We start from the raw sequence: 57,351 nt of genomic DNA, 5'->3' as shown, positions 1-57,351 counted from the left end.
CATCGAGACGTGCAGCGACCGCGCGCCCGATCCCGACGTTCGCGACGCCCTGCGGCTCGGCGCGCACCAGCTCCTGCGCATGCGCGTGCCGCCGCACGCGGCCGTCGGCACCACCGTCGATCTGGTACGCCTGCGCATCGGCCAGGGGGCGGCCAAGTTCGCCAACGCGGTGCTGCGCAAGATCGGCTCCAGGACGCTCGAAGAGTGGGTGCCCATCGTCGCGCCCGACCAGGCCGACGACCCGGTCGGCCACCTCGCCGTCGCCTATGGCCATCCCCGGTGGATCGTCTCCGCCTTCCGCGACGCCCTGGGCTCGGGCGGAGAGCTGGCCGACCTGCTCGACGCCGACAACGCCCGCCCCCTGGTGACGCTGGTCGCGCGGCCAGGGCGCAGCTCGGTCGAGGAGCTCGAGGACTCGGGGGCCATGCCGGGGCGCTACTCGCCCTATGCGGCATACCTGCGCGAAGGTGACCCCGGGCAGATTGAGGCCATCGCGGAGACGCGCGCCGCCGTGCAGGACGAGGCCAGCCAACTGGTGGCGCTCGCGCTGACCCGGGTGCCTGTCGGGGGCGATGGGGATGAGCTCTGGCTCGACATGTGCGCGGGGCCCGGCGGTAAGGCGGGACTGCTCGACGCCATCGCCACCTACGGCGACCTGGCCGGCCTGAGCGCCGAGTTCGATCGACGCGCCAGGGGCGGTGGGCCCGCTGAGGTCGAAGGACGGGCCGGCGGTCGTGCCGGGGCTGACCTTCCGGGCCACCAGGGTGGGGTCGATCACCCGGGGCACGATGGTGGGGTCGATCTCCCGGGCTCTGGAGCGGATTCTGGGCGGGCTTTTCCCGGTGGGGCCCGGGTGCTGGCCGCCGATGTGCAGTTCCATCGGGCGCGGCTGGTCTGGGAGACCACCAGGGACGCGGTCGTGGTGACCGCCGATGGCACCGAGCCGGCGTGGCGGCCGGGGGCGTTCGATCGGGTCATGCTCGACGCGCCGTGCACCGGGCTGGGCGCGTTGCGGCGCCGGCCGGAGGCGCGGTGGCGGCGGGATCCGGCGGGCATCGCCGACCTGGGGAAGCTGCAGCGGCGGCTGCTGGGCACGGCGCTGGACGCCGTACGTCCTGGAGGTGTCGTGGCCTACGTCACGTGTTCGCCGCACCTGGCCGAGACCAGGGTCGTGGTGGGTGACGTCGTGGCGCGCAGGGACGATGTGGAGCAGCTCGACGCCCGCGACTACCTGCCCGAGGTGGACGGGCTCGGCGACGGCCCCTACGCCCAGTTCTGGCCGCACCGCCACGGCACCGACGCCATGTTCCTGGCCCTCCTCCGCAAACGTCCCTGAGCCCCGCCTTGGCCACGGTCCCGCGTTGGCCACGGTCCCGCCCCGGGTCATGGTCCCGCGTTGGCCACGGTCTCGCCCCGGGTCACGGCCCGGCTCCGGGTCACGGCAGCGGGCAGGCTCGGCAACAGGCACGCCCGGCCGGGCCTGCCAGGTCTGGGGCCTGCCGGGTCTCGGGCCCGCCAGGTCCTGCCTCCGCTCTTCCTCCGCTCTTCCTCCGCCATGGCCCGCCCAGCCGCAGGCTTTGCGGCGCGGGGTTGGGCCCGTTCTGGCGGCGTCCCAAGCGTGCGGGGCGGTGGGTTGCGCGGAGGGGCGCGGCTGGTTCAGGTGGTGTGTCCGGCGGTCGGTTGCGCGGGGCGGGCTGTTCGGAGGGCGGTGCCCGTGTGTGATCGGTGAGAGTTCTGCGGGCGGCGCGGGGTCGTACAGAGTGGTGAGTTGGCGGTCGGGGTGGTCGGTGTGATCCGATCTACGGCGTGGACTTTCTGGACGAACTACACCTGGCCGAGCTGAACCCCATCATCTGGGTCCAGCGATTGCCCGACGCCGTGCGGCCCCTGCTGGAGCTGGTGTCGGTGTTCGGCACGGACACGTTCTTCCTGGTCTGCCTGCCCGTGCTCTACTGGTGCGTCAGCCCGGCGTTCGCCCTGCGCCTCGGCCTGACCGTGCTGCTGGCGGCCGCCACCAACGCCATCGCCAAGCTGGCGACGCACCAGCCCAGGCCGTACTGGATCGATGCCAGGATCCGGCCGTTGTCCCTTGAGGGTGCGTTCGGGCTGCCGTCGGGGCATGCGCAGATCGGCACCGCCGCCCTTGGGCGGATCGCCATGGCGGTGGGGCGGTCGTGGGCGTGGTGGGCGGCGGGGGCGCTGGTCGCGCTGGTGTGTGTGAGCAGGGTTTATCTGGGCGTGCACTTCATCTCCGACGTGGTGGCCGGGGTGCTGCTCGGGGTCGTGGTGCTGGTGGCGGTGGCGAGGTTCGAGCGGCCCGTCGTCGAGTGGTGGCGCGGGCGGACGCTGTGGGGGCAGCTTGGTCTTGCCGCCGTGTTGTCCGGGGTGCTGGTCGGGGCCGCCGTGCTGGTCAACGTTCCGTACGCCGGCTGGTTGCCGCCGCAGAGCTGGAGCGCGGCCGGGGCGATCGATCCCGAGAGCCTGGAGACCGTGACGATCATGGCGGGCACACTGCTCGGCACGCTGGCCGGGGCGGCGATCATGTATCGGCTGGGGTGGTTCGACGCGGGCGGGCCGCTCGGGGTGCGGGCCGCGCGCTGGGCGCTCGGCATGGTGGTGGCGGCGCTCATCTGGTACGCCGTGCGCGAAGTGCTGCCCGAGACCCTCGCGGCGACGTACGCGGGATACGCGCTGCTGGCACTCTGGGTGCAACTGGGGGCGCCCGTGCTGTTCATCAGGCTCGGACTGATGGACAGGGCGAGGCGGCCGCAGGCCGTTCACTAGACTTGGGGCATCATGGCCGTACAGATCTCGCCCAGCATCCTCGCCGCCGACTTCGCCAGGCTCGCCGACGAGGCCGCCGCCGTGCCCAACGCCGACTGGCTGCACGTCGACGTCATGGACTACCACTTCGTGCCCAACCTGACCCTGGGGCTGCCCGTGGTCGAGGCGCTGCGGAAGGCGACCGCGACCCCGCTCGACTGCCATCTCATGATCGCCGACCCCGACCGCTGGGCGCCGCAGTACGCGGAGGCGGGGGCGGGCAGCGTGACCATCCACGCCGAGGCGGCCAAGGCCCCGATCCGCACCCTGCGCGAGATCCGCTCCCTTGGTGCCAGGGCGGGGCTGGCGCTCAGCCCCGCGACGGCCGTGGAGCCGTACGAGGATCTTCTGGGCGAGATCGACATGCTGCTGCTGATGACCGTGGAGCCGGGGTTCGGGGGGCAGAAGTTCCTCGACGGCGTGCTGCCGAAGCTCCGGCGGTCCCGTGCGCTCATCGAGCGGCACGGCGGGCGGATCTGGCTGCAGGTGGACGGGGGCGTGGACGCCGGGACCATCGAGCGCTGCGCGGAGGCGGGCGCCGACGTGTTCGTGGCGGGCAGCGCCGTCTACGGGGCCTCCGATCCGGTGGCCGCCGTGGATGCGCTTCGTGCGGCCGCCAATCGCGCTATTTCCTGACATGAACCCCGCATCACCTGGGTAAGTCATCACTTATGAGCGACCTTGGCATCTTCGGGCCCAGCTCGGTGACGTGGCGGGTGATGGGTGAGCCGATCCTGCTGGTGGGCGGCATCCGGGCGCTGCTCATGCAGGGGCTGCACCCGAGGGCGATGCGCGGCGTGCTGCAGAACTCCGCGCTCATGGATCCGCAGGAGGCGTGGTCGCGGTTCGTCCGCACGACGGAGTTCGTCCGCGTACGCACCTACGGCACCCACGCCGAGGTCGAGCGCGCCGGCCGCCGCGTCCGCAAGATCCACGCCAAGCTCACCGCCCACGACCCCGACACCGGCGCCGCCTTCCGCCTCGACGACCCCGAAGCCCTGCGCTGGGTGCACGTCGGCGAGGTGGACTCCTACCTGTCCGTCGCCCGCCGGGCCGGGGTGCGGCTGTCGGACGACGACGCCGACACCTTCGTCGCCGAGTGGCGGCGGGCCGCCGAGGTGGTCGGGCTGTCGCGGGACGACGTGCCCGGGTCGGTGGCCGAGCTGCGCGACTACATCGACGCCCAGCGGCCCGGGCTGCGCTTCGTGCCCGAGGCGGCCCATCCGCTGCGCCTGTCGCTGAACGCCCCGCTGCCGCGCATGCTGACGCCGCTGAAGCCCGCACTGCCCGCGCTGACGCTCCTGTCGTTCGCCACGCTGCCGCGCTGGGCGCGACGGCTGTACGGGCTGCCCGCCACGCCGGTCGGCGACCTGTGGGCCACGGCGACGCTGCGTACCCTGCACACCGGGATCGGCCTGGTCCCGGGGGACGTCCTCTACAGCCCGGCCGCGCGCCGCGCCCGCCGGCTGATGGCCGCTTGAAGCAAGCGCTTGGTCAAATTGGCGGGGGCGGTCGCAATTTCCGTTTCGGGCATGGCAAACTGGTAGTGAAACAGAGCTAGCGTGCTCCGGGGTCGGTGAAAGTCCGAACCGGCGGTTACAGTCCGCGACCCGGCCGATGCCATCGGCCGGTTGACTCGGTGAAATTCCGAGACCGACGGTTAAAGTCCGGATGGGAGGAAGCGCGCGAGGTGTCCGGCGTCCCAAGCCGGGCGCCTTCCGTGGTGCATGCACCACGGATATCCCCCGGGGCCCGCCGTGGCTTGAAGCTACTGGCGAGTAGGAGACCGGGGTGGAGATTCCCGCGCAGGACGCCGCGCACATGGCGCGCGCCGTCGAGCTGGCCGGGCATGGACACGGCACCACCAGTCCCAACCCCGTCGTGGGCTGCGTCGTGCTCGACGCCGCTGGCCAGGTCGTGGGTGAGGGGTTCCACGCGTACGCGGGCGGCCCGCACGCCGAGGTCGTCGCCCTGGCGCGGGCCGGGGAACGGGCGCGTGGCGGCACCGCCTACGTGACATTGGAGCCCTGCGACCACACCGGCAGGACGGGGCCGTGCAGCCTGGCCCTGCTGGAGGCCGGGGTGGCGCGCGTGGTGATCGCCGTGCCCGACCCCAGCCTCAAGGCGGCCGGGGGCGCGGCGCGGCTGCGTTCCCATGGCGTCGCGGTGACGTCCGGAGTGCTGGGCGGGGCGGCCGAGCGGGTCAACGAGGAGTGGCTGACGTACGCGCGGCTCGGGCGTTCCCACGTGACGTGGAAGTTCGCCGCGACGCTCGACGGCAGGTCGGCCGCCGAAGACGGCACCAGCCGGTGGATCACCTCGCCGGAGGCCCGGGCCGACGTGCACCGCATGCGGGCCGCCTCCGACGCCATCGTCGCCGGCATCGGCACGATCCTGACCGACGACCCCCACCTCACCGCCCGCCCCACCCCCTCGGAGCGGGCCCACGACGGCCCGGCCTCGGAAGGCCGGCGTGGTGATCCGGCGGGAGGCGGCCAGGCGGCAGGCGGCGTGACGGAAGGACGGTTCGGCGGGTCGGCAGGCGACGTGGCGGGAGGCGGCGTGGTGGAAGGACGGTTCGGCGGCTCGCCGGGCGGGTCGGCCGGGCGTGGCGAGGTGGCCGGCGGGAGCCCGGAAGGTGGCCGGCGGGTGCCGTTGCGGGTCGTCGTCGATACCGAGGGCAGGACGCCGCAGTCCGCCAGGGTTCTCGACGACCAGGCGCCCACGCTCGTCGCCGTGGCCGACGACGCCGCCACCGGCCTCAAGGCCGACCTGCTCCGCCTGCCCCGCCACGGCGCCGGCCTCGACCTGCGCGCCCTGCTCGCCGAGCTGGCCGCCCGCGAGATCGTGAGCGTGTTCCTGGAGGGCGGCCCCACGCTGGCCGGTTCGTTCGTCGGGCGGGGCCTGACCGACCGGGTGGTCGCGTACCTGGCCCCGGCCCTGCTCGGCTCCGGGCCCGCCGCGCTCGGCGCGGCCGGGGTGCGGACGATCGGCGGGATCCACCGCCTGGCTTTTGATGATCTTTCCCTTATAGGGCCGGATGTACGGCTCATTGCCCGGCCCCCCACCCAACCCGGCAGGGAGAAGTGATGTTCACCGGAATCATTGAGGAAAAAGGCGAAGTGGTGTCCATCGACCAGGCGGGCAGCGGAGCCCTCCTGGCGGTGCGCGGCCCGGTCGTGACCTCCGACGCGAAACACGGCGACTCGATCGCCGTCAACGGCGTGTGCCTGACGGTCGTGGAGGTCAAGGACGACGTGTTCACCGTGGACGTGATCAGGGAGTCGCTCGACCGCAGCTCCCTGGGCGGCCTGGAGGAGGGCTCGCAGGTCAACCTGGAACGTGCCGTACGCGCCGACCAGCGCCTCGGCGGCCACATCGTGCAGGGCCACGTGGACGGCACCGCCGTGCTGCTGTCGCGCGACCCGGGTGAGAGCTGGGACGACCTGCGCTTCTCGCTCCCCGAGCCGATCAGCCGGTACGTCGCCGAGAAGGGCTCGATAGCGATCGACGGAATCAGCCTGACGGTCACGACGGTTGACGACGAAAGCTTCGGGGTGAGCCTCATCCCGACCACGCTGAAGCTCACCACCATGGGCGAACTCCAGGTGGGCGGCGCGGTGAACATCGAGGTCGACGTGATCGCGAAGTATGTGGAAAGGCTGGTGGTCAGACCGTGAACTGGGCCGAGGCCGGATTCGAGATATTCGGCACCCGCGTGCTCTGGACCGACCTGGTCGGCAACATCGCCGCCCTGTCCACGGTCCTGCTGGCCATGCGCAAGTCGATCTGGACGTGGCCGGTGCAGTTCACCGGCGCGGTGCTGCTGTTCATCGCCTCCGTCAACGCGCACATCACCGGCAACGCGCTCAAGCAGGCGCTGTTCGCGGTGCTGGCGATCTACGGCTGGTGGGCGTGGCGGCGCGGCACCCAGGACGGTAAGCAGTTGGCCGTCCGTCCCGCGCAGTGGTGGGAGCGGTCGGTGCTGATCGGCGTCATGCTGCTGGGCACCGTCGTGGTGGGGCTGTTCTTCTACTTCACCGGCCTGTCCTGGGGCGCGCACGAGCCGCTGCCGAAGGGCGCGTTCCTGGTGGCCGCCGACGCCTACATCTTCGTCGGCAGCGCGGTGGCCACGTGGGCTCAGGGCCGGGCGCTGGTGGACTTCTGGATGGTGTGGGTGGCCGTCGACCTGGTCGGGGTGCCGCTGGCCTTCAGCTCGGGGCTGGTGGTCTCCGGGGCCGTCTATGGCATCTTCTTCGTCCTGGTCGTCATCGGGTTCATGAAGTGGCTGCGCGAATATCGGTCTTCCTCTGTGAACGTGGCGGTGGCGCAATGAAAGAGATCACACTCGACCCGATCGAGCGGGCGATCGACGACATCCGTAACGGCAAGGCGGTCGTGGTCGTCGATGACGAGAACAGGGAGAACGAGGGCGACCTCATCTTCGCCGCCGCCAAGGCCACGCCCGAGTTGTGCACGTTCACGATCAGGCACACCAGCGGCATGATCTGCGTGGCCATGGAGGGCAAGGAGCTCGACCGGCTCGGGCTGCCCCTCATGGTCTTCCAGAACAAGGAACGCATGCGGACGGCGTACACGATCACCGTGGACGCCCGCGACGGCGTCACCACGGGCATCTCGGCGGCCGACCGGGCCCAGACGATCCGCACGCTCGCCGACTCGGCGACCGAGCCCAACGAGCTCGTACGCCCCGGGCACACCTTCCCGCTGCGCTACCAGGAGGGCGGCGTGCTGGCCCGGCGCGGCCACACCGAGGCGGCCGTCGACCTGGCCAGGCTGGCCGGGCTGTCGGCGGCCGGGGCGCTGGCCGAGGTGGTCAACGACGACGGCAGCATGGCGCGGCTGCCCGAGCTGCGCCGCTTCGCCGACGAGCACGACCTGGCGCTGGTCTCCATCGAGCAGCTCGTCGACTACCGGCGGCGGGCCGAGAGCATGGTCACCAGGGTCGCCGAGACGCGGCTGCCGAACGCGTACGGGATGTGGCGGGCCTACGGCTACGCCAGCGCGCTCGACGGCGGCGAGCACGTCGCGCTGGTCTTCGGCGAGCTGGCCGACGGCGAGAACGTCCTGGTCAGGGCCCACTCCGAATGCCTGACCGGCGACGTGTTCGGCTCGCTGCGCTGCGACTGCGGCGTGCAGCTCGACCACGCCATGTCGGCCATCGCCCAGGAGGGCCGGGGCGTGGTCGTCTATCTGCGCGGTCACGAGGGCCGGGGGATCGGGCTGATGGCCAAGCTCAAGGCGTACGGGCTGCAGGACAACGGCAGCGACACCGTCGACGCCAACGTGGAGCTGGGGCTGCCGATCGACGCCCGGGAGTTCTCCAACGCGGGCCAGATCCTCGCCGACCTCGGCGTCAGGTCGGTGCGGCTGCTCACCAACAACCCGGCCAAGCTCAAGGGCATGGACGGTTACGGCATCAAGGTCCTTGGCCGCGAACCCATGCCGGTGGCCAGAAACCCGTACAACGAGCGATACCTCAAGGCCAAGCGCGACCGCCTCGGCCATGACATCTCGGAGGCCTCATGAGTGGCGAAGGACGGCCGGGTGTCGCGGCGCCCGAAGCGTCGGGACTGACGGTCGGGGTGGTGGCGGCCAGCTGGCACGCGAAGATCACCGACCAGCTCGTGTCGCGGGCCGTGCAGGCGTGCGACGACAGCGGCGCCACGGCGACGGTGGTACGCGTGCCGGGCTCGCTGGAGATCCCGGTGGTCGCCCAGGCGCTGGCCCGCCGCTGCGACGCGGTGGTGGCCCTGGGCGCGGTCATCAAGGGCGAGACCGCTCATTTCGAGTACGTCTGCGACTCGGTGACCTCGGGCCTGACCCGGATCTCCCTCGACGAGGAGACGCCGGTCGGCAACGGCGTGCTCACCTGCGAGACCATGGACCAGGCGCTCGACCGCTCCGGCCTGCCCGGCAGCAAAGAAGACAAAGGCTACGAATCCACCGTCGCCGCGCTGGAGACCGCCCTCCTCCTGCGGACCCTCGCCTAGGCTGCGGTAGGTTTCCCTCGTGCCACAGCCCGTGCCCCCTCCGCCCCTGCCCATCACCTGGCGTCCGCGCCGGGGACGGATCGTCGCCTACGGCTTCGCCGTGCTGATCGTGCTGGGGGCGGTGGTCATGGCGATCTTCATCGCCGAGCCGTTCAAGCTGGCCGATCGGATCGCGATCGTGGCGTTCGGGGGCGCGGTGGCCTATGTCCTCCACCTGCTGGGCCGGGTGCGGGTGGAGGCCGACGACGAGGGCATCACGATCGTCAACGCCGTCCGCACCCACCAGGCCACGTGGCCGGAGGTCCTGGACGTCACGCTGCTGGTCGGGGATCCGTGGCCGCGCATCGACCTCGCCGACGGGCGGACCGTCGGGGCGATGGGCATCCAGGGCTCGGAGAAGGCTCGCGCCCGTCGGGCCACGGCCGAACTGCGAGCCCTGATCCGGGAGCGCGGGGAAGCGAGCGAAGACTAGCCGGGCTCCGGGAAGAGCTCGTCCACCGTGTCGACGGTGAGGATGCGGATCAGCCACTTCTGCAGCAGTTCGAGATCTTCGCAGGCGGAGATGGCCTCCCGCTTCTCCCGGCTGATCCACAGGAAGCGGGTCTGCAGGGCGATGTCGATGGCCCGGCGGGCTGCTGTGATCTTGCTCTGCTCTCTCGCCTCGGGGGAGACCTGGTGCTTCTCCCAGGGCTCCGGCATCCCGGGGTGAGGGGACATCAATCCTCGCCGAACACTTCGGCCGTCGAGCCGGCGGTGACGGCGCGGACGAACCAGCCGTGGAGAAGGTCCTTGTCCGCGCAGCTCTCGATCGTCGCCCGCTGATCGTCGGTGATCGCCAGCCCTCGCGCGTCGAGCAGCGAGAGCAGCCCCCGGATCGCTTCACGGAGCGCTCCCGTCTCCTCTCCGCGGGCTTCCGCGGCGTCCTCGATGGGCTTGGTGAAGCGGTCGGGGAGTCGCTTGCTGACGTCGTAGGTGATCATGAGTTCCTCCAGGTCGATTCGGATCTTCTCGGGAAGCTGCTGGCGCAGGAAGTCGTAGTAGAAGAGGCTGGCTTCGTCGTCGAGCTGGACCAGGATCTCCGCGACCGCCCGCGCCGTCTCGAGATCGTTCGGGTGAGCGGCCGCCGCCAGGGTGGCGAGCTCGGGGAAGCGCCTGATCTCCTCAGGGTCCCGGATGGGTTGCATCATCTTGGGGCTGAGCACCACGGGAACGAAGAGCAGCGAGGAGTCGGCGATCCGGACGCCGACCCGATATCTGGCCGCCGTGGCCTCGTCCGGGCAGACGACGAGCAGGATCACCCCACCCTTCTTCCTGGACATGAGCCCGCCGGAGTAGCCGATCCAGGCCCATACCTTTTCCTCCCTGTAACGGCGCTGGATCTCGACGATGAGATAGCGTCTCAGGCCGTCAGGCCCTTTGACGGAGACGACCGAGTCGGCTCTGGCCTCGGCCATGAGCCGGTGGCTCATGTCGACGGATTCCTCGCGTGCGTCGCTATAGCCTGCTCCGTCGGCTTCGAGGGCTCGGGTCAGCAGTTCCAGAGCGAGATCCGGGCGACGGCGAATCATCTCCACGGGCACTTCGTGTTCAAGGGTGGGGGTCACCTTGGACGGTCCTTTCGTTCGGTGATCGAAAGCTTACCGTTCGTGACGGTGCGCCGGGGTGAATATCGCCGAGGCCGGTGCGCGACGTAGCCTGAAGGCGTGCTGCGGACAATCAAGGCGATGGACATCCAGTCGCCCGACAAGCTCATCGAGTTGCTCGACCGGCACGCCTACCTGGCCGACGAAGGGCTGGCCACGGCCGCCTTCCTGGCGCTGCGGATGGGGCGGCCGCTGTTCCTGGAGGGAGAGGCGGGAGTCGGGAAGACCGAGCTGGCCAAGACCCTCGCCGCGCTGCTGAAGGCGCCCCTCATCCGCCTCCAGTGCTACGAGGGCCTCGACGCGGCCCAGGCCCTCTACGACTGGGACTTCGCCCGCCAGCTCCTGCACCTGAAGGCCGCCGAGGCCGCCGGGGTCACCGACGTGAGCCGGCTGGAGGGGGAGATCTACGACCGGCGGTTCCTGATCGCCCGGCCCCTGCTCAAGGCCATCGAGACGCAGCCCAGTGTGCTGCTCGTGGACGAGATCGACCGGGCCGACGACGAGTTCGAGGCGTTCCTGCTGGAAGTGCTCTCCGACTTCACGATCTCCATCCCCGAGCTGGGCACGATCAAGGCCGGCACGCCCCCCGTCGTCGTGGTGACCTCCAACAGGACGCGCGAGGTCCACGACGCGCTCAAGCGCCGCTGCCTCTACCACTGGCTGGAGCACCCCGGGTTCGACCGTGAGGTCGCCATCCTGCTGCGCCGCCTGCCCGGCTGCACCGAGACGCTGGCCATGCAGGTGGCGCGGGCGGCCGAGCGGCTGCGGCAGGCCGGCCTGGTCAAGCCGCCGGGCGTCGCCGAGACGCTCGACTGGACCGAGGCGCTGCTGACGCTCGGAGCCAAGGAGCTCGACCCCGGCCGCGCCGCCGCCACGCTCGGCGCCGCGCTGAAATACCGCGAGGACGTCGCCACCGTGCTCGGCAACGGGCTGCTCTCCCATGGATGAGCTGGCCGCCACCATGACGGGCTTCGCCAGGACGTTGCGCGCGGCGGGCGTCGCGGCCGACCACGAGCGCACCCAAAACCTGCTCAAGGCGCTCGGCCACCTCGACGTGACCGATCCGGGCGAGGTCTACTGGGCCGGCCGGCTCACGTTGTGCGCCACGCCCGACGACCTGCCCCGTTACGACCGGTGCTTCGCCGCCTACTTCGGCGGCCGCAAGGCGGGCCTGGCCCGTACGGCGGTCACGAGCGTCACCCGGCACCTGGCGACGAGGGAGGGCGACGGCCCGGACGAGGGCCCGGACGACGGCACGGCGGCGCCCGCCACCGCGAGCCGGGCCGAGATCCTGCGCCACCGTGACGTGGCGCGCCTGACCGAGGCCGAGCGGGCCGAGGTGCACCGCATGCTGGCGCTGCTGAGAAGCGGCCGGGCACGTCGGCGCTCGCGCCGCTTCGAGAGCGCCCACCGGGGCGTCCTGGACCAGCGCCGCACGATCAGGGACGCGCTCAGGAAGGGCGAGGTGGCCAAACTCCGCCACCGCCGCCACACCACCAGGCCGCGCCCGGTGGTGCTGTTCGTGGACGTCAGCGGCTCCATGGCCCCGTACGCCGAGACGCTGCTGCGCTTCGCCCACGCGCTGGTCAGGAGCGAGCCCAGGGCCACCAGGGTCTACTCGGTCGGCACCAGGCTCACCCCGATCACCGCCGAGCTGCGCCACCGCGACCCGGGCACCGCGCTCAACGAGGTGTCCAGGACCATCCCCGACTGGAGCGGCGGCACCCGGCTGGGCGAGGAACTCAAGGAATTCCTCGCCCGTTACAGCGCCAGGGGCGCGATCGCGGTGATCGCCTCGGATGGCTGGGAGCGGGGCGACCCCGAGCTGCTCGGCACCCAGATGGCCCGGCTGGCCCGGCAGGCGTACCGGGTGATCTGGGTCAACCCGCACAAGGGCTACGAGGACTACCAGCCGCTGACCGGCGGCATGCGGGCCGCCCTGCCCCATCTCGACGACCTGGTGGCCGGGCACAGCCTGGCCGCCTACGAGCGACTCAGTGAAAGGCTCGCCCATGCGTGACGTGCTGCCGGAGATCATGAAGTGGTGGCGGTCGGGGCTCAGGTTCGGGCTGGCGACGGTGGTGGGCACGTGGAGCAGCGCGCCCAGACCGCCCGGCGCGGCGATGGCGGTACGCGGCGACGAGGTCGTCGGCAGCGTCTCCGGCGGCTGCGTCGAGGGCGCGGTGTTCGAGCTGGCCGGCGAGATCGACAGGCCCGTCCTGCAGCGGTACGGCGTCACCGACGACGACGCGTTCGCCGTCGGGCTCACCTGCGGCGGCATCATCGACATCCTCGTCGAGCCGATCTCGATCGAGACCTTCCCCGAGCTGGGCAGGGTCGCGGCCTCGGTGGACGCCCACGAGCCGGTCGCCGTGGCCACCATCGTCTCGGGGCCCGGCCAGGTCGGCGCCCGCCGGATCATCTGGCCGGACCGCTCGACGGGCTCGCTCGGCCTCGAACGCCTCGACGAGGCCGTGGACGACGACGCCCGCGGCATGCTGGCCCAGGGCCTGACCGGGCTGCGGCACTACGGCGGGCAGGGCGAGCGGCGGCTGGACGACCTGTCGGTGTTCGTGCAGTCGTTCGCGCCGCCGCCGCGCATGCTGGTGTTCGGGGCGATCGACTTCGCCGCGGCGGTGGCCAGGGTGGGCAAGTTCCTCGGCTACCACGTCACGGTCTGCGACGCGCGGCCGGTCTTCGCCACCGCCAAGCGCTTCCCCGACGCCGACGAGGTGGTGGTCAAGTGGCCCCACGACTACCTGGCCTCGGTGCAGGTGGACCAGCGCACGGTGATCTGCGTGCTGACCCACGACCCCAAGTTCGACGTGCCGCTGCTGGAGGTGGCGCTGCGCACCGACGCCGGCTACGTGGGGGCCATGGGCTCCCGCCGCACTCATGAGGACCGGCTCGTACGGCTGCGCGAGTCCGGGATGACCGACGGCGAGCTGGCCCGGCTGCGCTCGCCCATCGGGCTCGACCTCGGCGCGCGCACCCCCGAGGAGACGGCCGTGTCCATCGCCGCCGAGCTGATCCAGCTGCGCTGGGGCGGCTCGGGCGCGCCCCTGACGACGACAGAGGGCCGCATCCACCACGAGGCGCAGTGATGAGGACGGGCAGGATCGCCGGGCTGGTGCTGGCCGCGGGGGAGGGCTCACGGCTGGGCACGCCCAAGGCGCTGGTCGAATACGCGGGCGAGCGGCTGGTCGACCGGGCCGTGCGGCTGCTGGAGGACGGCGGCTGCCACCCCGTCGTGGTCGTGCTCGGCGCGGCCACCGTCCAGGTGCGCCGGGCGGTGACCGTGCGCAACCCCGACTGGCGCTCCGGCATGGGCTCGTCGCTGCGGATCGGGCTCGGCGCGCTGCCGGACGAGGCGGAGTCGGTCGTGGTCGCGCTGGTCGACCAGCCGCTGATCCGCCCGGAGGCGGTGCGGGCGCTCATCGGCTCGGGCGCCGCCCTGGCCGTGGCCACCTACGCGGGCCGGCGCAGGAACCCCGTGCTGATCGCCCGCCGGCACTTCGCCGGGGTGTCCGAGCTGGCCGTGGGCGACGTCGGGGCGCGACCGTACCTGAAGGCGCATCCGGAGCTGGTCACCGAGGTGCCGTGCGACGGGCACGGCGACCCGGCCGACATCGACACCCCCGGCGACCTCGGACTGCTACAGCCGGAGTGAGGCGATCGCGGCGCGGTGGTCGCTGCCGGTCGCCGGGGCCACGGTGGCCTTGGTGGCCGTCATCCCCTTGTAGAGGATGTGGTCGGGCCGGGTGACCGGGAACTCCGACGGCCAGGTGAAGCCGAACCCGTCGCCCGCCGCGCTCTGCGCGTCGGTCAGCGGCGGGGTCAGCCCGTTCATGCCGCGGTCGGTGGTGGCGGTGTTGAGGTCGCCGAGCAGCAGGATCCGCTTGCTGGAGTCGTCGTCGATGAGCCGCCGGGCGTGTGCCAGCGAGGCGTCGCGCGAGGTGGTGTGCCCCGGCCTGGCCGAGGCCAGGTGCATGACGTAGACGGTCACCTTGCCCTTGGGCGTGCTGATCACCGCGCGCAGCGCGCGGGGCCAGCCCATGCCGACGTCGAGCGGCTTGGTCTCGCTGATCGGGTAGCGGCTCCACAGGCCCACGGTGCTGACCGGGTAGTGGTATTTGAACATCTTGTTGAGCTGCTTGGCCGCCGGGCCGCCGCTGGTCAGCTCCTGGGCGGCGAGTACGTCGAGGTCCTTGGCGATCGCGCGCACGGCCTCGCCGGAGGCGCTGTTGCGCACGCCCACGTTGACCGTGCCGACGGCCAGATCGCTGTCGCCGCCCGGCGGGGTGCGCAGCAGCGTGGAGCCGAACATCACGCCCCACACCAGGCCCGGCACCAGCGCCGCGACGGCGGCCGCGGTGGAGCGTGCCAGGGCCGCGGCGGCGAGCAGCACCGGCACGGCCAGCCCGAGCCAGGGCAGCAGGCTTTCGAGGACGGGCGTGAACCCGCCGAGCGCGGGGATCAGCCGATGCCCCGCGAGGGCTGCGGCCACCACGGCTGACACGATGATGACGACCCGGCTCAGCACTCGAACCAGGCTAGTGGCTCCCGGCCCGCCACGCCGACGCGATAGCCTGTTCCCGTCTCAACGGAACATTCTTCGGTTCGGCGGGAGCCACGCATGCGCATCGGAATGGCACTGAACTACTCGGGCGGCTTCAAGGAGTCGGTGGCCGAACTGGCCGACTACGAGAGGGCGGGCCTCGACATCGTGTTCGTGGCCGAGGCGTACTCCTTCGACGCCGTCAGCCAGATGGGCTACATCGCCGCGAAGACCGAGCGGCTGGAGATCGCGACGGGCATCCTGCCGATCTACTCGCGCACGCCGACGCTGCTCGCCATGACGGCCGCGGGGCTCGACTACGTCTCCGACGGGCGTTTCACGCTGGGGCTGGGCGCGTCGGGGCCGCAGGTGATCGAGGGGTTCCACGGGGTGCCGTACACCGCGCCGCTGGGGCGTACCAGGGAGATCATCGAGATCTGCCGCTCGGTGTGGCGGCGCGAGCGGCTGCGCTACGAGGGCCGCCACTACACGGTGCCGCTCCCGGCCGATCAGGGGACCGGTCTCGGCAAGCCCCTGAAGATCATCAACCATCCCGTACGCTCCCGCATCCCCATCGTGATCGCCGCCATCGGCCCCAAGAACGTCGAGCTGACCGCCGAGCTCGCCGAGGGCTGGGAGCCGATCTTCTACGTCCCCGAGAAGGCCGGCGACGTGTGGGGCCCGTCGCTGGCCGCGGGCAAGGCCAAGCGCGACCCCGAGCTGGGCGAGCTGGACGTGATCGCGCAGGCGTCGCTGGCGATCGGCGACGACGTGGCGGGGCTGCTGGAGTTCGGGCGCCCGATGGCGGCCCTCTACATCGGCGGCATGGGCGCCAAGGGCCGCAACTTCTACAACGACCTGGCCAGGCGCTACGGCTACGAGAAGGAGGCCGAGCGGATCCAGGACCTCTACCTGGAGGGCAAGAAGGACGAGGCCGCCGCCCAGGTGCCCGGCGAGCTGCTGGAGAAGATGTCGCTGATCGGCAGCGACGGGTTCGTGCGCGACCGCGTACAGGCGCTGAAGGACTCCGGCGTGACCACCCTGAACGTGACGCCGTTCGGGCGGACGCACGAGGAGCGGGTGCGGCTGATCGAGCGGATCAAGGAGATCGCCGCCGGGTAGTGAGCTGAATCACCCTTTTTGGGGGAATGCTCCCTCTTCATGGGGTGTTGTGGGAGCTCGTGAGGTTTTCTCTGGTGTTCGTGTGGCTCGTTGAGCGGCTGCACATCGATCTGTGCCGGTTGCACGGATCGATCTGTCGCTGACCGCTCCGTCCCGCGATCGTCCCTCCCTCACCCGGCGTGCCCTTCGGCATGCCCTTGTTGCGAAAGCTCCCCTCCCCGTGAAGAGATTCTCCTTTTCCCTGCAGTTGCTGCTGGGCCTGGCGATCGGCATCGCCCTGGGCTTCGCCGCCAAGATCTGGGACGTGGCCTGGCTGACCGAGACGCTCACGCGGGTCGGCCAGATCTTCGTCCAGCTCCTCAAGCTCGCCGTCCCGCCGCTGGTCTTCACCGCCGTCCTGGTCAGCGTGGCCAACCTGCGCAACGTCAACGGCGCGGCCCGGCTGGCCTCCAAGACGCTCCTGTGGTTCCTGGTCACCGCGTTCGTCTCGGTGGCGTTCGCGATCGGGCTGGGCCTGCTGCTCAACCCCGGCCAGGGCGTCACGCTCGACACCGGCGCCGCCAAGGCCCCCGAGAACGCGGGCACCTGGCTCGACTTCGTCACCGGCATCCTGCCGACCAACGTGTTCACCGCCTTCACCGAGGTGAACGTCCTGCAGATCGTCTTCCTGGGCGTGGTGCTCGGCGGCGCGGCCCTGGCGGTCGGCGAGAAGGCGGAGCCGTTCCTCAACCTCAGCCGCTCGGTCCTCGAACTGGTGCAGAAGGCGCTGTGGTGGGTCATCCGCCTGGCGCCCATCGGTACGGCGGGCCTGATCGGCAAGGCCGTCTCCACGTACGGCTGGGACCTGCTCGCGCCGCTGGCCAAGTTCAGCGTCGGGGTGTATATCGGCTGCTTCTTCGTGCTGCTGGCCGTCTACCCGGCGCTGCTGGCGGTGTTGGGCAAGGTCAGCCCGATCGCGTTCTTCCGCAACGCCTGGCCCGCGATCGAGCTGGCCTTCGTCTCGCGCTCGTCGGTCGGCACGCTGCCGCTGACGCAGCGGGTCACGGTCGAGCGCCTCGGCGTGGATCGCGACTACGCCTCGTTCGCGGTGCCGTTCGGCGCGACCACCAAGATGGACGGCTGCGCCTCGGTCTACCCGGCGCTGGCGGCGATCTTCGTGGCCCAGGTGTTCGGCGTGTCGCTCGGGGTGGGCGACTACCTGCTGATCGCGTTCGTCTCGGTGGTCGGCTCGGCCGCCACGGCGGGCCTGACCGGCGCGACCGTCATGCTCACGCTGACGCTCAGCACGCTGGGCCTGCCCCTGGAGGGCGTCGGCCTGCTGCTGGCCATCGACCCGATCCTCGACATGATCAGGACCGCGACGAACGTCGCCGGTCAGATGGTGGTGCCGGTGCTGGTGGCGCGCTCCGAAGGCCGCCTGGACACCGAGGTCTTCAACGCGCCGCCGCAGCCGCTCGACGACGCTCCCGCCGCGCCGTCCCGCGTGCCGGTGCCCGCGACGGCCTGACGTCGCAGGTCGTCCCCTACGGGGGTTTCGTGGGCCGGTAGTGGTCGCGTGGGCCTATGGTTGGTCGGAAATCCTGATGTTCGAGTAATTGGCGGGGATATGTCCGACGCGACGGAGCGCGCGCCGTCCTTGGTCGCTGACCGGTACCGGCTCGACGAGCTCATCGGCAGCGGCCCGATGGGCGAGGTGTGGCGGGGGTACGACACGCGGGCCGACTGGGTGGTCGCCGTGAAGGTGCTCGGCGCCACGGCGGCGGGGGCCGCCACGCGGGATGTGCTCAGGCAGCACGCCCAGGCGGTGGCCAGGGTGATCCATCCGAACGTGGCCATGGTGCTGGACGTCGGCGACCACGACGGCTCTCCCTTCCTGGTCATGGAGCACCTGACCGGCCTCAGCCTCGGCGAGGAACCGGCCGCGCGGGGCACGATGAGCATCGTCGAGGTGTGCGACCTGATCGGCCAGGCCGCGGCCGGGCTCGACGCCGCGCACCGGGCCGGGATCGTGCACGGGCGGGTCGATCCGGACAGCTTCCGCCGGGCCGGCAGCGGGGTGCTCAAGGTCGTCGGGTTCGGGATGGACGACCGCGAGCCGTCCGAACGGGGCCGCCGCTACGCGGCTCCTGAGCGGGCCGCGGGGGAGAAGGCACAGGCTTCTGGGGATCTGTACGCGCTGGGCGCCGTCTGCTACGAGCTGCTCTGCGGCCGCCCGCCCTTCGAGTCCCCGGCAGGCCCAGAGACGGCCCCGGAGCCCGTTCCGCCCAGTGCGCACAGGCCCGAGGTGCCGGCCGAGCTCGACCGGCTGGTGCTGGCCATGCTCGCCGCCGACCCAGCCAAGCGGCCGGGCAGCGGCGAGTCCATCCGGCGGGCGCTGGCCGCCATCGCCAGGCCGCGCCCCAACCCGTCGGCCGTCCCCATGACCGGCGCCTCCCTGAACCCCACGGGGCACGGCGCCACCGACGTCCACCCGGCCGGGCCGGGGGCGCGGGCCGGTGACACCGCGATCTACCCCGCCGGTGACCTGGAGCCGGAGCCGGCATCGTCCAACCGCAAGCTGTTCCTCCAGGTCGGCGCCGCCGCCGCGGTCATCGCCGCCGTCACCGTGGGCATGGTGATGTGGGCGGGCGCGCGCCAGGAGAAGCCGGTGTCGCCGACGCCCGGCCCGTCCGCCGTGATCGCCACCAGCGGGCCCCGGCCGCCCACCACCGAGCCCCCGGTCCCGAGCCGCGAGTCCACCCAGGACCCGTCGCAGAACCTCGTGAGCACCCTCGGCCCCGAGGACCTGAGCAACCCGCGGACGACGGCCGCCCCCAAGGCCACCCTGGGAGAGACGGCCCCGACCGGCGGGTGGGGGACCTGGCTGCAGCAGTTCGACAACGCGGTGATGGCCCAGCAGGCCATGGGCGGCATCAGCTCCAAAGTCGCCGCCAAGGCCAGCGACAAGATCAGGAAGGCCGCCAGGAAGTTCAGCGAGGGTCGGTCCGATCCCGGGCTGAGCCAGATCGAGGGCATCTACCAGGACCTGCGGCACGCCCAGGAGGACGGCGAGTTCCAGGTGACCGGGCCGCTGGCGGAGTTCATGGACGACTGGCAGCTTCCGAACCGGTAGGAGAGGGGTCATCGGAGATCCACAAGGAGTCGTTCCTCGTCCCCTTGAGGACCGGTAGACTAGAGGATCGAGTTCCGATCACCGTCGAGCCTGGGGCCTGCCTTCCGGGCCGGGGCGGGGTTCGCATCGAGGACACCCCTCGTGACGTGTCCGGGCGGGCCGGAACTGTTCACGAAGACGACCAAGGAGCTGCTCGTCCTTTAGAGCGGCCGCACGCGGGAGAAGAACGAGTGGCGACGACCAACGACCTCAAGAACGGCATCGTGCTGAAGCTCGACGGCGGTGAGCTGTGGGCCGTTGTGGAGTTCCAGCACGTCAAGCCGGGCAAGGGCGGTGCGTTCGTGCGCACCAAGCTGAAGAACGTGCTCTCCGGCAAGGTCGTCGACAAGACCTTCAACGCCGGCGTGAAGGTCGACGTGGCCAACGTCGACAAGCGCGAGATGCAGTACTCCTACAAGGACGGCGAAGACTTCGTCTTCATGGACACCGAGACCTACGACATGGTCACCGTGGCCAAGAACACCGTCGGCACCGCCGCCAACTACATGCTGGAGAACACGCTGGCGACGATCGCCTTCAACGAGGGCGCCGCGCTCTACGTCGACCTGCCCGCCGCCGCCGAGCTGACCATCGCCGAGACCGAGCCCGGCCTGCAGGGCGACCGCTCCACCGGCGGCACCAAGCCCGCCACGCTGGAGACCGGCGCCGAGATCAAGGTCCCGCTGTTCATCACCACCGGCGAGAAGGTCAAGGTCGACACCCGCAGCGGCGAATACCTCGGCCGGGCCTGAGGTGTCGGCACGCGGCAAAGCACGCAGGCGGGCGCTCGACATCCTCTTCGAGGCCGAGTTGCGCGACGAGGATCCGCTGAGGATCCTCGCCGAGCGCGTGGAGCGGCAGGAGCCGCCGGTCAACGAATACACCTCGGCCATCGTCGAGGGCGTGGCCAGGCACCACGCGCGCATCGACGAGCTGATCACCACCTACGCCGAGGGCTGGACGCTCGACCGGATGCCCGCCGTCGACCGTAATCTGCTGCGCGGTGGCACGTACGAGCTGCTGTGGATGCCCGACGTGCCCGCCGGCGTGGTCATCAGCGAATGGGTGCACCTGGCCGGGGAGCTGTCGACCGACGAGTCTCCGCAGTTCATCAACGGCCTGCTGGCCCGGTTCAAGCAACTCAAGTCAAGCCTCACCCTTTAGACAGCCCCGTTCTAGGGGCCGGGGCCGCGCGTTCGGGGTACGTTCCAACCACGCCGGCCCGCACGGGTTCGCGTTGGCGAGGGACGTGTGCTGTCGCGCGGTCAGGTGTGGATCCGCTCCTGACCGCGCACATGCGACCGTACGGAGAAGTGGGCGCGTCACCAGCCGCGACGCGCCCTTTTCTGTGCCCGGCATCGGGCCCGGGTTAGCGTGGTCCTCATGGTGACGGAACAGGACGTGCGCCGGATCGCGCTGGCGCTGCCCGAAACCGCCGAGAAGAGCATGTACGGCACGCCCGCCTTCTACGTGCGCGGGAAGTGGTTCGCCCGGGTCAAGGAGGAGGGCGACCGGCTGGTGCTGCCGGTGGGATCGGTGGAGGAGAAGGCGGAGCTGATCGCGGCCGAGCCGGCCAAGTTCGGCACGACTCCCCACTACGACGGGCACGCCATCGTGCTGGTGCGGTTCGCGGCGGTGGACACGGCGGAGATGAGCGAACTGCTGGCCGACGCCTGGCGCCTGCGCGCCCCCAAACGCCTGTCCACCGACCTCGACGACTAACCCGGCCTCCCGGCCTCCCCGGGTGGAAGTGGGTGATCGGTCCGATCACCTCCGGCCCTTCCGGCCGGAAGGGGGCGATCAGTGCGGCCTGGCCTGGGTGAGAGCAGGTGATCGGTCGGGTGGCGGTACGGCCCGGCCGGCTGAAGCGGGCGAGCGGTCCAGGGCCGCTGGGCGGGAGTGGGCGATCGAGCTGGGCCGGCCGGGCGGGAGCGAATGATCGGCCGGGGCCGGCCGAGTGGGAGTGGGTGGGTGGTCCGGGTCGGGTGGGTGGGAGCGGGCGAGCGCGCGTACGGCGTAGGCTGGGGCGCGTCCGCGAAGAAAGTCGTTCGCGACGTGCGCGTACGTCAACGCGCCCGCTCGCGAGGGAGAGGGAGGCGAGCCGACGTTGCGTGCTGAAGGCGTCACGAGGACCCCGGCGGTGCGGACCGCCGTCGTCTGGGACGCGTTGCGCTCCGTGCTGTCCGAGCGCACGGCGGCCACCGGCCGCGAGTCGCTCGACATCGTCGACGCCGGCGGCGGGACCGGCGGGTTCGCCGTGCCCCTGGCCGCGCTCGGCCACGCCGTCACCGTCGTGGACCCCAGCCCCGACTCGCTGGCCGCGCTGGAGCGCCGCGCCAAGGAGAAGGGCGTGAGCGTGCGCGCCCTGCAGGGCGACGCCGCCGACCTGGGCGAGCTGCTCAGCCGCGACTCCGCCGACCTGGTGCTCTGCCACAGCGTGCTCGAATACGTGGAAGACCCGATCAGCGCGCTGACCGCGGTCGCCGGCGTGCTGCGCCGCGGCGGGGCCGTCAGCGTGCTGGCCGCCAACCCCGTGGCCGCCGCCATCCACCGGGCGCTGGCCGGGCAGTTCGACGACGCCAGGGCCGTACTGGACGACCCGGCCGGAAACTGGGGCGACCGCGACCCCACGCCCCGGCGGTTCGCCGCCGACACGCTCGTCGAGCTGCTGACCGCGACCGGGTTCTCCGTGGGGGCCATTCACGGCGTCCGGGTCTTCGCCGACCTGGTGCCGAGCAGGCTGGTCGACGGTGAGCCCGGCGCCGCCGAGTCGCTGGTGGCGCTCGAACAGGCCGCCGCCACCCATCCCGTGCTGCGCGACATCGCGACGCAGCTCCACGTGCTCGGGCACCGGGCCTGAGACGACGGGAAGGAAAGCGACACCATGCCCCTCGGTGTAGAACGCCTGTTCGGATAGAATCGACAGCGTGTCTCGCAAGCAGATCACCGGCATCGGCCCCGCTCCGCGGACCGGGGTCGATGACAGCGGCTGCCCGATCCTCCACGTCGACATGGACGCCTTCTTCGCCAGCGTCGAGCTGCTGGAGCGTCCCGAGCTGCGCGGTCACCCGGTGATCGTGGGCTCGCCCGCCGGGCGCGGCGTCGTGCTCAGCGCCACCTACGAGGCCAGGGCCTTCGGCGTGCACTCGGCGATGCCGATGAGCCGGGCGCGCAGGCTGTGCCCGCAGGCCACCGTCATCCCGCCGAGCCACGGCAAATACTCCGAGGTCTCCAAGGGCGTCATGGAGATCTTCCACGCGATCACCCCGCTGGTCGAGCCGATCGCGTCCGACGAGGCGTTCCTCGACGTCGGCGGCGCCAGGCGGCGGCTCGGCCCGCCCGCCGCCGTCGCCGCGATGATCAGGGAGCAGGTCCTCGACCGCTACGGCATCACCTGCTCCGTGGGCGTGGCGAGCAGTAAATTCGTGGCCAAGCTCGCCTCCAAGCAGTGCAAGCCCGACGGGCTGCTGGTGGTGCCCGCCGATCAGGTCGTCGACTTCCTCCATCCGCTGCCCGTGTCGGCGCTCTGGGGCGTCGGTGAGCGCACCGAGCAGTCCCTCGTACGCCTGGGCATCCGCACGGTCGGAGATCTGGCCAGAGTGCCGCCCAGCACGCTCCAGCGGGAGCTGGGGCAGGCGGCGGGCACCCACCTCGCCGCGCTGGCCTGGGGGCGTGACGAGCGGCCCGTCAGCTCCCACGTGCCCGACAAGAGCATCGGCAACGAGGAGACGTTCGCGGTCGACGTGGACGACCCGGAAGTGATCAAGCGGGAACTTCTGCGGTTGTCGGAGCGGGTGGCCGCCCGGATGCGTAAGGCCGGTCACGTGGGAAGAACTGTAAGTGTGAAGCTACGCCGCGCCGATTTCACCACGATCACCCGCTCGCGCACCCTGCGCGAGCCGACCGACGTCGCCCAAGTGATTTACGCCACTTCTTGCGAGCTGTACGCCGCCGCCGGCCTCGAGCGGGTGCGGCTGCGCCTGGTGGGCGTCCGGATGGAGAACCTGCGGCCGGCCGGTGAGGCCACCTACCAACTCGGCATCGGTGAGCGGGAGACCGGGTGGCGGGAGGCCGAGCAGGCGATGGATCGCGCGATCAGGAGATTCGGTCCCGATGCGGTGCTCCCGGCGTCGCTGGTACGTGGCAAGCTTGATGAAATAGAGACATGACGTTCGATGTCCGGATTTGGTGGGGGCATCCGTGTCAGGATTTTGGGGAGAGGGGGGCGAGATGGGCCACAATAGAGCCATGACGTCACCTCCGGTTTGGTCTGCGTTGGACGTTTGCTTTCGCCTACGTCTACAGCCTCGTATTCTGGGGATAACCGACCGCGAGGTCCGGACACCCCGTGTCGTCCGTTGCCGTCTTCCCCGTCCTGGGGCCGTCCTTGGGAGGCGCCGTGCCGCTCTCTGAGCACGAGCAGCGCTTGCTCGACCAGATCGAGCAGGCCCTCTACGCCGAGGACCCGAAGTGGGCCAACACCGTAAGGATCAGTGACCCGCGCAGCCATTACAAGCGTCGCCTGATCAAGGCCTCCATCGGCTTTGCTCTCGGCGTCGTCATCATGATGGTCGGCGTGGTGATGAGTCTGATCCCGCTCGGCGTCGGCGGTTTCGTGGTCATGCTCGCCGCGTGTCTGTGGGGCTTGTCGAGCTGGAAACGTATGAACGGGTTCGGTGACTCGCCCCCCGCCTCAGGCACGGCCACCCCTCCGGGCAAGCAGGCCCGCCGGGGCGACCGGGGGAGTTTCATGGAGCGCATGGAAGAGCGCTGGCGCCGTCGTAACGACGAGCGCTGACCCGAAAGCAGCCGGAAAAGCGTGCGGCCGCCCCCGCCAGGGGACGGCCGCACGCTCGGTCGGCCGGTCAGGAGCCCTTCTGGGCCGCCGTCCGCCGCAACCGGATGTTCTCCAGCAGGTCGAACCCGTCGAGCAGGCGCTCGCCGAACCCGCGCAGTCGCCGTAGCGTCGACGGGGGCAGCAGCACCGCCCGTATCCGCCGCCCGCGCGGCACCGTGGCGCCCAGGGCCTGCCGCACCGTGCGCAGGTCCTTTCTCATGGGCTCGATCCGGCCGGCGTTCTTGGCGAACAGCACCCGCTCCACCGCCGAGGCGATGGCGGTGATGGCCGCCGCCGACTCCGCGTCGAACTCGTACTGCTGGATCAGCCGCCGGGCCAGCGCCCGCGGGGTCTCGCTGGTGTGGCGGGCCATGCCGTAGTCGTACAGGACGTCGTCGAGCTCCGCCCACACGGCCGCCACGGCGGGATGACCTCCCGAGGGACCCGACACCATCGCGGCGGTCAGCTCGTCGGCGGGCTCCGACACCTTCCAGCCCAGGCTCCGTACGCGCCGGTTCCTGGAGATCAGCCGCATCCCGGCCGGAACCAGCAGGAGCAGCAGCAGCGCCGCGGCCCCGATGCCGATCTGGACGATCAGCGGCGTGGAGTCGTCCGGCGGCAGGCCGCTGGTCGCGACCGTGCCCTCCCGGTCCACCTCGCGCGGGTTGCGCCGGGCCGACGGGTCCTGCGCCTCGTCGGCGGAGGAGCTGCTCGCCCCCGGCGTCGGCGCGGTGGACGACGTCGCCGTCGCCTCCGGCCTGGGCTGCGTGTACTCGGGCACACGCGCGCTGCCCTGACCGGCCGCACCCGCCGGGGTCGGCTCGAACGGCAGCCAGCCCACGCCCTCGAAGTACAGCTCCGGCCAGGAGTGGGAGTCGTTCGTGCCCACCTGCCACTGCTCGCCGATCTTCGTACCGCCGGTGTAGCCGATCGCCACCCGCGACGGGATGCCGACCAGCCTGGCCAGCACCGCCATCGACGCGGCGAACTGCTCGCAGTAGCCCGTCCTGTCACGCAGCAGGAAGTCGCGCAGCGCCGAGTTGCCGTGCCCCTGCGTGCGCAGGCTGTAGACGAAGCCGCCGTCCTTGGTGAAGAACTGCTGCAGCCGCACCGCCGCCTCGTAGTCCGTCGAGGCGTTCGCCGTCAGCGAGGTGGCCAGCTCGGCGATCTCGGGCGGCAGGTTGTCCGGCAGCCGCAGGAAACGCGGGTCCGTCCCCGGCCGCTCCCCGCTGAGGGAGTCGAGCAGGTCGGGAGTGGCCGCGGGCTCGCTCGTGGCGACCTCGTACTCGAGGCCGGCGGCCTCCTCGCGGGTGGAGAAGACCATCAGCGTGTCCACGTCCGCGCGCCAGTCGCCGTCCACCCGGACCTGCCGGGGCGGGTACGGCAGCGGCAGGAACTTCAGCTGCGCGATCTCCTCGCTGATCTGGATCTTCGTGACCACGTTGGTGGTCTTCGCGTCGGTCCCGAGCCCGGGCGGCGCGGGCAGCGGGCCGTTCTCCGTCCTGTTCTGCGGCGCCCCCTTCGGCTGCGTCATGCCGAACTGCTGGCCGTCGAACGTGTCCAGCGCGTAGATCCGCAGGTACCGGGGCTGGTCGTCGTTGTTGGTGTAGGACAGGACCACCCGCCGCTCCGGCAGTTCGAGCTGGCCCTTCAGGTTGGCGATCGGGTTCGGGATGCTGATCGAGTTGCCAGGACCCGAGCCCCTGCCGCCCACGCCGAACGTGAAGAACGACACCGGCTCCATCGCCGGCAGCGCCGCCGGCACCAGCACGGCCAGCACGATCGCGGCGAACCCGATGCGCTTGCCCGACAGCCGCAGGCCGCTCGTGTCCGCCGCGGCGCGCGGGCCGTCCGGGGGCGGTGACGTGGCGGCGCGGGTACGCCGTACCAGCACCGCCCGGCCCCAGTGGCCCACCCGCTCGCGGCCGTCGGCGATGAGCAGGCTGACGAAGCCGAGCGCGGCCACGATGAACGCGGGCCAGCTGATCGGGTCGCTCAGGATCGTCGCCGGGACCGTGGCCAGCGCCAGCAGCGGCAGCCCGGCCAGCGCCGCCCGCCGTACGCGCGCGGCCAGCAGGTCGACGGCGATCGCGATGAGCGCCACGCCGCCGGCCGTCAGCATCGTGATGCCCTCGGTCTCCGGCACGGGGGCGGCGAAGCGCTGGATGTCGGCCCAGCCGACGCCCACCAGCCGGGCCAGCTCGACCACCGACGCCTTCGTCGGCACCAGCAGCACCCACGCCTTGTCGGCGGCGAAGGCCACGGTCAGGTAGATCCACGTCGCGGCCACCGCCACCAGCGGCGCCGCCCACGCGGGCAGCGACAGGCGGCTGCTCAGCAGGCCCGCGGCCATCACGGCGAGCACGGCGCCGAGCGAGGTCCAGAGCCAGCCGCCGCCCTGGAAGAGGGGATAGAGCAGGATGGCCGCGGTGAACGCGGCCACTCCGGAGGCGATCGTCAGTCTCATGCCGCACCTCCCGCGGGGTTGACCGCGTACCGGCCGCGGCTGGCCGCGTCCTGCCAGACGGAGGCGATCGAGGTGCCGGCGGGCAGTTGGACGATGCGCCAGCCGTAGCCGGTCAGGACGGTCTGCGCGGCCTCGTGGCTCTCCTTCGCGGTCCGGTCGCCGCCGTCCCATGTGCTCACGTCGAGCAGGACCGCCACGCCGGTGATGCCACTGTGCCTCAGCCGGGCCAGTTCCCTCGCCTCCTCTCCGTCGAGCGCGCCGAGCACGGCCACGATCAGCCCGTCGCCACCGCCCTGGCGCAGGGCTGAGACGCCCATCTCCAGGGATCGGGCTGGGCTGTGCCGTACCACGGCGAGGGTGTCGAGCAGCGAGTAGCTCAGGCCGGTGTCCGTCAGGTGCTCGGCGCCCTGGTCGGTCACCAGCCGCAGGCCGAGGCCCTCATGGGCGAGGTGCACGCCGATCGAGGCCGCGGCCGAGACGGCCACCTCGAACGACGAGCGCGGCCCCTCGCCGCGGTGGGCGTGCCTGCGGGTGTCCAGCAGGAGCGCGCCGCGGCTCTGCCACTGCTGCTCCTCGCGGCGCACCATCAGCTCGCCGTGGCGGGCCGTCGAGCGCCAGTGCACCCGGCGCAGGTCGTCGCCCTGCCGGTATTCGCGCGGCGCCACGTCGTCGTCGCCGGCCGCCGCCACACTCCTCGTACGGCTGTCGCCGCCCCCCGTCCACTCACCCGACAGCCGTACGTGCGGCAGCGCCGCCACGTGCGGCGTCACCACCAGCGTGTCGCTGATCGTGAACGCGCGCGTCAGCTCGACCAGCCCGAACGGGTCGGCGATGCGGATGGACAGCGGCCCGATCGTGTACCGGCCGCGCAGATCGGAGCGCACCCGGTAGTCGATCTCCCGCACGCCCCGCGACTCGACCCGGTCCAGCACGAACCTCGGCCGTACGCCCAGCGCGTAGGGAACGGTGTCCTCGATGAGCAGCAGGCCGGTCGGCAGCCGGGTGACGTTCTCCAGGCGCAGGGTCACGGTGGCCTCGCCGCCCACCTCGGCCCGCGGCGGGTCCAGTCGCCTGGCGCAGCTCAGCCGGTAGCGGGTCCGCGCCACCACCATCGCCGCCAGCAGCGGCAGCGCCGTCACCAGGACGCCGATCCTGAACAGGTCGTTCTCGCCCAGGATGACGGCCATCAGCAGCGCGGCGATCCCCGAGGCCAGGAACGACCTGCCTCTGGAGGTCAGCGCCTGCAACCCGGCTCTCATCAGCCGCCCCGCGTGTCCGGCACCGGCACGCGCCTGATCAGATCGGTCACCACCTGCTCGGGCAGGCGGCGCTGCCCCTGGGCCTCGACGCTGGGCAGCAGCCGGTGCGCCAGCACGGGGATGGCCAGGTCCTGCAGGTCGTCGGGGATGACGTAGTCGCGCCCCGACAGCGCCGCGTGCGCCCTGGCCGCCCGTACGAGCTGCAGCGTGGACCTCGGAGAGGCGCCCAGCCGCAGGTCGGGGGAGTGCCGGGTGGCCACGACGAGGTCGATGGCGTACTTCTTGACCGGCTGGGAGACGTACACGCCGCGTACGGCCTCGATCAGGGCGCGCACCTCCGCGGTCGTCGCCACCGGCTCGAGCTTGTCGAGCGGCGAGGTCCCCCCGTGCACGTCGAGCATCTCCAGCTCGGCGGTCGGCTCCGGATAGCCCATCGCGACGCGCGCGGTGAAACGGTCGCGCTGCGCCTCGGGAAGGGGATAGGTGCCCTCCATCTCGATGGGGTTCTGCGTCGCGATCACCATGAACGGGGCGTCGAGCTGGTACGTCCTCCCGTCCACCGTCACCTGGTGCTCCTCCATGCACTCCAGCAGCGCGGACTGCGTCTTGGGGGAGGCACGGTTGATCTCGTCGCCCACCACGATGTTGGCGAACACCGGCCCGGGCTTGAACTCGAACTCCCGGGTCTGCTGGTTGTACGCGCTCACCCCGGTGATGTCGCTGGGCAGCAGGTCGGGGGTGAACTGCACCCGCCGGACGGGACAGTCGATCGAGCGGGCGAGTGCCTTGGCCAGCATCGTCTTGCCGACCCCGGGCACGTCCTCGATCAGGAGGTGGCCCTCGGCGAGCAGGACGGTCAGCGTCAGCCGGACGGCGTCGCTCTTGCCCTCGATCACCGACTCGATGGCCTGCCGAATCCGGTGTGCGGTGGAGACCAGCTCGTCGAGCTGGGGAGGGACGTCATGGGTTACTGCCACCAGGCCTCCATGAGAAGTGCGACGGCCGTCCCGTACGGTGCCATTGCGGGAGCCATGCCATTCCTTTTCCATTGTCTGTACGACCCTACGACGCTGTGGGTTCTCGGGCGACATTTGTGGATATTCCAGGGAACCCTGGTCATGTTCCTGTTCTTGTCACATAGCGGTGCGAATCCGGTGACACCCGGGGCCCGCGATCCGCTCCACTTTCCTCCACGCCGAGCGCCCCGAACCGCCGCAGCCCTTATTTCCACGGCCTTTCCAACCCTCGACACGCCCATGAGGGTTGAGCGGGCGCTCACCGCCCTCCACTCCGCTCCATCGCTCTGACCTGCGGTAACGCAACGGAAACCGATGATGAAGACGGTTCGAATCAGTTGACGGTGGGGAGAAGTGGAGTATGGTGGTGCGCAGTGGAGGGCCCGGTGCACCAGCGCTGAGCGCTCCACGAGGCACGGGAGGTGGGGCCGATGTTCCTCGGCACCCATCAACCGCGTCTGGACGACAAGGGACGGCTGTTCCTGCCGGCTAAGTACCGTGAGGAGCTGGCGGAGGGTCTTGTGATCACCAAAGGCCAGGAGCGATGCCTCTACGTCTTTCCCGTGGAGGAGTTCCAGCGCATTACCGAGGCTCTCAGCACCGCCCCGGTCACCGCCAAGGCGGTGCGTGACTACAGCCGCGTCTTCTTCGCCAGCGCGTCCGACGAGAAACCAGACAAACAAGGGCGCATCACGATCCCGCAGAGCCTTCGCCAATACGCGGGGCTGGAACGTGACTGCGTCGTCATCGGGGCCAACACCCGGCTGGAGATCTGGGACGCACAGGCCTGGGACACCTATCTCAGCGCGCAGGAGCAGGCGTTCGCCGATCTGTCGGAGGAGGTGCTGCCAGGGATCTTGTAGTGACCACGGTCGATCCGTCGGTGATGTCGTTCGGCGAGGTCTCCACCCGCAACCACTGTCTGCAGCTGATGCACCTTCCCCGGTGTCAGATGGCAGGCGTCCACGAAGAGGGTGCGGATGGGGACCTGGCCGGGCGGCGCCGGGTGGGGACCCAGGAATGACCGGCGATCGATCGGAAAACGCGTCATCCGCGAGCAGGACGCGAGAGGGGGGTTGGAGATGGGCGACAACGTCGGCACGGGCGGTCACGTTCCGGTGATGCTCGAGCGCGTTCTGGAGCTGCTCGGTCCCGCGCTGTCGGGGCCCGCACCCGTCGTCGTCGACGCCAACCTCGGCCTCGGTGGCCACTCGGAGGCCCTGCTCGCCACCTACCCGGCGCTGCATCTGATCGGCATCGACCGCGACCCTTTCGCGATCGAGCACTCGACCCGCAGGCTGAGCCCATACTCCGACAGGACCACCCTCGTCCACGCCTCCTCCTCGGAGCTGGACGAGGTGCTGGCCGAGGCCGGTCGTCCCGTGATCAACGGGGCGCTGTTCGACCTGGGCGTCTCCTCGCCGCAGCTCGACGAGGCGGAGCGCGGGTTCGCCTATTCCTACGACGCGCCCCTCGACATGCGGATGGACACCTCGCAGGAGCTGACGGCCGAGCAGGTGGTCAACACCTACTCCGCCGGTGAGCTGACGCGCATCCTGCGCGACTACGGCGAGGAGAGATTCGCCCCGCGTGTCGCCGGCCTGATCACTAAAGAACGGGCTAAAGAGGCAATAACCTCGACTAGGCGGCTAGCGGACATCGTGCGCGAGGCCATCCCCGCCGCCACCAGGCGCACCGGGGGCAACCCCGCCAAGAGGACTTTCCAGGCGCTGCGCATCGAGGTGAACGCGGAGCTGTCCGCCCTGGAGGCGGCGCTTCCCGCGGCACTCGACGCGCTGGCGCTGGGCGGGCGCGTCGCCGTGCTCTCCTACCACTCACTCGAGGACCGGCTCACCAAGCAGGCCCTCACGGCGCGAACCAAGGACACCAGCCCCCCCGGGCTGCCCGTCCCGCTACCGGCTCACCAGCCGAGGTTCCGCCTGCTGACGAGGGGAGCGGAGCTCCCCAGCGAAGAAGAGCTCGCCCGTAACCCGCGGGCGGCCTCGGCCCGGCTACGGGCGGCAGAGAGGATCCGTGTTGACGACTGAGCAGGAGACCGGCCGGGGCACGCCCGTCCGCCGCGCCGTGCCCAAGACGAGCACGCGCCGCTCGGGGCAGTCCAAGCCGCGTCCCCGTCCCGACGAGCGCGCCGAGCCCGGCAGGACGCCGGCCGGCGCGCGCGCCGAAGCCGGTGGCAAGGCCGGCGTGCGCGAGCGTGCCGAAGGCGTGCGTTCCGAGCCCGGCGTGCGTTCCACGGCCGGCATGCGTTCCGAGCCCGGCGCGCGTTCCGCGGCCGGTGTGCGTGAGCGTGGCGAGACGGCGGGCAAGGCGTCGGTCGGTGAGCGGGTACGTCCCGAGGCTCCCGGCAGGCGCGGACCCGTGCGCGGGCGCATGCGCGCGGAGACCGGCTCCGGCCTTCGCGTGCCGCGGCGCAGATCCGGGAGCCGGTCGGCGAACCGGCAGCGGGCGCCGTTCGTGCTGCTCGTCGTCGGGCTGCTCGGTGGCGGGCTGGTGAGCCTGCTGCTCCTCAACACCATGCTCGCCCGCGACGCCATCACCGACGCGGGCCTGCGCAAGGAGATCGAGGTCGCGCGCCAGGAGAACGAGCAGATCGAGCAGGAATACCAGCGCAAGACGCAGCCCAACGTCATCGCCGAGCGGGCCGAGAAGCAGGGCCAGCACCCCGACTGGAAGAACGTCAACGGCTACAGCAGCACCGGTGAGCAGACGAGCCAGGCGGACAGGGAACGGTGAGGGACTCAGGCGGCAGGGGACAGGGTCCCGGCCGCGGCGCTGGCGGCGCCGGCTCTCAAGGAGGGCCCGGCGCCGCTCGTCGTACGCCGGGCGGACCGGGACGGGCAGGGCGCCAAGGTGGTGGCTCTGCCCGTTCTGAGGGGGCGGGCCGCCCGGCGTCGCCGGAGAATCCGCCGCGCCGGCCGCCGTCCGACCCCCTCGACCTGCCGTTCGGGCGCGACGACACCGCCAAGGAACGGCCGCCGCAGGAGCCTGGCGGCCGCTCCCGGCGCGATGGCGACCGCCCGCGCCAGGACGACGGCGACCGCGCCCGGCCCCGCGACGGCCGTTCGCGCGACGGCGAATCTCCCGGCCGGGCCCGCGACGGCTCCGGCGGTTCACGTGACGACTCCGGTCGTTCACGTGACGGCTCCGGTCGTTCGCGTGACGGCTCCGGTCGTTCGCGTGACGGCTCTGGTCGTTCGCGTGATGGCGAAGCCTCCGGCCGATCCCGTGACGGCGGGCCCACCGGCCGCTCGCGCGACGGCGGATCCTCGGCCCGTTCGCGCGACGACGGGCCTGCCGGTCGCTCGCGTGACGACGCCCGCAGGCGTTCCCAGGACGCGGACGACGGCCCCAGAGGGCGCGGCGGCCGCGACGACGGTGATCGCCCGAGAGGACGCGACGCGGGCGATTCCGCGCGCGGCCGTGGGGCCGCGGACCGGCTCAGAGGGCGCGTGCAGGGACGCGACGAACGCGGGCGCGGCGAGCACCCCGACGCCGCCGGTCCCCGCGGCCCCCGGGCCCGCCGCGACGGCCTCCGCCCGGACGCCGGGGAGTCGCGCCGGCAGAGCCGCGACGGAGCACGCCCGGACGGCGAGGACGCGCGGCGCAGGGGCCGTGACGGCACCCGGCCCGACGCCCGGCCCGACGGTGACGACGCGCGGCGCGGGAGTCGCGAGGGAGCGCGCCCCGATGCCGAGGAGGCGCGGCGCAGAGGCCGTGATGGAACGCGCCCGGATGCCGGGGACTCGCGTCGGCAGGGCCGTGACGGCACCCGTCCGGACAGCGAGGACTCGCGGCGCCGGAGTCGGCAGGAGGAAGGGCGGCGGGCGCAGGGGGGCAACTCCAGGCCGCCCGCCGGAGGGTCCAGGCAGGAGCCGGGCCGGGAGCGGGTGGTGCCGCGGCGCGGTGGCGATGTGCCGCCGCCGAGGGGGCCGCGCCGGCCGCCCGCGCCGCCGCGTCCGCCCAGGCCGCCGCTGGTGCTCCGGCTGGGCAGCCCGCGCAGGCGCATCAACATCGGCCTGATCGGCATGACGTTCGTGCTGTCGATCTTCGCCGGCCGGCTGATCCAGATGCAGGGCCTCGACACCAAGGTCTACGAGACCGCCGCCGCGAACCAGCGTACCCAGATCGAGGAGATCCCCGCCCAGCGCGGCTCGATCACCGACGTCAACGGTCACGAGCTGGCCGTCACCGTCGAGGCGCGTGAGGTGGCGATCGACCCCAGCAAGGTGCCCGCCGCCGTACGCCAGAAGATCGCCGCGATCCTGGGCCGCCAGCTCGGCAAGAGCGAGCAGGAGATGGCCGCCAAGCTGGCCAAGGACCGCACCCGCTACCAGCTCCTGGCCAGAGACGTCGATCCCGTCGTCGCGACCCGGCTGCTGCAGGCCGGCGTGCCCGCGCTGTCGACCAAGAAGACCTACCGCAGGCTCTACCCGGCGGGCGACCTGGCGGGCAGCCTCATCGGGTTCGTCGGTGACGAGGGCAACGGCCTGGGCGGCATGGAACAGGCCAAGAACACGCTCCTGGCCGGCCGTGACGGCAAGCAGCGCGTCGAGACGGGCCGCGACGGCCAGCAGATCCCGATGACGAGCAGCCAGCGCACCGAGCCCGTCAACGGCCAGGACGTGCGGCTGACCATCGACCGCGACATCCAGTGGGCCGCGCAGAGGTCGATCGCCGAGCAGGTGCGGAAGTCCGGGGCCGAAAGCGGCACCGTGATCGTCATGGACGTGCAGACCGCGCAGGTCGTGGCCATGGCCAACGCGCCCGAGCTCAACCTCAACGACTGGCGCAGGGCCCCGGCGGCGAGCTACGTGAACAAGGCCGCCGCGGACGTGTTCGAACCGGGCAGCACCAACAAGGTGATCACCGCCGCCGCCGCGCTGGAGGCCAAGGCGGTGACGCCCGACACGGTCTACCAGGTGCCCGACAACATCAGGTGCGCCGACCAGGTGCTGCGCGACGCCCACGCGCACAAGGTGGAGTCGATGACGTTCCGGCAGGCCATGGCGCAGTCCAGCAACGTGGCCACGGTCATGGCGGCCCGCGAGATCGGCAGCCAGCGGCTCCACACGATGCTCAAGGCGTTCGGCTTCGGCTCGGCGCCCGGCGGCGGCGTGCCCGGCGCCGAGGCGGGCCTGCTGCCCGACTACAAGAAGTGGTCGGGCAGCCAGAACTGCACGGTCGCGTACGGGCAGGGCGTGTCGGTGACGGCGCTGCAGATGGCCAGCGTCTACCAGACCATCGCCAACGGCGGCGTGAAGATCGAGCCGCAGATCGTCGCGGGCACCACGGACACTTCGGGCCGTTACGTCCCCGCCGCCGCGGGCAAGCGGACCAAAGTGGTGAGCGAGACCACGGCCAAGGAGATCGCCACGATGCTCGAAAGCGCCGTGGGCGTGGAGGGCACGGGCCAGCTCGCCGCCATTCCCGGCTACCGGGTGGCGGGCAAGACGGGCACGGCCAACCGTTACGATGCCGAGCTCGGCCGCTACGAGGGCTACACTGCCTCCTTCGTCGGGTTCGCGCCGGCCGACCAGCCCCGGCTGGTGGTGCTCTCGGTGCTGCAGAAGCCCAAGAACGGCCACTTCGGCGGGCAGCTGGCGGCCCCCGTTTTCAAGGATGTGATGACGTTCGCCATCAAGAGCAGGAAGATTCCTCCCACAGGCTCCGCCGCGCCGCAGGTGCGGATGCGCGCGGGACAGTGACCAGGGAAGGTACGCTCTCGCCGTGCGTCCCCCGTCGTCTATGCGTCCCACGACCAGCCCGCCTCGCCCGCTGACCGGGCTCGCGACCATGCTCGACGCCGATTCCGGCACGTCGCGGTCGCCCCATGCCGCCCTGACCGGCGTCACGATCGACTCCCGCAACGTCAGACGCGGCGATCTGTACGTCGCGCTGCCCGGCAACCGCGTCCACGGCGCCACGTTCGCCGCCGCCGCGATGGCCGGCGGAGCCGTGGCCGTGCTCACCGACCGCGCCGGTCGCGACGCGGCCGTCGCCACCGGGCTGCCCGTGCTGATCGTGCCCGATCCGCGCGCCCTGCTCGGGCAGATCTCCTCCTGGGTGTACGGGCAACCGGCCCACGACATCCAGGTCCTCGGCGTCACCGGCACCAGCGGCAAGTCCACCACCACGTTCATGGTCGAGGCGGGCCTGCGGGCCGCCGGCCATCGGGCGGGCCTGGTGGGCGGCGTCGAGATCCGCGCCGGTGACCTGCGCTTCGAGCCCACCCTCACCACGCCCGAGGCGTGCGACCTGCACGCGCTGTTCGCCCTGATGCGCGAAGAGGGTGTCAGCGCGGCGGCCATGGAGGTCTCCAGCCACGCGCTCGCGCTCGGCCGCGTCGACGGCGTCTTCTACGACGTGGCCCTGTTCACGAACCTGTCGCAGGACCACCTCGACTTCCACAAGGACTTCGACGACTACTTCGCGACCAAGGCGAAGCTGTTCCAGCCGGAGCTGAGCCGCGCGGGGGTCACCAACCTCGACGACCGTTACGGGCGTGAGCTGCTCGGCCTGGCGAAGGTGCCGATGACCACGTTCTCGGCGCAGGGCGACCCGGAGGCCGGGTGGCAGGCGCTGGACGCCCGGCTCGGGGCCGACGGCAGCGCGTTCAGGGTGGTCGGTCCCGGCGGGGTCGAGGCCGACGCGCAGATCTCGCTGCCGGGGCCGTTCAACGTCGCCAACGCGCTCGGGGCCATCGTGACCCTGGTCGAGGCCGGCGTGCCGCTGCAGACCGCCGTACACGGCGTCGGCACGCTGACCGGGGTGCCCGGCAGGATGCAGCGTGTCACCGACGCCGGCGACGAGTTCCAGGCGGTCGTCGACTACTCGCACAAGCCGGGCGCGGTCGAGTCGGTGCTGCGCTCGCTGCGTACCGTCACGGCGGGCACGCTGACCATCGTGCTCGGCTGCGGCGGCGACCGCGACATGGGCAAACGACCTATCATGGGCGAAATCTCCGCTGAGCTGGCGGATGTGGCTATTTTCACGAGCGACAATCCCCGCTCGGAGGATCCGCTGGCCATCCTCGCGACGATGATGGAAGGGGCGCTCCGCGTTCCGCGGCAGGACCGCGCTCATGTGATCATTGAGCCCGACCGCGCGGCCGCCATCGGCCTGGCGATCGCCCGGGCCGGGCGCGGCGACGTGATCGTCGTGGCCGGCAAGGGTCACGAGCAGGGCCAGTACGTTTCAGGCGAGGTGATCCCCTTCGACGACCGCGAAGTGGTCGCCGAAGCGATCGACGCACGCAAGGAAAGCAGGAAGCACTAATGATCCCGTTGCCTCTGGCCAGGATCGCCGAGATAACCTCGGGCGCCCTGTCGGGCATGGCCGATCCCCGCGCGGTGGTGCGCGGGCCCGTCGTGATCGACTCGCGGGCCGTTGAACCGGGATCCCTGTTCGTCGCCTTCAAGGGTGCGCGGGTCGACGGTCACGACTACGCCGCGCAGGCCATCCGGGCCGGAGCCGTCGCCGTGCTGGCCACCAGGCCCGTCGAAGCGCCCGCGATCATCGTGCCCGACGCCGCCGCCGCGCTGGCCGAGCTGGCGGCCGCCCAGACCAGGACGCTGTCCAAGGTCACCGTGATCGGCGTGACCGGCTCGGCCGGCAAGACCGGCACCAAGGACCTGCTGGCGCGGCTGACCGGGCGGATCGGGTCCACGATCGCCCCCGTGGGCAGCTTCAACAACGAGCTCGGCCATCCGCTGACCGTGCTGCGCGCCGACCTCGACACCCGGTTCATGGTGCTGGAGCTGGCCGCGCGCAACATCGGCCACATCAAGGACCTGACCCGCATCGCGCCGCCGCAGATCGGCGTGGTGCTCAACGTCGGCACCGCGCACCTCGGCGTGTTCGGCGGCAAGGAGGCCATCGCCAAGGCCAAGGGCGAGCTGGTGGAGTCGCTGCCCCGGTCCGGCGTGGCCGTGCTCAACGCCGACGATCCGCTGGTGCGGGGGATGGCCTCCCGTACCGACGCGCGCGTCACGTACTTCGGGCGCGGCGAGTCGGCGGCGATCAGGGCCGAGGACGTCGTGATGGACGCGCGCGGGCGGGCCTCCTTCACGCTGCGCACCCCGTCGGGGGCGGCGCACGTGTCGCTGAAGCTGTACGGGGGGCACGCCGTCGAGAACGCGCTGGCCGCCGCGGCCGCGGGCTACGAGCTGGGCCTGCCGGTGGCGACGATCGCCGAGGAGCTGTCGGAGGCGACGGCGCGCAGCCGGTGGCGGATGGAGGTCACCGACCGGGCCGACGGGGTGACGGTCGTCAACGACGCCTACAACGCCAATCCGGACTCGATGCGGGCCGCGTTCGAGATGTTCGACGTGCTGGGGAAGGGGCGGCGGCGGTTCGCGGTCATCGCGGCGCTGCGGGAGCTGGGCGAGGAAGGGCCCGCACTCAACGCCGACCTCGGCCGCCTGGCGGGCGGGGCCGGTCTGGCGGGCCTGATCGTGGCCGGGCCGGACGCGGGCCCGGTCCTGGAGGGCGCCCACGAGGCCGCCCAGGCGGCCTACGCGGCCGCTTCCCAGCCGGCCGGCCCTCAGCCAGGCGGCCCCCAGCCGGACGGTCCTCACTTCGCCGGCTCTCAGCCCGAAGATCCTCAGACGGGTGGTCCTCACTTCGGCGGCCCCCAGCCGGAGGGCCCCCAGACAGGCGGTCCCCACTTCGGCGGCCCCCGGCAGAGTGGCCCCCAGACGGGTGCCGGTCCTGAGGGTTTCGCGCCGGAAGGCGCTCAGCACGCGCCGGGTGGGCCGGTTCCGGGGCCTCAGGCGCCCGCTGGGCCCGCGCCTCTGCCGGGCGGACCTCCGGCCCCTGGGCCGCACCCGGGCGCCCCCCAGGGCTGGCACGGCCCCGCGCCGGAGTACGGCACGCCCCAGCCCGGATGGCACGGGCCGGACGCGGTGCCTCCGGGCGCTCCCGGGCAGGGCTGGCACGGGCCGGACGCCGGTGGAGTCGTACAGGAGTGGCCCGCGGCGGGACCTGAGCAGTGGCATGGACCCGGGCAGGGCTGGCACGGCCCCGACGAGGGCGCCGAGGCACCGGACGCCGGGCAGCAGTGGCACGCGGCAGGACACGGGCCGGGCGCGCCGGTGCCCGGATGGCAAGGACCGATCTCCGACGGACCCCCGATGGGCGGGCCTCCGATGGGCGTGCCTCAGGCCGGTGGCCCTCCGATGGGGCAGCCGCCGATGGGCGTGCCTCAGGCGGGCGGCCCTCCGATGGGACAGCCTCCGGTGGGTGGGCCTCCGATGGGCGGGCCGGCGATGGGGCCGCCTCCTGTGGGCGGGCCTCCGGGGCCCGGGATGGGTGGAGCGCCCGTGGCGGGGCCTTACGCGCAGCAGACGCGGATCGTCCATGTGCCGGACGCCGAGGCGGCCGCGGCGGAGCTGGCCGGGTGGTTGCGGGCCGGTGACGCCGTGCTGATCAAGGGCCCCAGAGCCATGGGCCTGGAGCGGACGGCCGAGCTCCTGCTCGGAGGTACGGCCCAGTGACCGACATCATCATCGCCGGCGCGGTGGGCCTGATCCTTTCGATGCTGGGCACCCCGCTGGCGATCAGGCTGTTCTCGCGGCGCGGCTACGGCCAGCAGATCCGCGAGGAGGGCGTACAGGCCCACCACGGCAAGCGCGGCACCCCCACCATGGGCGGCACCGTGATCGTGCTGGCCGCGCTGCTCGCCTACGGGGCCTCGCACCTGGCCACGCTCGCGCCCCCGACCGTCTCGGGCATGCTGGTGCTGTTCCTGATGACGGGGCTCGGCGCGGTCGGGTTCCTCGACGACTTCATCAAGATCTACAAGCAGCGCAGCCTCGGCCTCCGCAGTGGCGCCAAGGCGCTCGGCCAGCTCGTCATCGGCGCGGTCTTCGCGTTCCTGGTGGTACGCGAGCCGAACGTCTACGGCATCACCCCCGCCGAGACCCGCATCTCGTTCCTGCGGGACTTCGACTGGTCGATCGGCATCGTCGGGTTCACCATCTGGGTGCTCATCATGATCGTCGGGTTCTCCAACGCGGTGAACCTCACCGACGGTCTCGACGGCCTGGCCAGCGGCGCGACCGGGGTCGTGCTGGGCGCGTACGTGCTGATCGGCAACTGGCAGCTCCGCAACAACTGCATCGACCAGCTCGGCCCCAACTGCTACTGGGTACGTGACCCGCTCGACCTCGCCGTCGTGGCCGCCGCCGTGCTGGGCGCGCTGATCGGGTTCCTGTGGTGGAACGCCCCGCCCGCCCGCATCTTCATGGGCGACACCGGCTCGCTGGCCCTGGGCGGCGTGCTGGCCGGTCTGGCCATCGCCACGCGTACGCAGCTCCTGCTGATCATCCTGGCCGGCCTGTGCGTGATCATCACGCTGTCGGTGATCATCCAGGTCGGGTTCTTCAAGATGACCGGCAAACGCGTGTTCAGGATGGCGCCGCTGCAGCACCACTTCGAGCTGAAGGGGTGGGCGGAGACCACGATCGTGGTCAGGTTCTGGCTGGTCGCGATGCTCTGCGCGGCGCTCGGGCTCGGGCTGTTCTACGTCGAATGGATGCCCAAGCCGTGAGCCTGACCTGTGTCGCCGGGCTCGGCGTGTCCGGCACCGCCGTGGCCAGGGTGCTGGCCGGGCGCGGCGAGCGCGTCGTGGTCGTGGAGTCGGTGGCGGGCGAGCGGCAGCTCGCCGCCGCGGCCGGGCTGGCCGAGGCCGGCGTCGAGACGCGCTTCGGTGAGATGGCGCTGCCCGAGGGCACGACCAGGCTGGTCACCACCGGCTGGGCGCCGCATCACCCGCTGATCGCCGCCGCGCTGGCGGCCGGGGTCGAGGTCGTCGGCGAGGTGGAGCTGGCCTGGCGGCTGCGTCCCGCGCAGGCGGCCCCGTGGCTGGCGCTGACCGGCACCAACGGCAAGACCACCGCCGTGCGCATGCTCACCTCGATCCTGCTGGCCGCCGGGCACAAGGCCCTGGCCGTGGGGAACGTGGGCGTGCCGGTGGTGCGGGCGGTCGCGGAGCCGTACGACGCGCTGGCCGTCGAGCTGTCCAGCTTCCAGTTGCACTGGTCCGGCACCCTGGCCCCGCACGCCGCGGCCATCCTCAACGTGGCGCCCGACCACCTAGACTGGCACGGGTCCATGGAGGAGTACGCCGCCGCCAAGGGCCGCATCTACGAGCGCGCCGGCACGGTGATCTTCAACGCCGACGACCCCGAGGCCACCCGGCTGGCCGCGCCCTATCCCGGCGCGGTCGGCTTCACGCTGCGGGTGCCCAAGCGGGGCGAGCTCGGCGTGGTCGAGGACCTGCTGGTCGACCGGGCGTTCGTGGACGACCCGGCCGAGGCGGCCGAAGAGCTGGCGACGCTGGAGGACATCCGGCCGTTCGCGCCCCACAACGTGGCCAACGCGCTGGCCGCCGCCGCCCTGGCCCGCTCGCTCGGCGTGCCGTCGGAGGCCGTACGCCAGGGGCTGCGCGACTTCGTGCCCGACCCGCACCGGCTGGCCCACGTGGACCGGATCGGCGAGGTCGACTACATCGACGACTCCAAGGCGACCAACCCGCACGCCGCCGCCGCGGCGCTGGCGTCGTACGCGTCGGTCGTCTGGGTGGCGGGCGGCCAGCTCAAGGGCGCGGACGTCGACGACCTGGTGCGTCAGGCGGCCCCGAGACTGCGCGGCGCTGTCCTGCTCGGCGCCGATCGCGCCCGGATCGCCGAAGCCATCGCGCGACACGCGCCGAATGTCCCCGTCGTGGACATCGCCGATCGGGACACTGGTGCGATGGAAAGAGTCGTCACCGAAGCCGCCCGGCTGGCCTCGCCAGGGGACACCGTGCTGCTCTCCCCGGCGGGGGCCTCCCTGGACATGTTCGCCAACTATCCGGCGCGGGGGGAGGCCTTCGCGCGCGCCGTACGCGAGCTGAGGGCGCGACGTGAGCACGAGCGCTGAGGAACGGGTACGGCCGGCCCCGCAGAATCCCCAGGGCTGGGCCAAGGAGCAGCTCGGCACGCTGAAGGAACTGCTCGAAAAGCCGCTGACCACCTATTACCTGATCATCATGTGCACCGCGCTGCTGCTGGCGCTCGGCCTCATGATGGTGCTGTCGGCCTCCAGCGTCGAGGCGCTGCAGAAGACCGGCAGCCCGTTCTCGTGGTTCATCAAGCAGTCGTTGTCGGCGGCGATCGGCGTGCCGGTGATGTACGCCTGCTCGCGCCTGCCGGTCAAGTTCTTCCGCTGGGCCGGCTACCCGATGATGGCGCTGTCGATCATCGCGCTGGTCATGGTGCTGTTCATCGGCTCGTCCGAGCTGGGCGCGCAGCGGTGGATCTATCTCGGCCCGTTCACCATCCAGCCGTCCGAGCCGGCCAAGCTCGGGCTCGCGCTGTGGGGGGCCGACCTGCTGGCCAGGCGGGCCAGGCAGGGCCGCATCGAGTGGCGGCAGATGCTGATCCCGCTGATGCCCGGCACCGCGATCCTGGCCGTCATGGTCATGCTCGGCCGCGACCTGGGCACCACGCTGGTGCTCTTCATGATCTTCCTGGCGCTGCTGTGGGTGGTGGGGGCGCCGATCAAGCTGTTCGGCGGCATCCTGTCGCTGGCGGTGCTGGCGGCGGTCATCATGATCAAGGTGGAGCCGTACCGGATGGCGCGCATCGGCGCCTTCCTCAACCCCTGGGCCGACGCGCAGGGCGCGGGCTACCAGGCGGTGCAGGGGCAGATCGCGATGGGCTCCGGCGGCTGGTTCGGGCTCGGGCTGGGCAGCAGCAGGCAGAAGTGGAGCTGGCTGCCGCACGGTGAGAGCGACTTCATCTTCGCCATTCTCGGTGAGGAGCTCGGGCTGATGGGCACGCTGATGGTGGTGGCGCTGTTCGGGCTGCTCGGGTACGCGGGGCTGCGCGTGGCCGTACGCGTCAACGACGCCTTCACCAGGCTGGCGGCGGCCGCCATGGTGGCCTGGATCGTCGGGCAGGCGACCGTCAACATGGGGGCCGTGCTGGGCGTGCTGCCCATCACCGGCATCCCGCTGCCCCTGGTCTCGTACGGCGGCTCCTCGCTGCTGCCCACGCTCGCCGCGCTCGGCATGCTGCTGTCGTTCGCCAAGCGCGAGCCAGGTGCGCGTGAGGCCTTGGCGGCTCGTGGCCCCGGACCGGCCGCCCGGGGCCTAAGCTGGCTTGGCCTGGGCGGTACGACCAAAGGCCGAGCGACACGTTAGGGAGTGACCGAGATGAGGGTGGTCCTCGCCGGTGGGGGGACGGCCGGGCACATCGAGCCCGCGCTCGCCCTTGCGGACGCGCTGCGGCACCTAGACCGCGGCGTCGGCATCACCTGCGTGGGCACCGAGCGCGGCTTGGAGTCGCGGCTCGTGCCCGCCAGGGGCTACGAGCTGGAGCTGGTGCCCGCCGTGCCGCTGCCCAGATCGATCACGCCGAGCCTGCTGACGGTGCCGGGGCGACTGGCCGGGGCGATCAACGCCGTGGCGGCCGTCATCGACCGGGTCAAGGCCGACGTGCTGGTCGGTTTCGGCGGTTACGTGGCGACCCCGGCCTATCTGGCGGCCAAGCGGCGCGGCGTGCCGATCGTCGTCCACGAGGCCAACCCGCGGCCCGGGCTGGCCAACCGGCTCGGCGCCCGGCTGACCGAGCACGTGTTCAGCGGCTTCCCCGACGGCGCGCTGCCGAAGGCCGAGTTCATCGGCACGCCGCTGCGCCGCGAGATCGTCACGCTCGACCGGCTGTCCATGGGCGACAAGGCGCGCTCCTGGTTCGGGCTGGAGAACGACCGGCCGACGCTGCTGGTGTTCGGCGGCTCGCAGGGGTCCAGGTCGATCAACCAGGCCGCGCTGGCCGCCGCGCCGATGCTGCGCCGGGCCGGCGTACAGGTGCTGCACGTCCTCGGCCCGAACAACACCGTCGACCGCGAGCCCCCGCCGGGCGACCCGCAATACGTGCTGCTGCCCTACGTCGACCGCATGGACCTCGCCTACGCGGCCGCGGACCTGGCGCTCTGCCGCAGCGGCGCGCTGACCTGCGCCGAGCTGACCGCGGTCGGGCTGCCGGCGGCCTACGTGCCGCTGCCGCACGGCAACGGCGAGCAGCGCATCAACGCCGAGCGCATCGCGCGCGGCTACGGCGGCCTCATGGTCGACGACACCGAGCTCTCACCCGAATGGATCATCCACAACGTGCTGCCCATCCTTCACGACCCCGAGCGGGTCGCCGCCATGTCGGAGGCCGCCTCCAGACTGGGAAGGAAGGACGCCGATATCATGCTTGCCAGGAAAGTGTTGGAGATAGCCCGATGAGTCTCGTGAAGCTGGTCGATCCCGTCACCGTTGAAGAGTTGGGGCGGGTGCACTTCATCGGCATCGGCGGCGCCGGAATGTCGGGCATCGCCCGCATTCTTCTCAAGCGCGGCGTGCGGGTGTCGGGCAGTGACGCGCGCAGTTCGGAAATGATCACCGAGCTGCGCGAGCTGGGCGCCACCGTGCACATCGGCCATGCCGCCTCCCACATCAGAGACGTCGACACCGTGGTCGTCTCGACCGCCATCCGCGACTCCAATCCGGAGCTCGGCGAGGCGCTCAAGCAGGGGCTGCGCATCATTCCGCGGGCCGCCGCGCTGGCCTCGGTGATGGCCGGGCGCACCGCCGTGGCCATCGCGGGCACGCACGGCAAGACCACCACCACCTCGATGCTGACGGTGGCGCTGCAGAAGTGCGGCACCGACCCGTCCTACTGCGTGGGCGGCCAGCTCGTCACCACCGGGCTCGGCGCCGACGACGGGCAGGGCGGCGTGTTCGTGGCCGAGGCCGACGAGAGCGACGGCTCCTTCCTCATGCTCGCGCCCGACATCGCCGTGGTCACCAACGTCGAGGCCGACCACCTCGACAACTATGGCGACCCGCGGGCGGTGCACGACAGCTTCGCCAGGTTCGCCGACCGGATCGGCTCGCTGCTCATCGCGTGCGCCGACGACCCCGGCTCGGCCGAGGTGGCGCGCCGGGCGCGCGAGCGTGGGCTGCGGGTCAGGACCTACGGCCTGAGCGGCGACGACTACCGCGTGACCGGCGTCAGGCCCGACGGCTTCGGCACGGTGTTCGAGATCGAGGGCAGGGGTGAGGTCAGGCTGGCCGTTCCCGGGGCGCACAACGCGCTCAACGCCGCCGCGGCCATCGCCGTGGCCGATGAGCTGGGGCTGCCGTTCGAGGAGATCAGGCAGGGCCTGGGGGCCTTCGTCGGGGCCAAGCGGCGCTTCGAGGCCAAGGGCGAGGCGGGCGGCATCGCGGTGTTCGACAGCTACGCCCACCACCCGACCGAGCTGGCCGCCGACCTGCGGGCCGCGCGCGACGTGGTGGCCTCCTACTCCGGCAGCGGGCGGGTCATCGCGATCTTCCAGCCGCACCTCTACTCGCGCACCCGGTTCTTCGCCGACGAGTTCGGCACGGCGCTCGGGCTGGCCGACGAGGCCATCGTGCTCGACGTCTACGGGGCCCGCGAGGATCCGGAGCCGGGGGTGTCCGGCGCGATGGTGGCCGGGCGGGTGCCGCTGCCGCCCGAGCGGGTCGCGTACGCGCCCGACCGGGCCGCGGTGCCGGCCATGGTGGCCGCGCGCGCCCGGCCCGGCGACATCGTGCTCACCATGGGCGCGGGCGACGTCACCGAGCTCGGCCCCCAGATCGTCGCCCGCCTCGCCTGAGGCCCCCGCGCGCGGGGCGTTTGGGCGTGGCGCGCGGGTGTTGCGTCGTGCGTCGGCGTAGGTTCGGTGCCTACATGAGCCGCATGGTGGGTCACATGGTGGGTCACATGGTGGGCCGCGTGGTGGGAGGGCGATGAAGGCGCGCACGGCGTTCCTGGTGCTGCTGACGGCCGGGGTGGTGGGTTCGGCCGCGTGGCTGGTGTTCTTCTCGCCCGTCCTCGGCGTGCGCTCGATCGAGATCGTGGGAAATCTCACAGTGCCGAGCGAGCAGATCGAGCAGCAGGCCGGGGTGGCGGACCTGCACCCTCTCGCCACCGTCAACCTCGCCGACGTCCAGACCCGCGTGCTCGGCATCAGACGGCTCGCCACCGCCAAGGTGGACCGGATCTGGCCGGGCACGCTCAAGATCGAGGTGGTCGAGCGCGAGCCGGTCGCCGCCTTCCCGGTGGGTGACAAGGTGGCGATCGTCGACGAGCGCGGCGTGGTGATCGAACTCAGAGCCGCCGCGCCGCCCATGCTGCCCCTGCTCCAGATCGACCGCCCCGTCGAGGGCGATCCCGCCATGATGGCGGCGCTGCAGGTCATCAAGGCGGTTCCGGCCGAGGTGGCGGGCAAGGTCAGGCGGGTGCGCGCGGGCACGGCCGAAGGCGTGACGCTGGAGCTGTCAGACGGCCGTACCGTCATCTGGGGTGGCGTCGACCGGCCGCAGGAGAAGGCGCAGATCCTCACGTCGCTGCTCAAACGCGAAAGAGCGGTCACCCTGTACGACGTCAGCTCACCCGACGTGGTGACCCTGAAGTGATCGTGATCGTCAGGGTCTGGCAACCACGGGGCAAGAGCATCGCCGAGCCTGTGCGAGGTGGGGGTCGCGGCGTGAGAGCCTGTAAGCCGGACTTTCGGCAGTGGAGGGCCGCGACCAGGCGCGACTGCGGAGCGAAACGGACAGCCCGCGACACGCCGGACGTGCTTGCGGCGCGGTTAGTTGACCCGCCTGGAGCGTAACTCCTACTGTCCGTATCAATCCTCAGGTTGACATAAATCTAAATCTCAACCTGAGGTTGAGAGTTACCCGAACTGAGAAAAAGCGGAAACCATCCGCACCGAAATGGCAAGTCAACGAGCGGAAAGGCCCCTCGTCGTGGCAGCACCGCAGAACTACCTCGCGGTCATCAAGGTCGTCGGCATCGGCGGCGGCGGAGTCAACGCCGTCAACCGGATGATCGAAGAGGGACTCAAGGGCGTCGAGTTCATCGCCATAAACACCGACGCCCAGGCGCTGCTGATGAGTGACGCCGATGTGAAACTCGACGTGGGCCGCGAGCTCACGCGCGGACTGGGCGCGGGCGCCAACCCGGATGTCGGCCGCAAGGCGGCCGAAGACCATCGTGAGGAGATCGAGGAGGTCCTCAAGGGGGCCGACATGGTCTTCGTCACGGCGGGCGAGGGTGGCGGCACGGGCACCGGTGGCGCGCCGGTCGTGGCCAACATCGCCAGATCCCTCGGCGCGCTCACCATCGGTGTCGTGACCAGGCCGTTCAGCTTCGAAGGCCGGCGCAGGGCCTCACAGGCCGAGGCCGGCATCGAGACGCTGCGCGACGAGGTCGACACCCTCATCGTGATCCCCAACGACCGGCTGCTGTCGATCTCCGACCGGCAGGTGAGCGTGCTCGACGCGTTCAAGGCGGCCGACCAGGTGCTGCTGTCGGGTGTGCAGGGCATCACCGACCTCATCACCACCCCCGGACTGATCAACCTCGACTTCGCCGACGTCAAGTCGGTCATGTCGGGTGCCGGCTCGGCCCTCATGGGCATCGGCCACGCCCGCGGCGACGACCGTTCGGTGGCGGCGGCCGAGATGGCCGTCTCCAGCCCGCTGCTGGAGGCCAGCATCGACGGCGCCCACGGCGTGCTGCTGTCCATCGCGGGCGGCTCCGACCTCGGCCTGTTCGAGATCAACGAGGCGGCCCAGCTCGTGTCGATGGCCGCCGCGCCCGACGCCAACATCATCTTCGGCACGGTCATCGACGACGCGCTCGGCGACGAGGTGCGGGTGACCGTGATCGCGGCGGGCTTCGACGACGTGCCGGGCCCCGCGGAGAAACCGGTGCCGCGCCCTGCGGCCCGGCCCGCCGCCCAGCCGCCGGCGCCGCCCGTGTCGTCGCCTGCCCGGCCGAGCGTGTCCTCGCCCAGCGTCAAGTCGGAGCCGCCCGCGCTGCGCCCTGAGCCGCGCGCTGAGGTGCGTTCGGAGCCTCGGGGGGACTTCCGGTCCGAGCCGCGCTCCGACTTCCGTCCTGAGCCCCGTTCCGAGCCGCGCGCCGAGTTCCGGCCCGAGCCGCGCCCCGAACCCCGTCCTGAGCCGGTGCGGCCGGTGGAGCCCGTACAGGCCGCCGAGCGGGACGCCGGCGAGTCCGTCGCCGACGAGCCGTCCGGCCCCGTCTCGATTCCCCGGCCCGCGCCCGAGCCCGCCAACCCGCCCACGCCCATCACTTCCCGCATGTCGGAACCCGCCAAACGTCCTCGTGTGATCTTCGAGGAGCAGGAAGAGGAACTCGACGTTCCCGACTTCCTCAAGTAGCCGTCCGCCTGACGCCGCTCCCCGCAGCGACACGGGAGCGGCGCCGTCGTGTGCCGGAGCCGCCGCCGCAGCGGCGTGACAGCGGGGCGGCAGGGGGTGGAGGAGGCCGGGAGTGAGGGGGAGAGAGACGTGAGGAAGGACGAGATCGCGGCGGGCCTCGCCGAGGTGGACGAGCGCATCGCGCGGGCCTGCCACGCGGTGGGGCGCGACCGGGGTGAGGTCACGCTGATCGCCGTCACCAAGACCAGGCCCGCGGAAGACGTGCGGATCCTGTGCGAGCTGGGCGTGCGCGACGTCGGCGAGAACCGCGACCAGGAGGCCGCGGCCAAGGCCCACGAGCTCGCCGATCTGCCGCTGACCTGGCACTTCGTCGGGCAACTGCAGACCAACAAGGTCCGGTCCGTGGTCGCGTACGCCGATGTGATCCACTCCGTCGACCGCCTCAGGCTGCTGGAGGCGATCAGCAAGGAGGCGGTGCGGCAGGGCAGGAAGGTCGGCTGCCTGCTGCAGGTGGCCCTCGACGACGACCCCGCCAGGGGCGGCGCCCGCGCCGGCGAGCTGCTGGAGCTGGCCGACGAGGTGGCGCTCACCGAGGGCGTGTGGCTGGGCGGGGTGATGGCGGTGGCGCCGCTGGGCGAGGATCCGGCCGCCGCGTTCGCCCGTCTCCGCGATCTGGCGCTGCTCGTCCAGGAGCAGCACCCCCGCGCCACGATGATTTCCGCGGGCATGAGCGAGGACCTCAACGAGGCCGTCGCGTACGGCGCGACACACGTGCGGATCGGTACGGCGTTGCTCGGTCGTCGCAAGCCCTTCGTCAGGTAATGTCCCCTCAAGTGGGTCTTCAGGCTCACGACCAAGTGAAGGTCGATCAGCGGTGAGCTCCAAGGGGGTACGGCTGCCGCCTCGGACACGGCGACGGGCCCGAGCGAGTGCGACCATGATCAGGAGGACGACGGAGCGATGGCCGGCGCGATGCGCAAGATGGCGGTCTACCTCGGTCTCGTGGAGGACGACCGCTACGAGAGGTACGAGACCTACACGGACGAGTACGCCTACGAGGACGAGGTGCAGCGCACCGGCGAGGAGCGGCCCGTAGCGGTCCAGGACCGCGACGACGAGGGTGAGGCGGGCGTGCCCGCGCCCAGGCCCGCCACGACGATCCTGGAGCGCCGCACGACCGATCTGGCCCGCATCACGACCCTCCACCCTCGGACGTACAACGAGGCTCGTACCATCGGAGAGCACTTCAGGGACGGCACCCCGGTCATCATGAACCTGACCGAGATGGTTGACAGCGACGCGAAGCGGCTGGTCGATTTCGCGGCAGGTCTGGTCTTTGGCCTACACGGCAGCATCGAACGTGTTACCAACAAGGTGTTCCTGTTGTCCCCTGCCAATGTCGAGGTGACCGCTGAGGACAAGGCCCGAATCGCGGAACGCGGGTTCTTCAACCAGAGTTAGAGTCTCTGTATGTCTATCGGTCCCAACCAGGTCTCGCCGAGACCGGGAGGGCACATCGGAAGTGGAGGCGCGGCCGGGCCGTGGGGATCATCAGTCAGCTCTTGGTGATTGTCCTGTCTCTCTATTTGGTGCTGCTCATCGGCAGGATGATCTTTGAGATGGTTCAGGCGTTCGCGCGCCAGTGGCGGCCTTCGGGCGTCATCCTGGTGCTGGCGGAGGCCACATACACCGCAACCGACCCACCACTCAAGTTCCTCCGCCGTTTCATTCCCCCGCTCCGGTTGGGTACGGTGGCCTTTGACCTAAGCTTCACCGTCCTCTTCATCGTCGTGCTGATCTTGATCCAGATCGCGCAGGCGTTGCGATGAACGGGGCCGGTGTCGTGCCGGTCGTGATCCAACTCGTGTCCGCGCTGAAGTGATTCGGGTTACCGTCCTCCGGACAGACTCCAAGCGCGCCAAGGAGACCAAAAAATGCCGCTGACGCCCGCTGATGTGCGGAACAAGCAGTTCAGTACCACCCGGCTGCGACCGGGCTACGACGAGGAAGAGGTCGACGCCTTCCTCGACGAGGTGGAGGCTGAGCTCGACCGCCTGATCCAAGAGAACGAGGAGCTCCGCGCCAAGCTGGCCGAGTGCCTGCGCGGGAAGGTGCCGGGCGGCATGAACATGCCCATGGCCTCCGCCCCGGTCCAGGAGCAGCCCAAGCCGGAGATGATGGCCCCGCCGCAGCCGGAGCCCATGCGCGCCCCCGAGCCGCCCCCGGTGCAGCAGCAGCCGGTCCCCGTGGCCATGAACATGCCTCCCGCCGAGGACAACATGGACACCGCGGCCCGCGTGCTCGCCCTCGCCCAGCAGACCGCCGACCAGGCCATCTCCGACGCCCGCCGGGAGGCGGACGACACGGTGACCCGCGCCCGCCGCGAGGCCGACGAGATCCTCACCAAGGCCCGCCGCCAGGCCGAGCAGGTCATCGGCGACGCCCGTGCCCGCGCCGAGACGCTCGAGCGCGACGCGCAGGAGCGCCACCGCCAGGCGATGGGCTCGCTCGTGCAGACGCGCGACGAGCTCGAGCGCAAGGTCGAGGAGCTGCGCAGCTTCGAGCGCGAATACCGCAGCAGGCTCAAGCTCTACCTGGAGAACCAGCTCGCCGAGCTCAACGTGTCCGCCGAGGGCAGCGGTGGGTTCCCGGTGATGTCCGGTGGTCCGCAGCAGGGTCAGCAGGCTCCCGCCATGTCGCACGCCGTGCCTCAGGGTGGCCAGCAGCCTCTGCCCGGTGGTCCCAGCCCGTTCGGCGGTGACGCTCCGCAGGGCGCCTTCCCCGGCGCTGACGGTCCGCACAACGACCGCCGGTAAAGTGGTGGGTCACTAGGACCTGTCTCTCGAAAGAGCCCCCTGTGATCCTTATCAGTGCTGGTTTGGTGCTCGCGGCAGTGGTTCTGCTGATCGCGGGCTTCGTGCTGGCGAAGCCGTTCCTGATCATGTGGTCCATCGTGGTCAGCGTGTTGTCCGCGCTGTTCCTGGTGATCGGGGCGTTCCTGCGGCGGAACGAGCTTTTTCCCGGAGGTGGGCAGGCCGCTGCGCCGGCCACCCCCTCGAAGGGGCTTGCGCCGCCCGCGCTGCCGTACAACCAGACCGGTCCCATGGCTCACCAGCCACCCCCCGCACCCCAACCGCATCCGCGGGCACCGCAGCGGGCGGCGACCACGCCCTCCCCTGCCACCGCCCCCGGCCCCGCCCCGCGCCGCACCGCGGCGGGCGGCATCACACCGGATGCGATCGTGCTGGTGATCCCCGGACGCAGGCGATACCACGTCGCCGGCTGCCGGCAGCTGAGCGGCCGGGATCACGAGGAGCTCACGTACGAGGAGGCACGCGAGGAGGGCTTCACGCCCTGCACGACGTGCCTGCCTGACGCCGCGCTCGGCGGACGGCAACTGCCGCCTGCCGCCGACCCCGAGCCCGCCGTCGCTCCCGGCCCCGCTTTCCCCGCCGAGAGCCGGGCCGAAAACTCCGCGGAGACCCGCGACCTTCGTCCGCCGGTCACCCCGCCGAAGTCCGACACCAAGGCTTCCACCCCCAGCCCGGAGCCCGCCGCCTCCCACGAGGAGGGCGTCACCGGGTGGTTCGGCCGCCCGTCCGCCACCCCGCCGGGCCAGGCTCCCGCTGACTCGGAAGATGAGCAGGCGGACGCGCAGACCTCCTACTTCCGGCCCCCGCCGTTCGCGCAGCGGGCCGAGTCCGCTTCGGACGAGACCGACACCTCGGTGCCCAAGCCCGGTCCGGTGAGCACCCCCGGTTCGGGCAAGCCCGGTCAGACGGGCAGGCCCACGCAGACCACGGGCTCTCCGGAGCAGTCCAGACCATCCACCGGCACTCCCGGCACGCCTGGTGCCAAGCCCGGCACGCCTGGCACCAAGCCCGGCACGGCCGGCGTGACGCCCGAGACGCCTGGAACTGCCGGCGCGAGGCCTGGCACCGCTGGGGCGAGGTCCGAGGCGCCTGGTGCTGCCGGCGCGAGGCCCGGGACGTCTGACGCGAGGCCCGGGACGGCGGGCACCGAGCCCGGCGGACCGGCCGCCACCTCCGCTTCCGGGCCGTCCGGCACCAGGCCCGGTCAGTCCGGCCAGTCGGACCGCCCCAGCCAGTCGGACCGGCCCGGCCAGTCGGACCGGCCCGGCCAGTCGGACCGGCCCGGCCAGTCGGATCGGCCTGGTCAGTCGGATCGCCCCGGTCAGTCGGACCGGCCTGGGCAGGCCGGCGGCAAGCCGGGTGCGCCCGGCCAGGCGTCGAGCCGTTCTGAGGCCGGTGCCAAGGCAGGCCAGGCGTCGAGTCGTCCCGAGCCGGTCGGTGGCAAGCCTGGACAGCCGTCCGGCAATGGTGGGCCGTCGGGTGGCAAGCCTGGGCAGTCGTCCGGCGCTCAGCCCGGGCAGGCCCCTGGTGCCGCCGGGCAGGTAGGCGGCAGGACTGGGCAGTCGTCCGGCGCCGCTGGGCCGTCGGGTGGCAAGTCCGGACAGACTTCCGGGGCCCGGCCTGGGCAGGCTTCCGGTGGGGCCCGGGACGACGACTCCTCGGGGCCTGACACGGCGCCGCAGCTTCGCGTGCCTTCTTCCGCGACGCCGGGCCGTCCAGGACCAGCGGGTGGGGCCGGCAAGCCGTCCCAGCGGCCTTCTGGCCCCGGCAAGGAGCCATCCTCGACGCCGGGGGAGACCGTGGTGCTGCACGAGCGGCCCGCCTCCTCGGCCGAGTCCGAGGCCAAGCCCAAGGGACCGCTGCCCACAGGCGCTCCCACCCGGCCTTCCGGGGTACGGCCGCCGCCCGGTGCGGCGGGGTCGAGCGGGTCCGAGCGCCCGTCCGGTGGGTCCGAGCGCCCGTCCGTGAGCGGGGTGTCTGGCGCGGGTAGTTCCTCTGGTGGTCCGGGCACTAAGAACGGGACCGCTGCCGAGGCGCCCAAGGCCGGATCTCCGAAGGTCGGTGCCGCTCAGGGAGAGCCGCCCCGGGGTTCCCAGGGTGCGACTTCCCAGGGTGCGACCTCCAGGGACGTGGAGAGCGGTGCTTCGCCCAAGAGTGGCGCCCCTGCTCCCAAGACCGGCCCCTCGTCGGCCCCGTCACGGCCCCAGGCCGCGGGGGCGGCGGGGAAGGCGCCGGCCTCGGGTTCCAAGTCCGAGACGCCGGGCGATGACGAGCCGGGCGGTGCCAAGGCCGGTGCCGGGGGTAAGGGCGGGCGCCAGGGTACGGTGAAGGTCATCGTCGGGACCCGTCGCTACCACAGCACGGCCTGCCCCTTGATCCGGGGCGCGGGGGACAGCGGCGTCGAGACGATGACGCTCGCCGCGGCGGAAGCGGCCGGGCTGACGAGCTGCTCGGTGTGCCAGCACGACCGCGAGACGGTCGGCTAGCCTCCGCTTTCACGCGTTGCCGCCGCCGACCCGCCTGCCTCGGTCGTACTTCGGCATTGGACGGAACCACGGTGGCCGTCGAGCCGGTGGATGGCGGATGGCGGATGGCACCTGCGGCTCGGTCGTCCCTCAAGGTCGCCGTCGGCCACGGTGAATGGCGGGAAAGCTCGCCGCCGCTTGGCCGCCAGGTCGTCGCCGCCGGCGCCTCGCCGCTCTGCCGCTCGGTGGTCGCCGCCGGCGCCTCGCCGCTCGGTGGTCGCCGCCGGCGCGTGGCAGGACAACACGTTCGTCGCCGGGCTCTACGTCGTCACCAGCCCGCACCGGGTCCGGCTGGTGCTCGACGCCGGCACCGGGACAGCGGTGGCGACGTGGAGCACCGTGCCCCTGACCAGCTCCCGCCTGGAATGACATCTGCGGTCGCTGCTGATGACCCGGCCCGATGTCGCCCAGGTGATGATGACCGGGCATCCCGTGGCGCCGGGCCGGCTGAGCAGGTCAGGGAATCGCCGATTTCCATGCCCTCCGGGGCCGGCACTCCCAGTCGCGTCCCGCCTCTGTCACGTTGCCGGCCGGGCGGTGCGGAGCGATCACCTCGCCGGTCACGCTGCCGGTCGCGGCCTCCGGTCCGCTCACGACCGCGCTCGCCTTCGCGCGGCTGTCACCAGCTCCGTGGTGCTTCATCGGCTCACCCGACGAGGCGTGGAACAGGTTCACGAACGCCATGCCGGCCCCTGCCGCGTCGCCGACCCTGTCCCGCTCGTACTGGTAGTCGGCACAAAGCTCGATCGTGTCGCTCTCCACCGGCGGCTGCCGCGCCTAGCGTCCGACCTCACGGGGGCCCTTGTCCTGCTCGATGCTGCTCGTTCAGCAAAAGCTCGGAGCTGACCCTCGAATACTGTCGCGTTCCAGTCGGTACGGCCTGTCACGGCTTGGCGCTCATATTCGCGAGGGTGGGAGGTGGACGTCCTGGCCGCGGTTCGCGTGTCCGAGAACGATGTGAGAGAGGCGTCCCGGGGTCGGGGCGCCCCTCTCAGGGTCAGGCGCGGCGGAGCTGGAAGGTCAGGCCCAGGTCTTCGTCCGTGTGGGACGGGAGGTCCGGGGCCGTGCCCTCCGTGAGGGAGGTGGCCAGGACCTCGTCCGTCACGACGTGGCCCGACGTGTGCAGGGCCGTGGCCAGGTCAGGGGTCGTGGTGGTCCACCACAGGTCGATGCGGTCCGTGATGGACAGGCCGGTCGACTTGCGGGCGTCCTGGACCAGGCGGACGACCTCGCGGAGCAGGCCCGCGCGCCGCAGCTCGTCCGTCAGCTCCAGGTCCAGGGCCACCGTCTCGCCGGTCCCGGTGCCGATGGCGCCCGTTTCGACCGCCCAGCCCGAACGGGGCTGTTCGTTGACGATCACCTCGTCGGGGCCGAGCATGACCTCGCCCAGCTCGTCCGCCTCGACCATCACCGTGGCGCCCGAGCGCAGGGCGCGGGCCACGCGGGTGGCGTCGGCGGCGGACAGGGCGGCGGCCACCAGCTTGGTCTGGGAGCCGAAGCGCTTGCCCAGCGCCCGGAAGTTGGGCTTGACCGTGTAGGACACGAGGTCGGCGCTGAAGCCGGACATGTCCTCAAGCGCCTGGACGTTGAGCTCGTCCGCGACGAGGCCGCGGAGCTCGTCGGCCAGCGACGGCCAGCCGTGCGCCCCCACCAGCGCGCGGCGCAGCGGCTGGCGGGTCTTGACGCCCGACGAGGCGCGGGCCGAGCGGCCCAGCTCCACCAGCCGGCGCACCAGGGCCATCTGGTCCGACAGCGCCGGGTCGAGCAGGTCCTCGCGCACCTCCGGCCAGGAGGCCAGGTGCACCGAGGCGGGCGCGCCGGCCGGGCGCAGGACGTCCCAGAGGTGGTCGGTGATGAACGGCGTCATCGGCGCCATCAGCCTGATCACCGTCTCCAGGCACTCGTACAGCGTCGCGAACGCGTCCTGCGAGCCCTGCCAGAAGCGGCGGCGCGAGCGGCGTACGTACCAGTTGGACAGGTCGTCGAGGAAGTCGGCCAGGCGGCGGCCGGCGCGCTGGGTGTCGTATTCGTCGAGCGCCTTCGTGACCTCGGCCACCGTGCGGTGCAGCTCGGCCAGCGCCCAGCGGTCGAGCAGCGGGCGCCGCGCGGCCGGGGTGGCATCGGCGAGCGCCGCCGGCGACCAGGACTCGGCGTTGGCGTAGAGGGTGAAGAACGACGAGGTGTTCCAGAGCGTCAGCAGGACCTTGCGGACGATCTCCTCAAGGGTGTTGTGCCCCACCCGGCGGGCCGCCCACGGCGAGCCCGAGCAGGCCATGAACCAGCGCAGCGCGTCGGCCCCGTGCTCGTCCATCAGCGGGATCGGCTCGAGGATGTTGCCCAGGTGCTTGCTCATCTTGCGGCCGTCCTCGGCCAGGATGAGACCGAGGCAGAGCACGTTCTCGTAGGAGGACTGGCCGAAGACGAGCGTGCCGACGGCCATCAGCGAGTAGAACCAGCCGCGCGTCTGGTCGGTGGCCTCGCAGATGAACTGCGCCGGGTAGACGCCCTCCGGCTTGCCGCGCTCGCCCCACTGCGCGAACGGCATGGAGCCCGAGTCGTACCAGGCGTCGATGACGTCGGGCACGCGGCGGGCCTCGGCGCCGCACGAGGGGCAGGCGAGGGTGACGTCGTCGACGTACGGGCGGTGCGGGTCGAGCGCCGAGACATCCCGGCCGGCCAGCTCGCCCAGCTCCTCCATGGAGCCGACGCACGTGATGTGGTCCTCGTTCTCCGAGCACACCCACAGCGGCAGCGGCGTGCCCCAGTAGCGCGAGCGCGACAGCGACCAGTCGACGTTGTTGCGCAGCCACTCGCCGAAGCGGCCCCACTTGATCGTGTCGGGGTACCAGTTGGTCTTGGAGTTCTCCGCCAGCATCTGGTCCTTGACCGCGGTGGTGCGGATGTACCAGGACGGGAGGGCGTAGTAGAGCAGCGCGGTGTGGCAGCGCCAGCAGTGCGGGTAGCTGTGCTCGAGGTGGCCGCCGCGGAACAGCAGCCCGCGGGCGCGCAGGTCTTCGGTCAGTTCCTCGTCGGCGTCCTTGAAGAACCGGCCGCCGACCATGGGCACGTCGTCGAGGAAGCGGCCGTCGGGGCCGACCGGGTTGACGACGGGCATGTCGTAGCGCTTGATCACGGCCAGGTCTTCGGCGCCGAACGCGGGCGCCTGGTGGACCAGGCCGGTGCCGTCCTCGACGCTGACGTAGTCGCCGAGCACCACGTAGTGGGCGCCGGGGATGTCGACCAGGTCGAACGGGCGACTGTAGGGGGTGTGCTCCAGCTCGCGCCCGGTGTAACGGGCCACCTCCGTGACGTCCTCGCCGAGGACCGAGAGCAGCGGCTCGGCGACGACCAGGACCTCGCCGCCGGCGGTGCGGGCGGCCACGTAGGTGACGTCGGGGTGCACGGCGACCGCGGTGTTGGAGACCAGCGTCCACGGCGTCGTCGTCCAGATCAGCAGCGACGCGCCCAGCTCGGCCAGCGGCCCCGAGGTCACCGGCATGCGGACGTGGACCGACGGGCTGGTGACGGTCTCGTAGCCGCCGGGCTGGCCCAGCTCGTGGTCGGACAGGCCGGTGCCGCAGCGCGGGCAGTAGGGGGTGATGCGGAAGTCGCGGAACAGCAGCCCCTTGTCGAAGACGACCTTCAGCGACCACCAGACCGACTCGATGTAGGAGGGGTCCATGGTGCGGTATGCCTGGGACAGGTCGATCCAGTAGCCCATGCGCTCGGTCATCTGCTCGAACGCGTCCACGTGCCGCAGCACCGACTCGCGGCACTTGGCGTTGAACTCGGCGATGCCGTACGACTCGATGTCCTTCTTGCCGGACAGGCCCAGCTCGCGCTCAACCCCGACCTCGACCGGCAGGCCGTGGCAGTCCCAGCCGGCCTTGCGGGGCACGCTGAAGCCGCGCATCGACTTGTAGCGGGGGAACAGGTCCTTGAACACCCGCGCCTCGATGTGGTGCACGCCGGGCAGGCCGTTGGCGGTGGGCGGGCCCTCGTAGAAGACCCAGGACGGATTGCCGGTGTTCTGCTCGATGGACCGCTCGAAGATCTTCCCATCCCGCCAGCGGTCCAGAACCTCGCGCTCGAGCGCGGGCAGGTCGACCTGCGCGGGAAGAGAGCGGAAAGATGGGGAAGACATTTCGGGCGTGACCTCCACGCTTGATCGGCCGGTAGGGCTTGCGTGAAGGGACGAAGCCTCGCGGCCCCGCGGTACCACCCTTCTTGACCTCGCCTGGGCGAGGCCCTCTTCATTTGATCCGCGGCCGGGTCTAATGAGCTCGAAAGAGCCGTTCTTCCGGCGGCTCCGGGGTGATATCCCTCACAGTCGGGCCCCATCAACGCCTTGCAGTCTCAAACCATAACGCAGAGTGGGGGCTGAGGCTTCCAGGTTTTCCCCGGTGGCGTGGACGCCCGTACAGCGCGTTGGTACGTGAGTCGTAAACGGCGCAAAGTTGTGGGAATGGACGCCGCTGAGGAGGAGTTAGATGCGCGAGGCGGGATAGTACGGGGGAGGTAAACCGTCCGGCGGGTCGTTTGCCGTTCCGTTATGAGGATCCTAAGCTGCCCGCACCATTTACGGCCTTGATCAGCAATGGAGGCAGCCATGGCGGCAGTCACGCAGACCGCTACACCGTCGATGTGGTCGGAAGAGGAGCTGGCCGAGGTACGCGACATGCTCCAGACCGAGATCGGCGAGCTCGAGGCCGACATCCACCGCCACGAGTCGGAGATAGCCTCTGGTGACGTCACCCAGGGAGCCGGCGACGACCAGGCGGACGCCGGCGCCAAGACG

General features: G+C 71.5%; 53 protein-coding genes and 1 riboswitch (2 of these 54 only partly in view). Of the genes, 45 read left to right on the top strand and 8 right to left on the bottom strand.

The window, feature by feature from the left end:
* The 10 genes from C4V41_RS64295 to C4V41_RS21195 form a co-directional block, all read left to right on the top strand.
* Positions 1-1,336 carry the 3' portion of an RsmB/NOP family class I SAM-dependent RNA methyltransferase gene (locus C4V41_RS64295; protein WP_103957630.1) on the top strand. It extends 236 nt beyond the left edge of the window, so the window shows 1,336 of its 1,572 coding nt (coding positions 237-1,572); the start codon falls outside the window, past its left edge; its stop codon occupies positions 1,334-1,336.
* A gap of 470 nt (positions 1,337-1,806) precedes the next feature.
* Positions 1,807-2,784 carry a phosphatase PAP2 family protein gene (locus tag C4V41_RS21235; protein WP_160150349.1) on the top strand — a complete coding sequence of 326 codons (978 nt, stop codon included), beginning with the start codon at positions 1,807-1,809 and terminating at the stop codon, positions 2,782-2,784.
* A 12-nt stretch (positions 2,785-2,796) separates the two neighbouring features.
* The gene (rpe, locus tag C4V41_RS21230) at positions 2,797-3,459 is read left to right on the top strand and encodes a ribulose-phosphate 3-epimerase (protein WP_103957628.1); all 663 of its coding nucleotides are present in this window, start codon (positions 2,797-2,799) and stop codon (positions 3,457-3,459) included.
* 35 nt (positions 3,460-3,494) lie between these two features.
* Complete coding sequence (locus C4V41_RS21225; protein WP_103957627.1) at positions 3,495-4,304, top strand: oxygenase MpaB family protein; 810 nt, start codon at positions 3,495-3,497, stop codon at positions 4,302-4,304.
* A gap of 77 nt (positions 4,305-4,381) precedes the next feature.
* A riboswitch (FMN riboswitch) is annotated at positions 4,382-4,512 on the top strand.
* A 102-nt stretch (positions 4,513-4,614) separates the two neighbouring features.
* Positions 4,615-5,913 (top strand): bifunctional diaminohydroxyphosphoribosylaminopyrimidine deaminase/5-amino-6-(5-phosphoribosylamino)uracil reductase RibD, encoded by a 1,299-nt coding sequence (ribD, locus tag C4V41_RS21220; RefSeq protein WP_235030280.1) that lies wholly within the window; start codon positions 4,615-4,617, stop codon positions 5,911-5,913.
* The gene (locus C4V41_RS21215) at positions 5,913-6,503 is read left to right on the top strand and encodes a riboflavin synthase (RefSeq protein WP_103957626.1); all 591 of its coding nucleotides are present in this window, start codon (positions 5,913-5,915) and stop codon (positions 6,501-6,503) included. The genes ribD and C4V41_RS21215 overlap by 1 nt, the downstream gene beginning before the upstream one ends.
* The gene (locus tag C4V41_RS21210) at positions 6,500-7,159 is read left to right on the top strand and encodes a nicotinamide mononucleotide transporter family protein (protein WP_103957625.1); all 660 of its coding nucleotides are present in this window, start codon (positions 6,500-6,502) and stop codon (positions 7,157-7,159) included. The genes C4V41_RS21215 and C4V41_RS21210 overlap by 4 nt, the downstream gene beginning before the upstream one ends.
* Positions 7,156-8,373: a bifunctional 3,4-dihydroxy-2-butanone-4-phosphate synthase/GTP cyclohydrolase II gene (locus C4V41_RS21205; protein WP_103957624.1), complete on the top strand. Its 1,218-nt coding sequence runs from the start codon at positions 7,156-7,158 to the stop codon at positions 8,371-8,373. The genes C4V41_RS21210 and C4V41_RS21205 overlap by 4 nt, the downstream gene beginning before the upstream one ends.
* Positions 8,370-8,837 carry a 6,7-dimethyl-8-ribityllumazine synthase gene (gene ribH, locus C4V41_RS21200; RefSeq protein WP_103957623.1) on the top strand — a complete coding sequence of 156 codons (468 nt, stop codon included), beginning with the start codon at positions 8,370-8,372 and terminating at the stop codon, positions 8,835-8,837. The genes C4V41_RS21205 and ribH overlap by 4 nt, the downstream gene beginning before the upstream one ends.
* A 19-nt stretch (positions 8,838-8,856) precedes the next feature.
* On the top strand, positions 8,857-9,309 hold the full coding sequence (locus C4V41_RS21195) for a PH domain-containing protein (protein WP_235030279.1): 453 nt from the start codon (positions 8,857-8,859) through the stop codon (positions 9,307-9,309).
* On the opposite strand, the gene C4V41_RS21190 is transcribed toward C4V41_RS21195, so the two are convergent.
* Both C4V41_RS21190 and C4V41_RS21185 read right to left on the bottom strand, forming a co-directional pair.
* Positions 9,306-9,554, bottom strand: a complete 249-nt coding sequence (locus C4V41_RS21190) for a hypothetical protein (protein WP_146103729.1) — start codon at positions 9,552-9,554, stop codon at positions 9,306-9,308. The two genes, C4V41_RS21195 and C4V41_RS21190, sit on opposite strands and share 4 nt — an antisense overlap.
* Positions 9,554-10,441 (bottom strand): hypothetical protein, encoded by an 888-nt coding sequence (locus C4V41_RS21185; protein WP_146103728.1) that lies wholly within the window; start codon positions 10,439-10,441, stop codon positions 9,554-9,556. The genes C4V41_RS21190 and C4V41_RS21185 overlap by 1 nt, the downstream gene beginning before the upstream one ends.
* Positions 10,442-10,561: 120 nt before the next feature.
* On the opposite strand from C4V41_RS21185, the gene C4V41_RS21180 reads away from it, so the two are divergent.
* From C4V41_RS21180 to C4V41_RS21165, 4 genes are read left to right on the top strand one after another with little or no spacing between them, the layout of a single operon-like run.
* Positions 10,562-11,428, top strand: coding sequence for an AAA family ATPase (locus C4V41_RS21180; protein WP_103957620.1), 867 nt, complete (start codon positions 10,562-10,564; stop codon positions 11,426-11,428).
* The gene (locus C4V41_RS21175; protein WP_103957619.1) at positions 11,421-12,500 is read left to right on the top strand and encodes a vWA domain-containing protein; all 1,080 of its coding nucleotides are present in this window, start codon (positions 11,421-11,423) and stop codon (positions 12,498-12,500) included. The genes C4V41_RS21180 and C4V41_RS21175 overlap by 8 nt, the downstream gene beginning before the upstream one ends.
* On the top strand, positions 12,493-13,584 hold the full coding sequence (locus C4V41_RS21170; protein WP_103957618.1) for an XdhC family protein: 1,092 nt from the start codon (positions 12,493-12,495) through the stop codon (positions 13,582-13,584). The genes C4V41_RS21175 and C4V41_RS21170 overlap by 8 nt, the downstream gene beginning before the upstream one ends.
* A complete protein-coding gene (locus C4V41_RS21165; protein WP_200824122.1) occupies positions 13,584-14,150 on the top strand; it encodes a nucleotidyltransferase family protein in 567 nt (188 codons plus the stop codon). Before C4V41_RS21170 ends, C4V41_RS21165 begins: the two co-directional genes overlap by 1 nt.
* On the opposite strand, the gene C4V41_RS21160 is transcribed toward C4V41_RS21165, so the two are convergent.
* Positions 14,136-15,023, bottom strand: coding sequence for an endonuclease/exonuclease/phosphatase family protein (locus C4V41_RS21160; RefSeq protein ID WP_235030278.1), 888 nt, complete (start codon positions 15,021-15,023; stop codon positions 14,136-14,138). The genes C4V41_RS21165 and C4V41_RS21160 overlap by 15 nt on opposite strands.
* Before the next feature lie 93 nt (positions 15,024-15,116).
* Here C4V41_RS21160 and C4V41_RS21155 point away from each other — a divergent pair, with 93 nt between their 5' ends.
* From C4V41_RS21155 to C4V41_RS21115, 10 genes are all read left to right on the top strand, one after another.
* Positions 15,117-16,160 (top strand): LLM class F420-dependent oxidoreductase, encoded by a 1,044-nt coding sequence (locus C4V41_RS21155; protein ID WP_103957617.1) that lies wholly within the window; start codon positions 15,117-15,119, stop codon positions 16,158-16,160.
* 26 nt (positions 16,161-16,186) lie between these two features.
* Complete coding sequence (locus C4V41_RS66140; RefSeq protein WP_407670021.1) at positions 16,187-16,303, top strand: putative leader peptide; 117 nt, start codon at positions 16,187-16,189, stop codon at positions 16,301-16,303.
* 77 nt (positions 16,304-16,380) lie between these two features.
* Positions 16,381-17,667 (top strand): dicarboxylate/amino acid:cation symporter, encoded by a 1,287-nt coding sequence (locus tag C4V41_RS21150; RefSeq protein ID WP_103957616.1) that lies wholly within the window; start codon positions 16,381-16,383, stop codon positions 17,665-17,667.
* Between the two features lie 99 nt (positions 17,668-17,766).
* Entirely contained in the window at positions 17,767-19,272 is a 1,506-nt protein-coding gene (locus C4V41_RS21145; RefSeq protein ID WP_103957615.1) for a serine/threonine-protein kinase, read from the top strand.
* Positions 19,273-19,502: 230 nt separating this feature from the next.
* Positions 19,503-20,063, top strand: coding sequence for an elongation factor P (gene efp, locus C4V41_RS21140; RefSeq protein WP_103957614.1), 561 nt, complete (start codon positions 19,503-19,505; stop codon positions 20,061-20,063).
* 1 nt (position 20,064) lies between these two features.
* A complete protein-coding gene (nusB, locus tag C4V41_RS21135) occupies positions 20,065-20,475 on the top strand; it encodes a transcription antitermination factor NusB (RefSeq protein ID WP_103957613.1) in 411 nt (136 codons plus the stop codon).
* A 219-nt stretch (positions 20,476-20,694) separates the two neighbouring features.
* Positions 20,695-21,033, top strand: coding sequence for an MmcQ/YjbR family DNA-binding protein (locus tag C4V41_RS21130; RefSeq protein WP_103957938.1), 339 nt, complete (start codon positions 20,695-20,697; stop codon positions 21,031-21,033).
* A 418-nt stretch (positions 21,034-21,451) separates the two neighbouring features.
* Positions 21,452-22,171, top strand: a complete 720-nt coding sequence (locus C4V41_RS21125; RefSeq protein WP_103957612.1) for a methyltransferase domain-containing protein — start codon at positions 21,452-21,454, stop codon at positions 22,169-22,171.
* A gap of 67 nt (positions 22,172-22,238) precedes the next feature.
* Complete coding sequence (dinB, locus tag C4V41_RS21120; RefSeq protein WP_103957611.1) at positions 22,239-23,480, top strand: DNA polymerase IV; 1,242 nt, start codon at positions 22,239-22,241, stop codon at positions 23,478-23,480.
* Between the two features lie 230 nt (positions 23,481-23,710).
* Positions 23,711-24,109, top strand: coding sequence for a DUF3040 domain-containing protein (locus C4V41_RS21115; RefSeq protein ID WP_103957937.1), 399 nt, complete (start codon positions 23,711-23,713; stop codon positions 24,107-24,109).
* 67 nt (positions 24,110-24,176) lie between these two features.
* On the opposite strand, the gene C4V41_RS21110 is transcribed toward C4V41_RS21115, so the two are convergent.
* Genes C4V41_RS21110 through C4V41_RS21100 form a run of 3 tightly spaced genes read right to left on the bottom strand, consistent with a single transcriptional unit; the run spans position 24,177 to position 28,923 of the window.
* On the bottom strand, positions 24,177-26,615 hold the full coding sequence (locus tag C4V41_RS21110; RefSeq protein ID WP_103957610.1) for a transglutaminase family protein: 2,439 nt from the start codon (positions 26,613-26,615) through the stop codon (positions 24,177-24,179).
* On the bottom strand, positions 26,612-27,874 hold the full coding sequence (locus C4V41_RS21105; protein ID WP_103957609.1) for a DUF58 domain-containing protein: 1,263 nt from the start codon (positions 27,872-27,874) through the stop codon (positions 26,612-26,614). Before C4V41_RS21105 ends, C4V41_RS21110 begins: the two co-directional genes overlap by 4 nt.
* Positions 27,874-28,923: an AAA family ATPase gene (locus C4V41_RS21100; RefSeq protein WP_407670020.1), complete on the bottom strand. Its 1,050-nt coding sequence runs from the start codon at positions 28,921-28,923 to the stop codon at positions 27,874-27,876. Before C4V41_RS21100 ends, C4V41_RS21105 begins: the two co-directional genes overlap by 1 nt.
* Positions 28,924-29,321: 398 nt before the next feature.
* Here C4V41_RS21100 and mraZ point away from each other — a divergent pair, with 398 nt between their 5' ends.
* The 20 genes from mraZ (at position 29,322) to C4V41_RS21005 (ending at position 52,922) form a co-directional block, all read left to right on the top strand.
* On the top strand, positions 29,322-29,753 hold the full coding sequence (mraZ, locus tag C4V41_RS21095) for a division/cell wall cluster transcriptional repressor MraZ (RefSeq protein WP_090930667.1): 432 nt from the start codon (positions 29,322-29,324) through the stop codon (positions 29,751-29,753).
* On the top strand, positions 29,753-29,914 hold the full coding sequence (locus C4V41_RS61940) for a hypothetical protein (RefSeq protein WP_160150348.1): 162 nt from the start codon (positions 29,753-29,755) through the stop codon (positions 29,912-29,914). The genes mraZ and C4V41_RS61940 overlap by 1 nt, the downstream gene beginning before the upstream one ends.
* Positions 29,915-29,972: 58 nt before the next feature.
* The gene (gene rsmH, locus C4V41_RS21090; RefSeq protein ID WP_103957607.1) at positions 29,973-30,938 is read left to right on the top strand and encodes a 16S rRNA (cytosine(1402)-N(4))-methyltransferase RsmH; all 966 of its coding nucleotides are present in this window, start codon (positions 29,973-29,975) and stop codon (positions 30,936-30,938) included.
* Positions 30,928-31,644 carry a hypothetical protein gene (locus C4V41_RS21085; RefSeq protein WP_103957606.1) on the top strand — a complete coding sequence of 239 codons (717 nt, stop codon included), beginning with the start codon at positions 30,928-30,930 and terminating at the stop codon, positions 31,642-31,644. Before rsmH ends, C4V41_RS21085 begins: the two co-directional genes overlap by 11 nt.
* A 1,241-nt stretch (positions 31,645-32,885) precedes the next feature.
* The gene (locus C4V41_RS21080) at positions 32,886-34,616 is read left to right on the top strand and encodes a peptidoglycan D,D-transpeptidase FtsI family protein (protein ID WP_456093854.1); all 1,731 of its coding nucleotides are present in this window, start codon (positions 32,886-32,888) and stop codon (positions 34,614-34,616) included.
* Between the two features lie 40 nt (positions 34,617-34,656).
* A complete protein-coding gene (locus tag C4V41_RS21075; RefSeq protein ID WP_103957605.1) occupies positions 34,657-36,186 on the top strand; it encodes a UDP-N-acetylmuramoyl-L-alanyl-D-glutamate--2,6-diaminopimelate ligase in 1,530 nt (509 codons plus the stop codon).
* Positions 36,186-38,405 (top strand): UDP-N-acetylmuramoyl-tripeptide--D-alanyl-D-alanine ligase, encoded by a 2,220-nt coding sequence (gene murF / locus C4V41_RS65870; protein WP_327537462.1) that lies wholly within the window; start codon positions 36,186-36,188, stop codon positions 38,403-38,405. The genes C4V41_RS21075 and murF overlap by 1 nt, the downstream gene beginning before the upstream one ends.
* A complete protein-coding gene (gene mraY / locus C4V41_RS21060; protein WP_103957604.1) occupies positions 38,402-39,460 on the top strand; it encodes a phospho-N-acetylmuramoyl-pentapeptide-transferase in 1,059 nt (352 codons plus the stop codon). The genes murF and mraY overlap by 4 nt, the downstream gene beginning before the upstream one ends.
* Positions 39,442-40,833: a UDP-N-acetylmuramoyl-L-alanine--D-glutamate ligase gene (gene murD / locus C4V41_RS21055; RefSeq protein WP_103957603.1), complete on the top strand. Its 1,392-nt coding sequence runs from the start codon at positions 39,442-39,444 to the stop codon at positions 40,831-40,833. The genes mraY and murD overlap by 19 nt, the downstream gene beginning before the upstream one ends.
* Complete coding sequence (ftsW, locus tag C4V41_RS21050; RefSeq protein ID WP_103957602.1) at positions 40,817-42,097, top strand: putative lipid II flippase FtsW; 1,281 nt, start codon at positions 40,817-40,819, stop codon at positions 42,095-42,097. The genes murD and ftsW overlap by 17 nt, the downstream gene beginning before the upstream one ends.
* 12 nt (positions 42,098-42,109) lie before the next feature.
* Positions 42,110-43,186, top strand: coding sequence for an undecaprenyldiphospho-muramoylpentapeptide beta-N-acetylglucosaminyltransferase (gene murG, locus C4V41_RS21045; protein ID WP_103957601.1), 1,077 nt, complete (start codon positions 42,110-42,112; stop codon positions 43,184-43,186).
* Positions 43,183-44,580: a UDP-N-acetylmuramate--L-alanine ligase gene (murC, locus tag C4V41_RS21040; protein ID WP_103957600.1), complete on the top strand. Its 1,398-nt coding sequence runs from the start codon at positions 43,183-43,185 to the stop codon at positions 44,578-44,580. Before murG ends, murC begins: the two co-directional genes overlap by 4 nt.
* 133 nt (positions 44,581-44,713) lie before the next feature.
* Positions 44,714-45,382: a cell division protein FtsQ/DivIB gene (locus tag C4V41_RS21035; RefSeq protein WP_103957599.1), complete on the top strand. Its 669-nt coding sequence runs from the start codon at positions 44,714-44,716 to the stop codon at positions 45,380-45,382.
* Between the two features lie 336 nt (positions 45,383-45,718).
* A complete protein-coding gene (ftsZ, locus tag C4V41_RS21030; RefSeq protein ID WP_103957598.1) occupies positions 45,719-47,155 on the top strand; it encodes a cell division protein FtsZ in 1,437 nt (478 codons plus the stop codon).
* A gap of 129 nt (positions 47,156-47,284) precedes the next feature.
* A complete protein-coding gene (locus C4V41_RS21025; protein ID WP_103957597.1) occupies positions 47,285-47,977 on the top strand; it encodes a YggS family pyridoxal phosphate-dependent enzyme in 693 nt (230 codons plus the stop codon).
* 138 nt (positions 47,978-48,115) lie between these two features.
* Complete coding sequence (locus tag C4V41_RS21020; protein ID WP_103957596.1) at positions 48,116-48,616, top strand: cell division protein SepF; 501 nt, start codon at positions 48,116-48,118, stop codon at positions 48,614-48,616.
* A gap of 80 nt (positions 48,617-48,696) precedes the next feature.
* Positions 48,697-48,984: a YggT family protein gene (locus tag C4V41_RS21015; protein ID WP_103957595.1), complete on the top strand. Its 288-nt coding sequence runs from the start codon at positions 48,697-48,699 to the stop codon at positions 48,982-48,984.
* Positions 48,985-49,089: 105 nt separating this feature from the next.
* Entirely contained in the window at positions 49,090-49,971 is an 882-nt protein-coding gene (locus tag C4V41_RS21010) for a DivIVA domain-containing protein (protein WP_103957594.1), read from the top strand.
* A gap of 77 nt (positions 49,972-50,048) precedes the next feature.
* On the top strand, positions 50,049-52,514 hold the full coding sequence (locus C4V41_RS61935; protein WP_160150347.1) for a hypothetical protein: 2,466 nt from the start codon (positions 50,049-50,051) through the stop codon (positions 52,512-52,514).
* A gap of 252 nt (positions 52,515-52,766) precedes the next feature.
* Positions 52,767-52,922 (top strand): hypothetical protein, encoded by a 156-nt coding sequence (locus tag C4V41_RS21005; protein ID WP_200824120.1) that lies wholly within the window; start codon positions 52,767-52,769, stop codon positions 52,920-52,922.
* A gap of 87 nt (positions 52,923-53,009) precedes the next feature.
* On the opposite strand, the gene C4V41_RS21000 is transcribed toward C4V41_RS21005, so the two are convergent.
* Positions 53,010-53,315, bottom strand: coding sequence for a hypothetical protein (locus C4V41_RS21000; RefSeq protein ID WP_103957593.1), 306 nt, complete (start codon positions 53,313-53,315; stop codon positions 53,010-53,012).
* 235 nt (positions 53,316-53,550) lie between these two features.
* Positions 53,551-56,697 carry an isoleucine--tRNA ligase gene (gene ileS, locus C4V41_RS20995; protein WP_103957592.1) on the bottom strand — a complete coding sequence of 1,049 codons (3,147 nt, stop codon included), beginning with the start codon at positions 56,695-56,697 and terminating at the stop codon, positions 53,551-53,553.
* Between the two features lie 465 nt (positions 56,698-57,162).
* Between ileS and C4V41_RS20990 the strand changes: the two genes are divergently transcribed.
* On the top strand, positions 57,163-57,351 hold the beginning of the coding sequence (locus C4V41_RS20990) for a TraR/DksA family transcriptional regulator (protein WP_200824119.1). Its footprint extends 201 nt past the window's final position; only the first 189 of its 390 coding nucleotides appear in the window; it begins with the start codon at positions 57,163-57,165; its stop codon lies beyond the right edge, outside the window.

The sequence above is a fragment of the Nonomuraea solani genome, assembly GCF_900108335.1.
In the GTDB taxonomy this organism is placed as follows: Bacteria; Actinomycetota; Actinomycetes; order Streptosporangiales; family Streptosporangiaceae; genus Nonomuraea; species Nonomuraea solani.
Note: the sequence above shows the minus strand (reverse complement) of the source record. Positions and strands in the feature narration are given on the sequence as shown.

Coding starts and splice junctions, on each gene's coding strand:
- rpe (WP_103957628.1), top strand. CDS start 2,797: ATGGCCGTACAGATCTCGCCCAGCATCCTCGCCGCCGACTTCGCCAGG.
- C4V41_RS21225 (WP_103957627.1), top strand. CDS start 3,495: ATGAGCGACCTTGGCATCTTCGGGCCCAGCTCGGTGACGTGGCGGGTG.
- C4V41_RS21215 (WP_103957626.1), top strand. CDS start 5,913: ATGTTCACCGGAATCATTGAGGAAAAAGGCGAAGTGGTGTCCATCGAC.
- C4V41_RS21205 (WP_103957624.1), top strand. CDS start 7,156: ATGAAAGAGATCACACTCGACCCGATCGAGCGGGCGATCGACGACATC.
- ribH (WP_103957623.1), top strand. CDS start 8,370: ATGAGTGGCGAAGGACGGCCGGGTGTCGCGGCGCCCGAAGCGTCGGGA.
- C4V41_RS21190 (WP_146103729.1), bottom strand. CDS start 9,554: ATGTCCCCTCACCCCGGGATGCCGGAGCCCTGGGAGAAGCACCAGGTC.
- C4V41_RS21180 (WP_103957620.1), top strand. CDS start 10,562: ATGGACATCCAGTCGCCCGACAAGCTCATCGAGTTGCTCGACCGGCAC.
- C4V41_RS21175 (WP_103957619.1), top strand. CDS start 11,421: ATGGATGAGCTGGCCGCCACCATGACGGGCTTCGCCAGGACGTTGCGC.
- C4V41_RS21170 (WP_103957618.1), top strand. CDS start 12,493: ATGCGTGACGTGCTGCCGGAGATCATGAAGTGGTGGCGGTCGGGGCTC.
- C4V41_RS21165 (WP_200824122.1), top strand. CDS start 13,584: ATGAGGACGGGCAGGATCGCCGGGCTGGTGCTGGCCGCGGGGGAGGGC.
- C4V41_RS21155 (WP_103957617.1), top strand. CDS start 15,117: ATGCGCATCGGAATGGCACTGAACTACTCGGGCGGCTTCAAGGAGTCG.
- C4V41_RS66140 (WP_407670021.1), top strand. CDS start 16,187: ATGCTCCCTCTTCATGGGGTGTTGTGGGAGCTCGTGAGGTTTTCTCTG.
- C4V41_RS21145 (WP_103957615.1), top strand. CDS start 17,767: ATGTCCGACGCGACGGAGCGCGCGCCGTCCTTGGTCGCTGACCGGTAC.
- C4V41_RS21130 (WP_103957938.1), top strand. CDS start 20,695: ATGGTGACGGAACAGGACGTGCGCCGGATCGCGCTGGCGCTGCCCGAA.
- C4V41_RS21110 (WP_103957610.1), bottom strand. CDS start 26,615: ATGAGACTGACGATCGCCTCCGGAGTGGCCGCGTTCACCGCGGCCATC.
- C4V41_RS21105 (WP_103957609.1), bottom strand. CDS start 27,874: ATGAGAGCCGGGTTGCAGGCGCTGACCTCCAGAGGCAGGTCGTTCCTG.
- C4V41_RS21100 (WP_407670020.1), bottom strand. CDS start 28,923: ATGGAAAAGGAATGGCATGGCTCCCGCAATGGCACCGTACGGGACGGC.
- mraZ (WP_090930667.1), top strand. CDS start 29,322: ATGTTCCTCGGCACCCATCAACCGCGTCTGGACGACAAGGGACGGCTG.
- rsmH (WP_103957607.1), top strand. CDS start 29,973: ATGGGCGACAACGTCGGCACGGGCGGTCACGTTCCGGTGATGCTCGAG.
- C4V41_RS21075 (WP_103957605.1), top strand. CDS start 34,657: ATGCGTCCCACGACCAGCCCGCCTCGCCCGCTGACCGGGCTCGCGACC.
- murF (WP_327537462.1), top strand. CDS start 36,186: ATGATCCCGTTGCCTCTGGCCAGGATCGCCGAGATAACCTCGGGCGCC.
- murD (WP_103957603.1), top strand. CDS start 39,442: ATGGATGCCCAAGCCGTGAGCCTGACCTGTGTCGCCGGGCTCGGCGTG.
- murG (WP_103957601.1), top strand. CDS start 42,110: ATGAGGGTGGTCCTCGCCGGTGGGGGGACGGCCGGGCACATCGAGCCC.
- murC (WP_103957600.1), top strand. CDS start 43,183: ATGAGTCTCGTGAAGCTGGTCGATCCCGTCACCGTTGAAGAGTTGGGG.
- C4V41_RS21035 (WP_103957599.1), top strand. CDS start 44,714: ATGAAGGCGCGCACGGCGTTCCTGGTGCTGCTGACGGCCGGGGTGGTG.
- C4V41_RS21020 (WP_103957596.1), top strand. CDS start 48,116: ATGGCCGGCGCGATGCGCAAGATGGCGGTCTACCTCGGTCTCGTGGAG.
- C4V41_RS21010 (WP_103957594.1), top strand. CDS start 49,090: ATGCCGCTGACGCCCGCTGATGTGCGGAACAAGCAGTTCAGTACCACC.
- ileS (WP_103957592.1), bottom strand. CDS start 56,697: ATGTCTTCCCCATCTTTCCGCTCTCTTCCCGCGCAGGTCGACCTGCCC.